The sequence below is a fragment of the Staphylococcus epidermidis genome (assembly GCF_006742205.1).
In the GTDB taxonomy this organism is placed as follows: Bacteria; Bacillota; Bacilli; order Staphylococcales; family Staphylococcaceae; genus Staphylococcus; species Staphylococcus epidermidis.
Window position 1 is genome coordinate 230,686 of sequence record NZ_AP019721.1, and the last position, 57,671, is coordinate 288,356.

44 protein-coding genes, 1 tRNA gene and 1 pseudogene (2 of these 46 only partly in view) are annotated in these 57,671 nt (G+C 32.8%); 34 read left to right on the forward strand and 12 right to left on the reverse strand.

The features are described 5' to 3' along the window. A protein-coding gene (locus FNL83_RS01120) for an SMP-30/gluconolactonase/LRE family protein (RefSeq protein WP_001829433.1) crosses the window boundary here: on the forward strand, positions 1 to 628 show its 3' portion. The gene continues 350 nt to the left of window position 1, outside the view; 628 of the gene's 978 nt are visible here — the last part of the coding sequence; its start codon lies beyond the left edge, outside the window; it ends in the stop codon at positions 626 to 628. Between the two features lie 259 nt (positions 629 to 887). Here the strand turns inward: FNL83_RS01120 and FNL83_RS01125 are convergent, their stop codons facing one another. Continuing rightward, complete coding sequence (locus FNL83_RS01125) at positions 888 to 1,403, reverse strand: YceI family protein (RefSeq protein ID WP_001829423.1); 516 nt, start codon at positions 1,401 to 1,403, stop codon at positions 888 to 890. Between the two features lie 1,217 nt (positions 1,404 to 2,620). Next, positions 2,621 to 4,117 carry an L-lactate dehydrogenase (quinone) gene (gene lqo, locus FNL83_RS01135; RefSeq protein ID WP_001829441.1) on the reverse strand — a complete coding sequence of 499 codons (1,497 nt, stop codon included), beginning with the start codon at positions 4,115 to 4,117 and terminating at the stop codon, positions 2,621 to 2,623. Positions 4,118 to 4,468: 351 nt separating this feature from the next. Between lqo and FNL83_RS01140 the strand changes: the two genes are divergently transcribed. Next, positions 4,469 to 4,987, forward strand: a complete 519-nt coding sequence (locus FNL83_RS01140) for a GNAT family N-acetyltransferase (RefSeq protein ID WP_001829416.1) — start codon at positions 4,469 to 4,471, stop codon at positions 4,985 to 4,987. Positions 4,988 to 5,130: 143 nt separating this feature from the next. Here the strand turns inward: FNL83_RS01140 and FNL83_RS01145 are convergent, their stop codons facing one another. Beyond that, on the reverse strand, positions 5,131 to 5,538 hold the full coding sequence (locus FNL83_RS01145; RefSeq protein ID WP_001829438.1) for a YjdF family protein: 408 nt from the start codon (positions 5,536 to 5,538) through the stop codon (positions 5,131 to 5,133). 162 nt (positions 5,539 to 5,700) lie between these two features. Continuing rightward, positions 5,701 to 6,111 (reverse strand): Lrp/AsnC family transcriptional regulator, encoded by a 411-nt coding sequence (locus FNL83_RS01150; RefSeq protein ID WP_001829421.1) that lies wholly within the window; start codon positions 6,109 to 6,111, stop codon positions 5,701 to 5,703. A 102-nt stretch (positions 6,112 to 6,213) separates the two neighbouring features. On the opposite strand from FNL83_RS01150, the gene FNL83_RS01155 reads away from it, so the two are divergent. The 9 genes from FNL83_RS01155 (at position 6,214) to hisIE (ending at position 12,908) form a co-directional block, all read left to right on the forward strand. Beyond that, entirely contained in the window at positions 6,214 to 6,630 is a 417-nt protein-coding gene (locus tag FNL83_RS01155) for a carboxymuconolactone decarboxylase family protein (RefSeq protein WP_001829440.1), read from the forward strand. Between the two features lie 236 nt (positions 6,631 to 6,866). Continuing rightward, entirely contained in the window at positions 6,867 to 7,679 is an 813-nt protein-coding gene (locus FNL83_RS01160; RefSeq protein ID WP_001829417.1) for an ATP phosphoribosyltransferase regulatory subunit, read from the forward strand. Between the two features lie 24 nt (positions 7,680 to 7,703). Continuing rightward, complete coding sequence (gene hisG / locus FNL83_RS01165) at positions 7,704 to 8,318, forward strand: ATP phosphoribosyltransferase (RefSeq protein ID WP_001829424.1); 615 nt, start codon at positions 7,704 to 7,706, stop codon at positions 8,316 to 8,318. Then, positions 8,311 to 9,555 (forward strand): histidinol dehydrogenase, encoded by a 1,245-nt coding sequence (gene hisD, locus FNL83_RS01170; protein ID WP_001829419.1) that lies wholly within the window; start codon positions 8,311 to 8,313, stop codon positions 9,553 to 9,555. The genes hisG and hisD overlap by 8 nt, the downstream gene beginning before the upstream one ends. Before the next feature lie 115 nt (positions 9,556 to 9,670). Then, positions 9,671 to 10,249, forward strand: a complete 579-nt coding sequence (gene hisB, locus FNL83_RS01175) for an imidazoleglycerol-phosphate dehydratase HisB (RefSeq protein ID WP_002437839.1) — start codon at positions 9,671 to 9,673, stop codon at positions 10,247 to 10,249. Continuing rightward, entirely contained in the window at positions 10,246 to 10,824 is a 579-nt protein-coding gene (hisH, locus tag FNL83_RS01180; protein WP_001829439.1) for an imidazole glycerol phosphate synthase subunit HisH, read from the forward strand. Before hisB ends, hisH begins: the two co-directional genes overlap by 4 nt. Continuing rightward, positions 10,817 to 11,521: a 1-(5-phosphoribosyl)-5-((5-phosphoribosylamino)methylideneamino)imidazole-4-carboxamide isomerase gene (gene hisA, locus FNL83_RS01185; protein WP_001829444.1), complete on the forward strand. Its 705-nt coding sequence runs from the start codon at positions 10,817 to 10,819 to the stop codon at positions 11,519 to 11,521. Before hisH ends, hisA begins: the two co-directional genes overlap by 8 nt. Further along, on the forward strand, positions 11,518 to 12,276 hold the full coding sequence (hisF, locus tag FNL83_RS01190) for an imidazole glycerol phosphate synthase subunit HisF (RefSeq protein ID WP_001829431.1): 759 nt from the start codon (positions 11,518 to 11,520) through the stop codon (positions 12,274 to 12,276). Before hisA ends, hisF begins: the two co-directional genes overlap by 4 nt. After that, positions 12,273 to 12,908: a bifunctional phosphoribosyl-AMP cyclohydrolase/phosphoribosyl-ATP diphosphatase HisIE gene (gene hisIE / locus FNL83_RS01195; protein ID WP_054828593.1), complete on the forward strand. Its 636-nt coding sequence runs from the start codon at positions 12,273 to 12,275 to the stop codon at positions 12,906 to 12,908. Before hisF ends, hisIE begins: the two co-directional genes overlap by 4 nt. A 108-nt stretch (positions 12,909 to 13,016) precedes the next feature. Here hisIE and FNL83_RS01200 read toward each other — a convergent pair whose 3' ends face one another. Then, complete coding sequence (locus tag FNL83_RS01200) at positions 13,017 to 13,802, reverse strand: arylamine N-acetyltransferase family protein (RefSeq protein ID WP_001829426.1); 786 nt, start codon at positions 13,800 to 13,802, stop codon at positions 13,017 to 13,019. A 400-nt stretch (positions 13,803 to 14,202) separates the two neighbouring features. Between FNL83_RS01200 and gehC the strand changes: the two genes are divergently transcribed. Beyond that, positions 14,203 to 16,269: a YSIRK domain-containing triacylglycerol lipase GehC gene (gene gehC, locus FNL83_RS01210; protein WP_001829425.1), complete on the forward strand. Its 2,067-nt coding sequence runs from the start codon at positions 14,203 to 14,205 to the stop codon at positions 16,267 to 16,269. A gap of 479 nt (positions 16,270 to 16,748) precedes the next feature. After that, positions 16,749 to 17,948 (forward strand): IS110-like element ISSep2 family transposase, encoded by a 1,200-nt coding sequence (locus FNL83_RS01215; RefSeq protein ID WP_305887855.1) that lies wholly within the window; start codon positions 16,749 to 16,751, stop codon positions 17,946 to 17,948. Positions 17,949 to 18,100: 152 nt separating this feature from the next. Here FNL83_RS01215 and FNL83_RS01220 read toward each other — a convergent pair. After that, positions 18,101 to 18,190: transfer RNA gene (locus FNL83_RS01220), tRNA-Thr, on the reverse strand. A gap of 590 nt (positions 18,191 to 18,780) precedes the next feature. On the opposite strand from FNL83_RS01220, the gene FNL83_RS01230 reads away from it, so the two are divergent. Further along, positions 18,781 to 19,956, forward strand: a complete 1,176-nt coding sequence (locus FNL83_RS01230; RefSeq protein WP_001832013.1) for an MFS transporter — start codon at positions 18,781 to 18,783, stop codon at positions 19,954 to 19,956. A gap of 99 nt (positions 19,957 to 20,055) precedes the next feature. On the opposite strand, the gene FNL83_RS01235 is transcribed toward FNL83_RS01230, so the two are convergent. Together FNL83_RS01235 and FNL83_RS01240 are read right to left on the reverse strand one after the other, a co-directional pair. After that, on the reverse strand, positions 20,056 to 21,591 hold the full coding sequence (locus FNL83_RS01235; protein WP_001832016.1) for a bifunctional metallophosphatase/5'-nucleotidase: 1,536 nt from the start codon (positions 21,589 to 21,591) through the stop codon (positions 20,056 to 20,058). A gap of 96 nt (positions 21,592 to 21,687) precedes the next feature. Beyond that, complete coding sequence (locus FNL83_RS01240; protein ID WP_002456758.1) at positions 21,688 to 23,238, reverse strand: motility-associated ABC transporter substrate-binding family protein; 1,551 nt, start codon at positions 23,236 to 23,238, stop codon at positions 21,688 to 21,690. 234 nt (positions 23,239 to 23,472) lie between these two features. Between FNL83_RS01240 and FNL83_RS01245 the strand changes: the two genes are divergently transcribed. The 15 genes from FNL83_RS01245 to FNL83_RS01315 all read left to right on the forward strand — a co-directional run bounded on the left by FNL83_RS01245 (position 23,473) and on the right by FNL83_RS01315 (position 46,508). Next, positions 23,473 to 24,429 carry a phosphate/phosphite/phosphonate ABC transporter substrate-binding protein gene (locus FNL83_RS01245; protein ID WP_002489738.1) on the forward strand — a complete coding sequence of 319 codons (957 nt, stop codon included), beginning with the start codon at positions 23,473 to 23,475 and terminating at the stop codon, positions 24,427 to 24,429. A gap of 113 nt (positions 24,430 to 24,542) precedes the next feature. Then, on the forward strand, positions 24,543 to 25,316 hold the full coding sequence (gene phnC, locus FNL83_RS01250) for a phosphonate ABC transporter ATP-binding protein (RefSeq protein WP_002468921.1): 774 nt from the start codon (positions 24,543 to 24,545) through the stop codon (positions 25,314 to 25,316). A gap of 49 nt (positions 25,317 to 25,365) precedes the next feature. After that, positions 25,366 to 26,118, forward strand: a complete 753-nt coding sequence (gene phnE, locus FNL83_RS01255; RefSeq protein WP_161800868.1) for a phosphonate ABC transporter, permease protein PhnE — start codon at positions 25,366 to 25,368, stop codon at positions 26,116 to 26,118. After that, a complete protein-coding gene (phnE, locus tag FNL83_RS01260; protein WP_002468469.1) occupies positions 26,115 to 26,930 on the forward strand; it encodes a phosphonate ABC transporter, permease protein PhnE in 816 nt (271 codons plus the stop codon). Before phnE (FNL83_RS01255) ends, phnE (FNL83_RS01260) begins: the two co-directional genes overlap by 4 nt. A 275-nt stretch (positions 26,931 to 27,205) precedes the next feature. Beyond that, positions 27,206 to 28,507: a hypothetical protein gene (locus FNL83_RS01265; RefSeq protein WP_002468470.1), complete on the forward strand. Its 1,302-nt coding sequence runs from the start codon at positions 27,206 to 27,208 to the stop codon at positions 28,505 to 28,507. A 420-nt stretch (positions 28,508 to 28,927) separates the two neighbouring features. Next, positions 28,928 to 35,140, forward strand: a complete 6,213-nt coding sequence (locus FNL83_RS01270) for a lectin-like domain-containing protein (RefSeq protein WP_057504628.1) — start codon at positions 28,928 to 28,930, stop codon at positions 35,138 to 35,140. Between the two features lie 142 nt (positions 35,141 to 35,282). Continuing rightward, positions 35,283 to 36,482 carry an accessory Sec system protein translocase subunit SecY2 gene (gene secY2, locus FNL83_RS01275; RefSeq protein ID WP_001831846.1) on the forward strand — a complete coding sequence of 400 codons (1,200 nt, stop codon included), beginning with the start codon at positions 35,283 to 35,285 and terminating at the stop codon, positions 36,480 to 36,482. A 17-nt stretch (positions 36,483 to 36,499) separates the two neighbouring features. Beyond that, positions 36,500 to 38,056 (forward strand): accessory Sec system protein Asp1, encoded by a 1,557-nt coding sequence (gene asp1 / locus FNL83_RS01280; protein WP_001831836.1) that lies wholly within the window; start codon positions 36,500 to 36,502, stop codon positions 38,054 to 38,056. Further along, the gene (gene asp2 / locus FNL83_RS01285; protein WP_153647357.1) at positions 38,037 to 39,605 is read left to right on the forward strand and encodes an accessory Sec system protein Asp2; all 1,569 of its coding nucleotides are present in this window, start codon (positions 38,037 to 38,039) and stop codon (positions 39,603 to 39,605) included. The genes asp1 and asp2 overlap by 20 nt, the downstream gene beginning before the upstream one ends. Further along, positions 39,592 to 40,164 (forward strand): accessory Sec system protein Asp3, encoded by a 573-nt coding sequence (gene asp3, locus FNL83_RS01290; protein WP_002437878.1) that lies wholly within the window; start codon positions 39,592 to 39,594, stop codon positions 40,162 to 40,164. The genes asp2 and asp3 overlap by 14 nt, the downstream gene beginning before the upstream one ends. After that, entirely contained in the window at positions 40,157 to 42,547 is a 2,391-nt protein-coding gene (secA2, locus tag FNL83_RS01295) for an accessory Sec system translocase SecA2 (protein WP_002485917.1), read from the forward strand. Before asp3 ends, secA2 begins: the two co-directional genes overlap by 8 nt. Positions 42,548 to 42,564: 17 nt before the next feature. After that, complete coding sequence (gtfA, locus tag FNL83_RS01300) at positions 42,565 to 44,073, forward strand: accessory Sec system glycosyltransferase GtfA (RefSeq protein ID WP_002437882.1); 1,509 nt, start codon at positions 42,565 to 42,567, stop codon at positions 44,071 to 44,073. Continuing rightward, entirely contained in the window at positions 44,066 to 45,406 is a 1,341-nt protein-coding gene (gene gtfB, locus FNL83_RS01305; RefSeq protein WP_001831861.1) for an accessory Sec system glycosylation chaperone GtfB, read from the forward strand. Before gtfA ends, gtfB begins: the two co-directional genes overlap by 8 nt. Before the next feature lie 105 nt (positions 45,407 to 45,511). Then, positions 45,512 to 45,859, forward strand: a complete 348-nt coding sequence (locus tag FNL83_RS01310; protein WP_001831842.1) for a magnetosome magnetite crystal formation protein family — start codon at positions 45,512 to 45,514, stop codon at positions 45,857 to 45,859. Positions 45,860 to 46,028: 169 nt separating this feature from the next. Then, complete coding sequence (locus FNL83_RS01315) at positions 46,029 to 46,508, forward strand: peptide-methionine (S)-S-oxide reductase (RefSeq protein ID WP_002485488.1); 480 nt, start codon at positions 46,029 to 46,031, stop codon at positions 46,506 to 46,508. Positions 46,509 to 46,655: 147 nt separating this feature from the next. On the opposite strand, the gene FNL83_RS01320 is transcribed toward FNL83_RS01315, so the two are convergent. Next, a complete protein-coding gene (locus FNL83_RS01320) occupies positions 46,656 to 47,012 on the reverse strand; it encodes a hypothetical protein (RefSeq protein WP_002437887.1) in 357 nt (118 codons plus the stop codon). A gap of 340 nt (positions 47,013 to 47,352) precedes the next feature. Between FNL83_RS01320 and FNL83_RS01325 the strand changes: the two genes are divergently transcribed. From FNL83_RS01325 to FNL83_RS11990, 3 genes and pseudogenes are all read left to right on the forward strand, one after another. Continuing rightward, a complete protein-coding gene (locus tag FNL83_RS01325) occupies positions 47,353 to 48,525 on the forward strand; it encodes an MFS transporter (protein ID WP_002437889.1) in 1,173 nt (390 codons plus the stop codon). 161 nt (positions 48,526 to 48,686) lie between these two features. Continuing rightward, a pseudogene (locus FNL83_RS01330) lies at positions 48,687 to 49,375 on the forward strand (flavin reductase family protein). A 412-nt stretch (positions 49,376 to 49,787) separates the two neighbouring features. After that, complete coding sequence (locus FNL83_RS11990) at positions 49,788 to 49,925, forward strand: hypothetical protein (protein WP_002502616.1); 138 nt, start codon at positions 49,788 to 49,790, stop codon at positions 49,923 to 49,925. A 198-nt stretch (positions 49,926 to 50,123) separates the two neighbouring features. Here FNL83_RS11990 and FNL83_RS01335 read toward each other — a convergent pair whose 3' ends face one another. Together FNL83_RS01335 and FNL83_RS01345 are read right to left on the reverse strand one after the other, a co-directional pair. Next, positions 50,124 to 50,300, reverse strand: coding sequence for a hypothetical protein (locus FNL83_RS01335; RefSeq protein WP_001831885.1), 177 nt, complete (start codon positions 50,298 to 50,300; stop codon positions 50,124 to 50,126). Between the two features lie 313 nt (positions 50,301 to 50,613). Next, complete coding sequence (locus tag FNL83_RS01345) at positions 50,614 to 51,042, reverse strand: organic hydroperoxide resistance protein (protein ID WP_001831844.1); 429 nt, start codon at positions 51,040 to 51,042, stop codon at positions 50,614 to 50,616. A gap of 249 nt (positions 51,043 to 51,291) precedes the next feature. Here FNL83_RS01345 and FNL83_RS01350 point away from each other — a divergent pair, with 249 nt between their 5' ends. Further along, entirely contained in the window at positions 51,292 to 53,322 is a 2,031-nt protein-coding gene (locus FNL83_RS01350; protein WP_001831890.1) for an LPXTG cell wall anchor domain-containing protein, read from the forward strand. Between the two features lie 367 nt (positions 53,323 to 53,689). On the opposite strand, the gene FNL83_RS01355 is transcribed toward FNL83_RS01350, so the two are convergent. Continuing rightward, complete coding sequence (locus FNL83_RS01355; RefSeq protein ID WP_001831881.1) at positions 53,690 to 55,657, reverse strand: amidase domain-containing protein; 1,968 nt, start codon at positions 55,655 to 55,657, stop codon at positions 53,690 to 53,692. Between the two features lie 287 nt (positions 55,658 to 55,944). Between FNL83_RS01355 and FNL83_RS01360 the strand changes: the two genes are divergently transcribed. After that, positions 55,945 to 57,671, forward strand: the 5' portion of a protein-coding gene (locus FNL83_RS01360) for a YhgE/Pip domain-containing protein (RefSeq protein WP_002489729.1). It continues 1,132 nt past the right edge of the window; 1,727 of the gene's 2,859 nt are visible here — the first part of the coding sequence; it begins with the start codon at positions 55,945 to 55,947; the stop codon falls past the right edge of the window.

Below are 57,671 nucleotides of genomic sequence, written 5' to 3' on the forward strand. Positions count from 1 at the left end.
AAAAGGTGAACAAATAGAAGAAATTATTTCTGATTTAAATACAGAATATTGTATTGATGACATGGTTTTTGACAGTAAAGGCGGATTTTATTTCACGGATTTTAGAGGGTATTCTACACAACCTTTGGGCGGTGTTTACTATGTAGATCCAGACTTTAAGACGGTTACGCCAATTATTCAAAATATTTCTGTGGCGAATGGTATTGCTTTAAGTACGGATGAAAAAGTGCTATGGGTAACTGAAACTACAACTAATCGACTTCACCGAATCGCATTAGAGAATGATGGTGTGACTATTGCACCATTTGGAGCGACAATACCATATTATTTTACAGGTCATGAAGGACCGGATTCTTGTTGTATTGATAGTGATGATAATTTATATGTAGCTATGTATGGCCAAGGACGTGTATTAGTTTTCAATAAGAGAGGTTATCCTATAGGTCAAATTTTAATGCCAGGACGTGATGATGGAAAGATGTTACGTACAACACATCCACAATTTATACCTGGTACAAATCAACTTATAATTTGTACTAATGATATTGAAAACCATTCTGAAGGTGGATCTATGCTTTATACAGTTAATGGTTTTGCTAAAGGATATGAGAGTTATCAATTTCAATAAACTCTTGAAAAAGCGTATAGAATAAGTTGTTATGTATAAATAAAAGAAGTAGAACAAAGGTTGAATAAAACTTTATGTTCCTCACTCGTATAGCTTAATTTGAAAATTTGATACAACTCATTGTATTTTCTATTAATGCAACGATTGCCATAAATAAATATGCCTGAGACATTTAATGTGTCCCAGGCATTTATAATATGTGTTCTTGTATTTTACTGTTAAAGATAAAAGCTTAAGAAAATTTTCTATAACAAATCGTTTAATTGTCGATGCTAAATTCTGCTGATGCTTCAAATTTTACGTTTTTACCTAACATCACGCCACCAGTTTCTAAAGCTTGGTTAAAATTAATACCATATTTTTCGCGGTTAATTGTTCCACTAACGATAAAACCAGTGACTTGCTGTCCATTCATTGGATTTTTACTTACACCATTAAATTCAACATCAAATGTCTCTTCATGAGTTTCACCTTTAATTGTCAAATCTCCAACTACTTGATTTTCGTTAATTTCTTTAGTTACAAATGTCATTTTATCGTTGTCTTCTGTACCAAAGAAATCGTTTGATCTTAAATGGTTGTCTCTGTCCTCATTTTGAGTGTCAATTGAACTTGGAATAATAGTAGCTGTTGCTTTTAGTGAAGTTAAATCATTAATATCTCCATCTAATTGAACATCGAATTGCTTAAATGTTCCTTTTACTTGGGACACCATAAGATGTTTAATTTTAAACTGAATATCACTGTGAACTTGATCAAAGTTAAATTTTGTCATTATTATAACCCCTTCTCTCTTTATTACAATAATTACGTTTCTTGTACTTGTTATTCTAGATACAGTAAGATGACTTATCAATTTTTTTGCTCTCATTAAATTAACGGGTTTTTAAACTTTTTTAGTGTGTCTATATTACTATATTCTTTAAAAAGAAATGAAGTATACATAAGAGAATGATGATATTTGACAATCAAGAGTAAATATATCTTCCAGAAAAATGTTGTGAAATTTCACATAAATATAAAAAAGAACATGTGATTGTTGATTTGAGGTTGCTCATAGTGAGGATTATTGAATTATAAACTAAAAATATTTCATTTAATACTGAAGTAAAATAACGTATGTCTAAAAAAATAATTAAACACATACATTTTCATTTGACATTGCAATTAGAAGAAAGTAACATAACATTAAATCGTAATTTTTACGATTTAAGAATGATATAGAGATGATGGTTGGATGAATATAAGATGGACATATCCGTCCCTGTCTATTTTATTTGAAGTGCAAACAAAGTGAAAATTCTTCAATACCTCATATAATACATCAATTGACCATCATCTATTATATTGTTCTTTTTATGTTTAGTTTCCTTTTATTTCTAACTCTTTTTATTTTCACTCGTCTTAGGACGGGTGTTTTTTATAGTAGAGTTATGAAATTGTTCAAGGTTCCGTTCGATTATATTCTGAAATTAAATCAATTCATAGACTTCTTCGTATCTATGATGACTTGCAACATGGAATTTTAAATGGCCTTTAGTACAATGAACATATTTATATAAAGAGTAAAGGAGTTAAACTACGTTTTTAAAAATGTATAATGAGATGATATTTAAGTTTGTTTTTATATAAAGAGAGATAAACTTATTTTTTATATAGAAACGGTGTTTATAAAAAATAAATTGTGACGGAATCGTGTGATTAGTTATTTTAAATCATTGAGTTTAAAAAAGGACAATTTATAAATTTTGCTGTATCGCTGATTTGTTAGATACATACTGTGACAGATACTTAATTCGCTAAGAAAGAATATAAAAAATCCTCCAACGAAGTTGGCTCGACTTCGTTGGAGGTATCAGGGGTAGGGGTTAATTTTGTTTCTAAATTTATTTACTCTAATTTAATATTAATTAAGGTTTTGAGTATAGGGAGAAATATTTTATACTTATTTATTTTCTCTTCATCATTTTTATATTTTACAGGGAAAGTATTTTATTTAGATTCGTAATAATTTAATTCTAAATCTTTAGATGTTTGTTTACGAGTTGCTCTCATTAACTTAACATCATCGATAAGAGATTTACCATATGATGGAATCATTTTTTGTAATTTTGGAGTCCAATCTTTTTCATACTCAGCAAAGTTTTTCTCTAAAACTTCTAGGGCTACTGATACTGAAGTTGATGCTCCAGGTGATTCACCCAATAGTGCGATAACAGAGTGGTCTTTAGAGTTAACAACTTCTGTACCAAATTGAATGAATCCTTTACCGTGTTCTTTAGTATCTTTGATAACTTGAACACGTTTACCTGCAGTGTATAATTGCCAATCTTCGTCACGAGCTTCAGGGTAGAACGTGCGTAGATGGTTCATACAACCTTCTTTAGTCATTAATACTTGGTCGATAGAGTATTTGATTAAAGGTAAGTTTTTAACTGCAGATGCTAGTAATGTTGTGATGTTATAAGGTTTAACTGATTTGAATAAGTCTAAGTTAGAACCGTTTCTTAAGAATTTAGGGCCAATATTTGCAAATGGTCCAAATAATAATGTTCTTTCACCTTCGATATAACGTGTATCTAAGTGTGGTACAGTCATTGGAGGTGTGCCTGGTGGTTCTTTACCATATACTTTGACGTCATGTTCATTAATTACATCAGGGTTTGTACAAATTAAGAACTGACCACTGATAGGGAATCCACCAAGATGTTTACTTTCTGGGATACCAGTTTTTTGTAATAGTGGAATAGCGCCACCGCCTGCACCGATAAATACATAATCAGCTAGAACAGTTTCAACGTCTCCAGAATTACGGTTTTTAACTTTAACTTCCCAAGTACCGTCTTTACGACGATTGAAATTAATTACTTCGTGGTTGTATTGAACATCAGCATTTGGATGTTTTTCAATACTTTTTGCCATTTTACGAGTTAATTCACCGTAGTTAACATCTGTACCTTCGTCAATTTTACTAGCCGCCATGATTTCGTTACCAGTACGACCTGTCATCATTAATGGCATCCATTTTCTCATTTCTTCGATATCTTCTGTATATTCGATGTTATCGAACATAGGGAAGTTACGCATTGCTTCGTAACGGTTTTTTAAGAATTTAACGTTATTTTTACCTCTTACGAAACTAATGTGAGGAAGTGGATTAATGAAATCTCTAGGATTACTGATGTTACCACTTTTTACTAAGTGACCCCAGAATTGTTTTGAAATCTCGAATTGTTCGTTGATTTCTTTGGCTTTTTCTATATCAATTGAACCATCAGGTTGTTGTACTGTATAGTTCAATTCACATAACGCCGCATGTCCTGTACCGGCATTGTTTCTTTCGTTAGAACTTTCAATACCTGGACGATCTAAGCGTTCATAGAGTTTGATGTTCCAATCAGGTTCTAATTCTTTAATCATAGAACCAAATGTCGTACTTAAGACACCAGCGCCAATAATAACAACATTTTTTGACTCTTTATTAGCCATTTTTTTGCTCACCTTTCTTTGGTTTAAGAATTCGTGCAAAAATAATTAAATTATTGCGCTGATTCCTATTATAAGACGATAGGCTATATAACAAAAATACATATTTATAATACTACCTATTCCATTTTGTAATATTTTAGACACAATATGATCATTGATTAGACACATTTACTAGTGAATAAGTATAAATATAAGGTGAACTATAGTGTCAAAATTGAATGTTATGTGAAATTTTTTGGTGAGACTGACGTAAGTCTAAATACAATATATACTCTTCTCAATAGTGAAAAGAGTGCGTAAACAATATTAAGTTATCTACAATTGAATAATTTATTGGAAAGAGGGATGTAGATGTTAGAAACACATAGATTAAAGCTAGTGAAGCCTAATTTGAGTTATACAGATGAACTTTATCAATTGCATACAAATAAGGTAGCTACAAAGTATACACCTAAAGGTATTCATCAGAATAAAGTAGCAACCCAAGATTTTATTAAAGGATGGATGAGGCATTGGGATGAATATCAATTTGGTTACTTCATTTTAATTATGAGAGATAATCACGAAGTAGTGGGAATAGCGGGATTTGAGTATCGTACAATTCATCAACAACAGTTTCTTAATGCGTATTATAGAATCTTTCCATCGTATACTGGTGTTGGTTTAGCTTTTGAGTCAATGGAGGAGATTGCCCGTCATTTAAAAAAGCATGATACCATAACACCAAAATTAATTCGAACAAATCAATATAATACAAATTCTATTAAATTAGCACAAAAACTTGGATATAATTATGATGCTAACTGGGACGATGTAATTAATAAAGGAGATCGTTGTTTTTTTAATCTACAAACGTTGGATAATAACTAAAAGTACAATGAATTCGTAGTTTTTATGAGTAATTAAAAATGAAGGAATGATTAACTTCAAATTGGTAGATTTAAGTTATCTATATTAATTTGAAAAAGTTTTGAGTCTGCCACATTTAATATATGTGGCAGACTCAATTAAAATTAGTGACCTTTGTGCTTTTCATGTGCTTTTTTTCTTTTTAACATTCTTTTGTATTGTCTGTGTCGTTCTTTTTCTAAACGCTGAAGTTTTTTACTCTTTAGCTTATTCAATTCTTGTTCTTCTTTAATCGCTTGTTGAGCAAATGTAGTTAAATTGGTCTCTTTTTGTTCTTTAGCGATTTTACGTTGTAAACGTTTTGGATTAATCTTTTTATGCTTTTGAATAGGTTTCTTCTTGCCATGTGTTTGATTTAATAAAGGAATAAGTTTAAAAGTTATGAATCGTAACACTGTTTCATCGCTAGGTTCATTGCCAAATGTAACTTTTAGATATTTATGAATGAAGCCTTCTTGGTATTCCACGACACCTACAAAAAATTGACCATCATGAAAAATAGATAATTTCACAGATAAGTCCCTCCTCAATTTAAAATTGAAATGATGGACGACCTGAGGAGGAAGGTTACTGACAAATATAAGTAATTTGCATTGGGACTACCAACCCAATTGTGTTTTTACATTTCTTTATATAGTATTACATAAACGACAATATTGATAAATTATAAAACACTATTTTGTTTCTGAAAATATAAAATGTGTTTTTGTATGACCATAATATTGGATTTCGTTGATGAGTGTTTCGACTTCGCTCATCTTTTTAAAATGCGCTTTAAATATAAAGCAACTATCTCCAGAAATTCTATAGCAAAAATCAACATTGTTTTGAACTGAAATGAATGCTTTGAAATCTTTATATAGGTTATTTTTTATAGTTACTTCTATCAAAACATTAATATCGAAACCTAATGCATCGTAATTAATGTCGATTGTATATCGTTCAATGATTTTCGAATCAATAAGTTTATAGATTCGTTCTCGAACAGAGGGTGTAGATAAATTTACTTCCTTTCCAATTTCAGAAAGCGATAGCTTACTATTTTGCTCAAGTAAGTGTAGGATCTTTTGATTTGTTAGGTCCAATGGGCAAATCTCCTTATTATTAATAAGTAAACTATAAATTTACTTTAATTATAACATTCATCATTGGTGTTTGATTAATTAAAATAAATAAGAGGTGATTAGATGGCTATAATTAACTTATCTCATCGTGGTGATACTTCTTTTGACAAACTTCTCGGACATCTCCCTAGTGTTCAAGAAAAATGGAATGCATTGGAAGATATATTAAAAAATGAGGGGCAATTATCTGTTGATTTAAAAGAAGAAATTAGAAAAATACTAGCTCAAAACAGTGGTTGTCTATACTGCAAATCTAAAGGAAAACCCAATAAGAAATTTACCGATGAAAAATCTATAGTTTGCATAGGTTTTGTTGATGTTTATGTGTCACAAAATGGACGGGTTCCACAATCTACAATACAGGTTTTAACAAAGACATTGACTGATATAGAAATTGTAGAATTGTTAGCATTCGTATCATTTACCCACTGTCAACAAGAATTTGGTGCTATGATGAATTTACAACCTAGTAATAACTGAAAATTTAATACTGATCAATAATATATGCCTCTTGTAAAGTATTAGTTACTTTGCAAGAGGTTTTTATTTTAATTGAAAATTGATAATTAAAGACTTAGAAAGAATTTATTATAAAAGAAAGAATTTTCTGAAAAATACTTGTCAGATAACTTGTAACATGTTAGTGTATTACTACATTTTTACTTTAATGTATTATCGAACTAAAGAATTCAGTGTGAGGGAGGGGCGGCGTAAATATGAACAATACCATCATTTCAATGAAAGAAAAGGAATTACGTTTTTTAAAGTTTTTTCATCAACAAAAGTATAATGTTGTAGATTTTAACTTAATTGAAGAATTGGATTGGCGACGATTGACTCATGAGGATTTGCAACAAATGGATGAAAGAAGCTTTTGGCAACAAAATAAATCTATTTATGCATTAAGAAATGATTTTACCGATCAATTATTCAGATATTATTCGAACTATCCAACACATTTAAAAAAAGTAGCTTATGCAGGGGATATTATCAGAGATAACAGAGTTATAAAGCAAGTCGGCATTGAGAACTACGAGCCACAATTTGATAATATCACTCAAAATTTCTTAGATTTCCAATATTTTATTCAAAACGTACTTCATGATGACATTCAATTTGTCATTTTAGGTCACTATCAATTGATTGATGCACTTTTAGAGAAAAATCATCAAACTAGAGAAGTTATGGAGATGATAGAAGAACGTAATTTATCAGGGCTTATTCAAAAACTAACTTTCAATCATCCCATCATTCAAATTCTTAAAGAGAACACATTAAATCAACTTAAAATACTCTCTCATTATTTACCTGAGCGACACCCTGCAATGGTGGCAATTCAATCTTGGGCACAATGGTTTACTGATCATGGGATTACTGAAATCCACCTTGATGTAACTGCACAAGCGCCTAGATCTTATTACAAAGGTATTTTTATAAAATGTCATCTTAAAAATACTACTCATAGCGTTTTGACAGGTGGATATTATCACGGTTCACTAGAAGGTTTTGGTTTAGGATTAACACTTTAATTATAAAAGGTGAGGTGGAACACCATGTTACGAGTTGCATTAGCAAAGGGTCGTTTATTAAAGAGTTTTATCGAATATTTACAACAAGTTAATCAGATAGATATTGCAACTGTACTTTTAAATAGACAGCGACAGTTATTGCTTACAGTCGACAACATTGAAATGATTTTAGTTAAAGGAAGCGATGTTCCTACTTATGTAGAACAAGGTATTGCTGATGTAGGAATTGTGGGGAGTGATATTCTGAATGGTCAAAAATATAATATTAATAAATTACTCGATTTGCCATTTGGTAAATGTCATTTTGCGTTGGCGGCAAAGCCAGAAACATCTTGCTATAAAAAAGTAGCAACGAGCTATGTACATACAGCTACTCAATTCTTCAATAAAGAAGGTATGGATGTAGAAGTGATTCACCTTAACGGTTCAGTTGAATTGTCATGTGTAGTGGATATGGTTGATGCTATTGTAGATATTGTACAAACTGGTTCTACGCTTACAGCTAACGGGCTCGTTGAGAAAAAGTATATCAGTGAAATTAACGCTAAGTTAATTACAAATAAAGAATCATATTTTAAGCAATCATCTGAAATAGAGAGACTAATCAAGCAGTTGGGAGTGTCTATTAGCTATGCTTAGCGCACAACAATTTTTAAAAGAATTTAATAATGTTGAATCTCTAAATGAATCTTTGTACGAGATAGTGAGTCACATTTGTGAAGAAGTTAAATTACAGGGAGATAAAGCTTTAAAAAATTATAATTTACAATTTGATCAAGTGGAAACTGAGAAGCTTGAATTAGAGCAAAGCCAACTAAAAAATGCATACGACATGCTAGATAATGAAACACGAGATGCATTAGAGCAAAGCTATCAGAGAATTAAAGTGTACCAAGAAAATATTAAGGTAAAACAGGAATCATCTCAACAAACTGAATGTTATGAACGATACCATCCTATCGAACGTGTAGGTATTTACGTGCCGGGAGGTAAGGCTAGCTATCCGTCTACAGTATTAATGACTGCAACACTTGCTCAAGTAGCAGGTGTTAATGAGATTACTGTTGTTACCCCACCTCAAAATAACGGTATATGTCAAGAGGTGTTAGCCGCTTGTTACATTACAGGTGTTCATCATGTTTATCAAGTCGGCGGAGCACAAAGTATTGCAGCGCTAACTTATGGCACGGAAACTATAAAAAAAGTCGACAAAATCGTAGGTCCAGGGAATCAATATGTTGCTTATGCTAAAAAGTTTGTATTCGGTCAAGTAGGCATAGACCAAATCGCAGGACCGACAGAAATAGCCTTGATTATAGACGAAAGTGCTGACTTAGACGCAATCGCTTATGACGTATTTGCACAAGCAGAACATGATGAAATGGCTTGTACTTATGTGATTAGTGAAAATGAAAAGGTACTTAATCAATTGAACACTATAATACAAGAGAAACTTCAGTATGTTGAACGGCAAGATATCATATCACAAAGTATTGCTAACCATCATTATCTAATATTAGCTCAAGATACTGAAGAAGCATGTTTAATTATGAACACGATTGCACCTGAACATGCATCTATTCAAACTCGAGCACCTGAAATGTATATAGATAAAGTTAAATATGTAGGCGCACTTTTTTTAGGTCATTTTTCTCCTGAAGTTATTGGGGACTATATGGCAGGTCCAAGTCATGTACTTCCTACTAATCAAACAGCTAGATTTACAAATGGGCTTTCTGTGAATGACTTTATGACACGACATTCAGTCATTCATTTATCACAAAAAACATTTAACGAAGTGGCAGAATCAGCTGAGCATATTGCACATATAGAATCTTTATTTAATCATGAAAAATCGATTCATGTACGCCGATAAGGATAGGTTATTACGATATCTGTTAATAAAAATGAAAGCGTATGTTCGTTACTCTATTGCTACAGAAGAACAACTTCTTCTACTGGAAAAATAGTGAAGAAATGGAGCGTATGTTATGAACTATCAAATCAAAAGAAACACTGAAGAAACTCAGCTTAATATTTCACTGGCTAATAACGGAACACAATCTCATATTAATACTGGTGTAGGATTTTTAGATCATATGTTAACGCTATTTACTTTTCATAGTGGATTAACTTTATCTATTGAGGCCACTGGAGATACGTATGTTGATGATCATCATATAACTGAAGATATAGGTATAGTTATTGGACAATTACTTCTTGAATTAGTTAAGACTCAACAAAGTTTTACAAGATATGGTTGCTCATATGTACCCATGGATGAAACGCTTGCTCGAACAGTAGTGGACATTAGTGGCCGTCCATATTTCTCATTTAATAGCAAGTTGAGCGCCCAAAAGGTAGGAACTTTTGACACTGAACTAGTTGAAGAATTTTTTAGAGCATTGGTAATTAATGCGCGATTAACCGTTCACATTGACTTATTAAGAGGTGGAAATACACATCATGAGATTGAGGCAATATTTAAATCTTTTGCAAGAGCATTAAAGATTTCTCTTGCACAAAATGAAGATGGACGTATTCCATCGTCTAAAGGAGTAATTGAATGATTGCGATTATTGATTATGGATTGGGAAACATAAGTAACGTTACTCGAGCGATTCAACATTTAGGATATGATGTGATTTTGACATGTAATGATAAAGACGTGCAAAAAGCTGAAGCTATCGTACTTCCAGGTGTTGGACATTTTCAGGATGCGATGCATTCTATAGAAGAAAAAAGCATCAAAGATATGCTTAAAAATATACATGATAAACCGGTAATTGGAATATGTTTAGGTATGCAATTACTCTTTCAACATAGCGCAGAAGGTGACGTTAGTGGATTGGAACTTGTCCCGGGAAATATAGTGCCAATCCAATCATCTCATCCTATTCCTCATTTGGGTTGGAATGAATTAAAGAGTACACATCCCTTACTGCAAAGTGATGTGTATTTTGTTCATTCATATCAAGCAGAAATGTCAGAATATGTCGTAGCTTATGCTGACTATGGTACAAAGATTCCGGGAGTCATTCAATACCGAAATTATATAGGTATCCAGTTTCATCCTGAAAAAAGTGGAACGTATGGATTAGAGATTCTAAATCAAGCGCTTAAAGGAGGGTTTATTAATGATTGATTTATGGCCAGCTATTGATTTGATTAATTCAACAAGTGTTCGATTAACAGAAGGCAAATATGATACAAAAGAAAAAATGGAAAAATCTGTAGAAGACAGTATCCGATTTTATAGTCAATTTAAATGTGTGAAACGTATACATATTGTAGATTTAATTGGGGCTAAAGCAAAAGAGGTAAAAGAATTCGACTACATCCGTTCCTTAAGAAAGGTGACCACTAAGCCTATAGAAGTGGGTGGCGGCATTCGTTCAAAACAAACAATTGAAAATTATATTCATTCAGGAATAGACTATTGTATTGTAGGTACAAAAGGTATCCAAGATATAGAGTGGTTAACACATATGACACATCAATTTCCAAATAAACTCTACTTATCCGTAGATGCTTTTGGAGAGAAAATAAAGATTAATGGATGGAAAGAGGATGCTAAACTCAATTTATTTGATTATGTTGCCAAAATTGAGCATTTACCTTTGGGTGGTGTGATTTATACCGATATTTCGAAAGATGGGAAACTTTCTGGACCTAATTTTGATTTGACAGGTCGTCTCGCACTTTATACATCGTTGCCTGTAATTGCTTCAGGAGGTATTAGACATCAAGAGGACTTGTTTCGATTAGAATCGTTAAATGTTCATGCTGCTATTGTAGGAAAAGCAGCACATCTGGATGAATTCTGGGAGGGATTATCTTGATTAAAAAAAGAGTGATTCCATGTTTAGATGTTAAAGATGGACGCGTCGTAAAGGGTATCCAGTTCCAGTCATTAAGAGATATCGGTAATCCAGTTGATTTGGCTCTTTATTATAATGAAGCCGGTGCAGATGAACTAGTCTTTCTTGATATTTCGAAGACGGAAGCAGGACATGATCTTATGATAGAAGTGATAGAAGCAACGGCAAAACAATTATTTATCCCTTTAACAGTAGGAGGAGGGATTCAAAATTTAGATGATATTACGCAACTATTAAATCACGGAGCAGATAAAATATCACTCAATTCAAGCGCTTTAAAACATCCAGAATTAATTCGACAAGCAAGCGAGAAATTTGGTCGTCAATGTATTTGTATTGCTATTGATAGCTTTTATGATAAAGACAGAAAGGATTATTTCTGTACTACGCACGGTGGTAAAAAATTAACTGATGTCAGGGTATATGATTGGGTACAAGAAGTAGAGCTTTTAGGTGCTGGGGAATTGCTTATAACTAGCATGCATCATGATGGAATGAAACAAGGTTTTGATATTGAACATTTAGCAAAAATTAAACAATTAGTTAATATTCCGATTATTGCCTCTGGGGGTGGAGGAAATGCACAACATTTTGTTGAACTATTTCAACAAACAGATGTTTCGGCAGGTTTAGCGGCAAGTATTTTACATGATCAAGAAACTACAGTGGCAGAAATTAAAGATAAAATGCGTGAAGGAGGTATCCTTGTGAGATGAATAAACTTATAGACTTTTCTAAGGGATTAGTACCGGTAATTTTGCAACATGCACAAACGGATAGCGTATTAATGTTGGGATATATGAATGAAGAAGCTTATCAAAAAACTCTGAAAGAAAAGAAAGTAACCTTCTTCTCTAGATCTAAACAACGTTTATGGACTAAAGGTGAAACTTCTGGTCATTTCCAACACGTTGAGAGTATTCATCTAGATTGTGATCAAGATGCAATCTTAATCAAAGTGATGCCACAAGGTCCTACAAGTCACACTGGAAGTCTGAGTTGTTTTAATAGTGAAATTGAATCGCGCTTTAAAATTCAAGCATTAGCACAAACGATTCATCAAAGTGCTAAAAGCAATCAATCTAACTCTTACACTCAATATTTATTAAAGGAAGGTATCGAGAAAATATCCAAGAAATTTGGTGAAGAGGCATTTGAAGTTGTGATAGGTGCGATAAAACATAATCGTGAAGAAGTTATTAATGAAACAGCAGATGTCATGTATCACCTTTTTGTGTTACTACATAGTTTGGATATTCCATTTTCAGAAGTAGAACAGGTACTAGCGCATCGCCATCAAAAAAGAAATAATTTTAAAGGCGAGCGCAAAAAGGTTCAAGAATGGTAAGGTAGTATAATTTAGAATTTTAATTAATCTAATATAGGGAATTTGTTCGATGAATCTTATAAATCAATTATTAAAAATAGGATGAAAGTGAATGACGATTCATCCTATTTATGGTTCAAATGGGATAATTGATACGTTTAAATTAAAATATTTTTTTAAAAAATATTTGTAGTTATTGGTAGTAACGTCATATTTATGTTTAGTACTATCATTGCTTAAAGTTAAAGAATGATAAGTCATTGTTGCACGTCCAAATGATTGTGGTTGTGTAATAAGCAAATGTCGTACAAAAATAGAATGAGGATGATGCTCATTGTAGCTTATTTTATCTTCAAAGTCTTTAATGCTTTGAGATTTTAAATGCGCTTCATAGAGTGTCATCCATTTATTTTGTCTAAGCTTCTGTAAGGCATATTGATTGTCATTAATCCAAACAGCACGGTAAACTCCATTTTTATCATATGTTGGAATGAATTGTGTTTTAGAACCTATCTCGATAATACTTGTAGGTAAATCACCAAATCCAACATCAGTAATATAAAGTGTTCCTTCGATATTAACGTAAAGTGACATATGCGAGCCTTCAGGACTACGTCCACCATTTGGTGTGTGAACTGTTGCCGCAGCACGAGTGACATGGAAGCCTTTATGTTCTAAATACGTAGCAAACAAATGATTTAATTCATAGCAAAAACCGCCACGACGTTGAATAACAATTTTATTGTATAAATCTTTGATATCGATTGAGATAGGAATCTTGTTTTGAACATTAATATTTTCAAATGGCACAGTTATCATAAAGCGTCTTACATAGTAATTTAATGCTTCAAGAGAAGGAGTCGAATAGTATGAATGTTTAATTTTTAGATAAGATTCAAATTTTTGTATATCCATTACTAATCATCCTTTATTTTCATATAAATCCATTATTTTATAGTATATGTAGATAACTATCAATTTCTTTAGATTTAATATTAGTATGATAAATAATTAAATTGCATGTAATTGTTGACAAATTGTGAACATCGATGTAATATATTAATCAAATCAAACCAAAGTAGATAAGTGAATTATTCTTTTATGACCTATTAAAATTATTTTTATAATTTTTATTTTTTTGAACGATAATGGAAGCGCTTACCTTTGGTGGGAAGGAGATAGTTATGGAAGCAATCAAACCCATTTTTAGTAAAATTTTTGGATTTATACCACGTATAATTATTAATATTTTCATCTAACAAATTATCGAGAAAAATTTCATTTTAAAATAAACAAATAGATAGAGGTGCTAATTGTGAAGACAAGACAAAACAAATACAGTATTCGTAAATTTAGCGTAGGTGCATCATCCATTCTGATTGCAGCATTATTATTTATGGGTGGAGGATCAGCTCAGGCAGCTGAGCAACAACAGGATAAGGGAACTGTTGAAAATAGCACAACACAATCTATTGGGGATGGAAATGAAAAGTTAAGTGAACAACAATCAACGCAAAATAAGAATGTTAATGAGAAAAGTAATGTTAATTCTATTACTGAAAATGAAAGCTTACATAACGAAACACCAAAAAACGAGGATTTGATTCAGCAACAAAAAGATTCTCAAAATGACAATAAATCTGAATCTGTAGTTGAACAAAATAAAGAAAATGAAGCATTTGTTCAAAATCATTCCGAAGAGAAACCACAACAAGAACAAGTTGAACTGGAAAAGCATGCTAGTGAAAACAATCAAACTTTACACTCAAAAGCAGCACAGTCCAATGAAGATGTGAAAACTAAACCTTCACAACTCGATAATACAGCTGCCAAACAAGAAGACTCTCAAAAAGAGAATTTGAGTAAACAAGATACACAATCATCTAAAACTACTGATTTACTACGAGTAACAGCTCAAAATCAATCAAAAGATAGCCAATCAACAGAAGAGATAAATAAAGAAGTAAATAACGACACTCAACAAGTGACTGCTAAGAACGATGACGCCAAAGTTGAATCATTTAATTTAAATAGTAAAGAGGAACCCCTTAAAGTTGACAAGCAAGCGAATCCAACTACAGATAAAGATAAATCTTCTAAAAATGATAAAGGGTCTCAAGATGGTCTCGCTAATTTAGAAAGTAATGCTGTTGCTACAACTAATAAACAGTCTAAGCAACAAGTGAGTGAAAAAAATGAGGATCAAACAAATAAATCAGCAAAACAAAAACAATATAAAAATAATGATCCAATTATTTTAGTACATGGTTTCAATGGATTTACAGACGATATCAACCCATCAGTGCTAACGCATTATTGGGGTGGCGATAAAATGAATATTCGCCAAGATTTGGAAGAAAATGGATATGAGGCTTATGAAGCAAGTATAAGTGCATTTGGTAGTAACTATGACCGTGCTGTTGAGTTATACTACTACATCAAAGGTGGACGTGTTGACTATGGTGCAGCACACGCAGCTAAATATGGTCATGAGCGTTACGGTAAAACCTATGAAGGTGTTTATAAAGATTGGAAACCAGGTCAAAAAATACATTTAGTTGGTCATAGTATGGGTGGTCAAACAATTCGTCAATTAGAAGAGCTATTGAGACATGGTAATCCAGAAGAAGTTGAATATCAAAAACAACATGGTGGGGAAATTTCTCCATTATACCAAGGTGGCCACGACAATATGGTGTCATCTATTACAACACTCGGTACACCACATAATGGTACACATGCGTCAGACTTATTAGGTAACGAAGCGATTGTACGCCAACTTGCATATGACGTAGGTAAAATGTATGGTAATAAAGATTCACGTGTAGACTTTGGGTTAGAACACTGGGGATTAAAACAAAAACCAAACGAATCATATATTCAATATGTTAAACGTGTTCAAAATTCAAAACTGTGGAAATCAAAAGATAGTGGTTTACACGATTTAACACGCGATGGCGCAACAGATTTAAACCGAAAAACATCATTAAATCCTAATATTGTATATAAAACTTATACTGGCGAGTCAACACATAAAACATTGGCAGGAAAACAAAAAGCTGATCTTAACATGTTCTTACCATTTACAATTACTGGTAATTTAATTGGAAAAGCTAAAGAGAAAGAATGGAGAGAAAATGATGGACTTGTTTCAGTCATTTCTTCACAACATCCATTTAATCAAAAATATGTTGAAGCTACAGATAAAAATCAAAAAGGTGTATGGCAAGTAACTCCAACAAAACATGACTGGGATCATGTAGACTTTGTAGGCCAAGACAGTACAGATACAAAACGTACTAGAGATGAATTGCAACAGTTCTGGCATGGTCTTGCTGAAGATTTAGTACAAAGTGAACAATTAACATCAACAAATAAATAAAATGATATAAGGTATAAACCTAACGTAATTTTATATAGATAGGAGTGAGATACATGACAGGTGATTTCTTTCAATTATTAGGCTCTTTATACAGAGTATTAAAAAATTTATTTTCATAATGTGAAACTATAGTAAGTTAAAATCCCTTATTCAAGCACATACATAAGCCATAGCTTGAATAATGGATATTTATGATGTTCAATTGAATCATCCTAGCTAATATACAAAACATACTAAGATTAGCTATGAAGAAATCTATGACGATAGATTTTTTCATAGCTATTTTTTATAGTTATAGAGAGAAGTAGACTGTCCAGACTCTTGGATTTTAAATCCGTATAAAAAACAAGTCAGCTTTACTCTCGCCTTTTGAAATTCGTTTGTAGTATGTTGGGTTCTTGAAACCGTGTATAGGAAAATGAAATGAGAAAGGTTGAGTAAAGTTTTTAGCTTCTCAATTATTCAAAGGAGGTTTTTTTATCGATTACTTAGGTGTTGATATTAGTAAAAGAAGTAGTGTAGTTGCACATTATAAAAATGGAAAATTCCAAAAAGAGTTTTTCATCCAAAATAATAAAAATGGTTACAATTATTTACTCAAGTATTTGAATGACTTAGACCACCCACAACTCATTTTTGAATCTACAGGTATCTATTCAAGAGGTATGGAACGATTTTGTTGTGTAAATCAAATTAACTATATTCAAATGAATCCGTTAGAAGCCAAATTTAAAACGAGCACTCTAAGATCATGGAAAACTGATCAGGCAGATGCTCATAAGCTTGCTTGTTTAGGACCGACGCTTAAACAAACAGACAACTTACCTATACATGAGTTAATATTCTTTGAATTAAGAGAACGCGTCCGTTTTCATCTAGAAATCGAGAATGAACAAAATCGACTTAAATTTCAGATCCTTGAATTATTCCATCAAACATTCCCTGGTTTAGAAAGATTATTCAGTAGTCGATATTCAATCATTGCACTCAACATCGCAGAAATCTTTACTCATCCAGACATGGTTCTTGATATCGACAAGGATGTACTGATTACACATATATTCAATTCTACAGATAAAGGAATGTCAATGGATAAAGCTACAAAATATGCACTTCAATTAAGAGTGATTGCTCAAGAAAGCTATCCTAATGTCGATAGACATTCCTTTCTAGTCGAAAAATTACGCTTACTTATTCAACAATTAAAACAATCTATTCATCATATCAAACAATTAGATGATGCCATGATTCAATTAGCACAACAACTCGATTATTTTGAAAATATTCATTCGATACCTGGTATTGGTAAGCTAAGCACAGCTATGATTATTGGGGAGATTGGTGATATTAAGCGATTTAAATCAAATAAACAACTCAATGCTTTTGTTGGCATTGATATCAAACGATATCAATCAGGTCATACACACTGTAGAGATACCATCAACAAGCGTGGTAATAAAAAAGCGAGAAAACTTTTATTTTGGGTGATTATGAATATAATAAGAGGGCAGCATCATTATGACAATCATGTCGTCGATTATTACTACAAACTAAGAAAGCAGCCTAATGAGAAACCTAATAAGACTGCCATCATTGCTTGTATAAATCGATTATTAAAAACAATTCATTATCTTGTAATGAATCATAAATTGTACGATTATCAAATGTCACCACATTAGCCAAACGTACAATCAAATGTAGTTTAACACCTTATTCAAAAAAATTAAAATGAACGGTTTAGTTAAGTAATGCTTATTTTAATTATAAGTACTTGACTAATCGTAGGAAAGAGCCTGAGACAAATAAATGCCTCAGGCTCTTTTATATATAGCGGAGGGAGAAGGATTTGAACCAACGCGAGCAAAAAGCTCCTACTAATCACGAATGATTAGCCTCTTAAACCAGACTTGAGTATCCCTCCAAAATTTCAACAATTAATATCATATTATATATCGAAGGTTTTGTAAAGTAACAGTTAGTTTTTCATTATAAACATGTAAAGCGTCTTCATTAAATGACCTAAGAAAATATATACAATTTGGACTGTGATTATCATTCAATCAAAATTAATCACATACTACTACATTGTCCATACTACAATTAATTTTTAGGTAACTATTTTAATTTCTGATTACCAAATTACCTTCAAACATTAAAATGAACTTAAAGATAATTATTGTCGAGTTATTAAAAAAATCATTTAATTATGATCAAACAGAGAAATGAAGACGTATTATAAGAGAGTTCGTCAAAAAATTGACATTATTTCATGAATATTCAATTTTATTTATCGAAATTAAATCAATTCAATCAGACATATTTAAACATATGCTTTATAGCAAGTCATCATAAATTGTCTTATTATTATTTCATGAAAATAAGATGAAAACTTATGAGATTAATATTTGAGGAAGATGAAAATTTGAAAACTTACTCTTCACATTGAGACGAATTTTTTATAATATATCACTCATATTGATTTTTTGATATTAAGAAAAGGAGGAAACGCTCATGAAAGATAATAAAATGTTGTTCATTATTTTTATGATAGGAACATTTACAGTAGGAATGGCTGAATATGTAGTGACAGGATTACTTACACAAATCGCTGACGATATGAAGGTTTCTATTTCGAGTGCAGGTTTATTAATTAGTGTTTATGCTATTAGTGTTGCATTGATAGGGCCTTTAATGCGAATCATAACATTGAAAGTTCACGCCCACCGTCTGTTACCGATTTTAGTTGCGATTTTTATAATAAGTAATTTAGTGGGAATGTTAGCACCGAATTTTAATGTATTGTTATTATCAAGACTCATGTCTGCGGCAATGCATGCGCCATTCTTCGGTGTGTGTATGAGTGTTGCTGCGACAGTCGCACCTCCTGCTAAAAAAACACAGGCCATTGCACTTGTTCAGGCAGGTTTAACTATTGCTGTAATGTTAGGTGTACCATTCGGATCATTTTTAGGTGGCTTTGCAAATTGGAGAGTTGTTTTTGGATTCATGATTGTGTTGGCAATCATTACTATGTTAGGAATGATTAAATTTGTTCCAAATGTTTCTTTAAGTGCAGAAGCAAATATTAGCAAAGAATTAACAGTGTTTAAGAATCCACACATTTTAATTGTGATTGCAATTATTGTGTTTGGTTACTCTGGTGTGTTTACTACTTATACATTTATGGAGCCAATGATACGAGATTTTTCTCCATTTAAAATTGTAGGTTTAACTGTTTGTTTATTTATGTTTGGTCTAGGCGGTGTGATAGGGAATTTAATTACTGGTAATGTACCGGAAGATAAATTAACAAAAAATTTATACCTTACATTTCTTTTACTATTTGTAACAATCATACTATTTGTTACTGTTATTCAAAATTCAATATTAGCATTAATCATTTGCTTCTTATTCGGTTTTGGTACATTTGGTACAACACCGTTACTTAATAGCAAAATTATCTTAAGTGCAAAAGAAGCACCACTTCTTGCAAGTACGTTAGCTGCTTCTATTTTCAATGTTGCTAATTTTCTTGGTGCAATCATTGGATCTATATTATTATCAATAGGGTTACCTTACGTTCAAATTACTTTGATATCTGGTGGGATTATAGTGTTGGGTATGCTTCTTAATCTTGTTAATCAACTTTATGAAAAGAAACATATCACATTTAATGAATATTCATGATTATTAAAAAATCCTTATAGAAGTGTGGCGACGCCTCTATAAGGATTTTTCTTTATGCAATCAAACTTTTCATCAATGATGTTTTAATAGAACTAGGGATTACTTAACAACATTGAAATCAATCACTTGTGGGATTTGTGATAAATCATTGTGAGATAAGTAATCTATTAACAATTGAGCACCTTCGATTTGAATATCTTTTATCACAGGTTTGTTAACGTACATATCATAATTCCCGCCACCAACAGCTCTATAATTATTTACGCATATTGTATATATTTGATCACTTTGTATTGGTGCATCATTAATTAGTAAATCACTAACACGTTCACCGTAAGGATGACTAACATGAATTGTATATTGGATACCTGCAAATATGTCATAGTTGAAATGCTGAGGTTTAGGTTCTAGAAACTCTTTATTAACTGTGATTTTATGATTAACAATGTCAAAATAACTTGCGCTTCGTTCAATTGCAAGTTTAATATCTTTTCCACTAAGTTCAATCACTTTAAAAGTATTAGGAAAAGGATAATTATTGATGATATCACGCATGGTTATTTTCTCATCAAAGCCATTTGCGGAATCAAATAGTGCTGTACATGCAATATCTGCACCACTTTTTTCTAATAAAATATAATTAAGAAGGTTAACAAATGCATGCGGTGATTTTCTTGCCTCAAATGAATTGTTTATTCTCATAGCGTAGGGGAGTTCTGCGATTTGAGTATCAAGCCAATCTTCCAATTGATTACGTAAAGCGATATCTTCGACATTCGGCTTAAAGGAGGTATTGTTATTAACATTCATTAAGTTACATTCTTTAATTAATACTTTTTTATCATGTGTATATTCAATAACTATTTTTCCAACTTTTGTACCTTTTGAACCTGGTTGAATGATGGCTGTTTGGTTCTTGATTGTCGCAATATCACGATGTTGATGGCCGGTTATCAACACATCGATACTATCGCTAAACTGACTTAGTATATCATACCCTTCGTTTTCCCCAGTAAGCGCCTCAGTCGGGAGGCCACTATCTAAATCACGTTCAAAACCACCATGATAACTTACTACTACAATATCACTCTTTTCCCTAAGTGTAGGTAACTCAGATTTTAATATGTGGACAGCACTGTTAAAAGTGAGTGTCTTAATGTAATCAGGTTGTTCCCAGTGAGGAATATACTGAGTGGTTAATCCAATAGTTCCTATAGTTAAATCATTTACTTTAAAATAATGAATACCTTGGCCAGTGAATGGCTGTGTATTTTCAATTATATTTGCACACAAAACTGGGTAATGAAGTTGATTGATGGCCTGTTTTAGATAAGGTAAATCATAATTAAATTCATGATTGCCAACAATTCCAAAATCAAACCCTAAACGATTATATATTGATGTTAATGGGAGACTACTCTTTAATTTAGATACTAAGTAGTTACATAATGGAGAACCTTGTAAGAAGTCCCCATTATCGATCTTTACACTGCCGTCATAGTGCACGCAGTCTTGTTCGATTAGATGATTAGCTTTTAACAAACCCATAGGTAAATCTTTTTCTCTTGATGAAAAATCTGTTGGGAATATAAAACCGTGAACATCACTAAGGATATAGAACGCAATTTGAGACATTGAATTAACCTCCTCAAGTACGGGGAAGAGACATAGTTTTGTGATATATAAATTAAAAACAATGTCTCACTTTTCAACACTATGTTATTATCGGTGTTAAAAATTTTCATTCATTTTTTGTGTTAATAGAATTTTTTTCCCTTGTTTAACACGAATATTAGCATCTTTAATTTCATCTGTCACTTTAGCTGTGAGTGTGAATGAAGCTTCACCCGCACCATTTGCTTTAATTGATTGGCCAGGACTATAGCCGAGAGTATTGAATTGGTTACGGTTAGAAGAAAAGCTACCGATTTGCTTACCTCCATCTTTATAAAGTCCAACTCTTACATCGCTAATTGTGCTATTAGGCTCATATCCCGTGAGTTTGATTGTAAATTGAAATGGATGATGCGGTTGGATATTTTGAGGTAAAGTTAATTCAACTTTGGCATTTTGATTTTGATGAGAAGAGCTTTTGTCATCTACTCCATCGTCAGCACCCCGTTGATTACTTCCATAACTACCTGTTTTAAATGTTGAACGATCATACCATTTGTAACCTTCTATTGGGTTAGTCCACGGTTCTTTTTGAGGTTCAATTGAATTCTCAGGTTGCTCAAAGTTAAGTAGCGGTGTTTTATTATCAAGTTTAATCCCCATGTCTTTCATAGAAGATTGAGATTCTTTTTTGCCTAGCCATGTTGTTAAATTATTTAATAACTTTCCATTATCTTGTTCTTTAAAACCATCGTACGTTTTTTTAGGTTTCCCATTATCTTCACGAAGATATTTAGGTGAACGATCTTCTACGAGGGAGCTATCGCCAATAAATGCAGCTTTACCTTTGCCGATTTTTGAAATGGCTACATAAGGTCCTTCGTTGATGCCACCCCCATTGTAAATACCTTGATCAACTGCGTGAGACCATTTTTGACTATGTGTTAAATGTTCCGGCATATAAATAATGCCTTTAGCTTTATTAGGATCAGTTATTGCTAATGTTGAACCTGCGTGCATCGAAACTGATTGTACCCCTTTAGTAATACCAAAACTATCTTTGCTTGAAACGATATTTTGAGTATTGATATCTCCAAGTGCATTATATCTAAAGCGAACACCGAAGTTTTGTGAGAGCCAATCAGAACTCTTAACGTTATGCATAACGTTAGAATTCTTTTCTTCATTATTCATATCTTTAGTCATATTTTCGTATGCGCCACGTCGATAACCATTCATTGATTCTGAAGAATCAATACGATTTAAATTACGATCGGCATTATAGTGGTCTGAGATGAAAATGACACTACCACCATTTTTAACAAAATTAATGATTGCTTTCTGCTCATTTTCTTTAAATGGATTGTTAGCTTCAGGAATAACTAATACACGCGCCTGCTGTAAAGATTGATCAGAAATGTTTGATTCTCCTTCTAGTTCTTTAACTTGGTAACCTTGCTTTCTCATTGAATCTGCATAATCTGAGAAAGCGCCATCAATCACCCAATCGGCAGCGCCCGCAGTTTGAGCATGAGAATTATCAAAAAGTACTGTTTGTTGTGTCTGATTTGTAGCAGTAGATTCTGTTGATGCAAATGTTGAGGGAATCACAGTCACAGAAAGAACAGATGTAACTAGTATAGAACTTAAAGTTTTAAATATTTTCATCTCTATGATTACTCCTTATGTAAAAGATGGAATTTTTAAAAAGTATAGTATAAAAATATAGCGTTTTGTGCTTGCTTAACAGTTTTTTTACAATTTCTTACGATTTATTATAAAAAAATTATAATTTTAATTAAAATTAAATACCCATCACTTATAAGATATGCTAATCTATAAATATAGTTTCAAAAATATACATATTACACCAATATTGATGTAAAGGGGACAGTAGGTAGAATGAAAAATCTTAAGTTTTTAGTGATGCTTGTTTTATCGGTGGTTATTTTTGCAGCAGCCTGTGGGAATTCAAGTTCTTTGGATAATAATAAAAGTTCGGATAGTGGATCAGATTCAAAATCAGGTAGTTATACACCTAAAGAATTAACAGTACAATTTGTACCATCTCAAAACGCTGATACACTCGAAGCTAAGGCAAAACCGTTAGAAAAATTGTTGTCAGATAAATTAGGGATTCCGGTTAAAGTATCAGTTTCAACAAACTACAACACGATAGTTGAAGCGATGAAATCTAAGAAAGTGGATGTTGGTTTCTTGCCACCAACTGCATATACATTAGCACACGATCAAAAGGCAGCGGATTTATTATTAAAGGCAGAACGTTACGACGTTAATGAAGATGGGTCTCCAAGTAAAAAGTTAGTTGATGATTATAAGTCAGAAATCCTTGTTAAAAAGGACTCTGGTATTAATAGTCTCAAAGATTTAAAAGGTAAAAAAATAGCATTACAAGATGTAACTTCTACAGCAGGATATACATTCCCTCTAGTAACATTAAAAAAAGAAGCTGGTATTGATGCAACAAAAGATATGAAAATAGTCAATGTTAAAGGACACGACCAAGCAGTTATTTCATTGTTAAATGGAGATGTGGATGCAGCAGCTGTATTTAATGATGCACGTACAGTTGTGAAAAAAGATCAACCAAATGTATTTAAAGATACTAAAATATTAAAACTCACTAAACCAATTCCTAATGATACGATTTCAGTACGTCCTGATATGGATAAAAAATTCCAAGATAAATTGAAAAAAGCTTTTAAAGAAATTTCTAAAACTAAAAAAGGTCATAAAATCATTAGCGAGGTATATTCTCATGAAGGTTATGTTGATACTAAAGATTCAGACTTTGATATCGTTAGACAATATGAAAAAGCTGTTCATGATATGAAATAAAATAAATTGAATGAATTATAAAAAGAAAAGCTAAGGGATTAAACGTGAAGGTTTGTGGACCTCTTGCGGCTTGAGTCTCATAGCTTTTCTTTATAAAAGAAGGGTGTTTGTTGATGAGTCAAATCGAATTTAAGGATGTTAGTAAAGTGTATCCAAATGGCCATGTGGGATTAAAAGATATTAACTTAAATATAGAAAAAGGTGATTTTGCAGTTATTGTTGGACTGTCTGGAGCAGGTAAATCAACATTACTACGATCGGTTAATCGGCTACATGATATTTCCAAAGGTGATATTACTATCGAAGGTCAGTCAATAACTAAAGCACGTGGTAAAAAATTATTAGAAATGCGTCGAAGTATAGGTATGATTTTTCAACATTTTAACTTAGTTAAGCGTTCAACAGTTCTTAGAAATGTTTTGAGTGGCAGGGTAGGATACCATCCTACTTGGAAAATGATACTTGGTCTTTTTCCTAAAGAAGATAAAGTCAAGGCATTGGATGCTTTAGAACGTGTAAACATTTTAGATAAATATGACCAACGCTCTGACCAGTTGTCAGGTGGTCAACAACAACGTATATCAATAGCTAGAGCGTTATGTCAGGAACCAACCATTATATTAGCAGACGAACCAGTTGCTTCATTAGATCCATTAACTACAAAACAAGTGATGGATGACTTAAAGAAAATCAATGAAGAACTTGGTATTACTATTTTAATTAATTTACACTTTGTAGATTTGGCAAAGGAATACGGATCGAGAATAATTGGTTTAAGAGCGGGAGAGCTCGTTTATGATGGACCCGCGTCTGAGACAAATGACGAAGTATTTAATCATATATACGGTCGCTCTATTAAGAACGATGAAAAATTAGGGGTGGAATAAAGTGACGACACCAACAACGCATAAATATAATCGCTATTTAAATAAAAGGATGTCTCTTAAAACTAGCTTTTCAATTATTTTAATCACGGGTTTGATTATCTGGAGTTTTATTTATACTGGATTTAGCATTGGAGATTTAATGATAGGTCTGCCACAAATTGGCGTATTCTTCAAACAAATGATACCTCCAGATTGGGGTTATCTAGATCATATTACACAACCAATGCTAGACACGATTCGTATGGCAATTGTCGGTACTTTTCTAGGAAGTATTGTCTCCATTCCTATAGCGTTACTGTGTGCGAGTAATATTGTTCAAACAAAGTGGATTGCGATTCCATCACGTTTTGTCCTTAATATTGTACGCACAATACCTGATTTATTATTAGCTGCCGTATTTGTAGCCATATTTGGTATTGGACAAATTCCGGGTGTATTAGCACTTTTTGTTCTAACAATATGTATCATTGGTAAATTATTATATGAATCATTAGAAACAATTGATCCAGGACCTATGGAAGCTATGACAGCTGTAGGGGCTAATAAAGTGAAATGGATTGCATTTGGCGTTGTTCCTCAAGCAATTTCATCATTTATGTCATATGTGTTATTTGCCTTTGAAATTAACATTCGGGCATCAGCAGTTTTAGGTCTTGTTGGCGCAGGTGGTATTGGGTTGTTCTACGATCAAACGTTAGGATTGTTTCAATATAAAAAGACAGCAATGATTATCCTGTTCACTCTAATCATTGTAGTTATTATTGACTATGTGAGTTCGAAAGTGAGGGAAAAATTAGCATGAATACGTTGGATAGTAAATATGAATTAAAATCAAAAAAACATCGTCAGCGAATAATTAAAAATTGGGTTATAGTCACTGTAGTTGCAGCTGTAATTATATGGGCGTTTGCAGGGATTCCAGGTCTTGAACTTAAAAGTAAGTCTATTGAAATATTAAAGTCTATCTTTTACGGACTATTTCATCCAGATTTAAGTTACATATATATACCTGATGGTGAAGACTTACTTAGAGGTTTGCTGGAAACTTTTGCTATTGCAGTGATTGGCACGTTCATTGCTTCAATTATATGTATTCCTTTTGCATTTTTAGGAGCTAAAAATATGATGAAATTACGACCGGTTACGGGCATAAGTAAATTCATATTAAGCATTATACGTGTGTTTCCTGAAATTGTAATGGCGTTAATATTTATTAAAGCTGTTGGACCAGGTTCGTTTTCAGGTGTACTTGCACTGGGGATTCATTCAGTCGGCATGTTAGGGAAGCTTTTTGTTGAAGATATTGAAAGTTTAGATTTTAGCGCTGTAGAATCTTTAAAGGCGAGTGGAGCAAATAAAATGAAGACGTTAATGTTTGCTGTAATACCACAAATTTTACCATCGTTTATTTCACTTATTTTGTATCGATTTGAATTGAATTTACGTTCGGCCTCCATTTTAGGATTAATCGGCGCAGGTGGCATAGGTACACCATTAATTTTTGCTTTACAAACACGATCTTGGGACCGAGTTGGCATGATTCTAATTGGTTTGATTGCGATGGTCGCTTTAGTTGATTTAATATCTGGCGCGGTTCGTAAACGTATCGTTTAGTGCATTTATGGTGAAAGAATATGTTCGTTGTCTAAAGCATTAATTGTTTTCATTTATTGGAATAAAAATTTTAATTTAAGACATACGTCATATTCATCATTTTAATTTTCGGTAGGAATGTATTCATGTTATAATTCTAAAATATAATAAAATTATTTAGAAAAATATTTTTTTGATAGCGTATAATTATTTATAATAGAAATATAATAACATGTTCGTAATTGAAAATTGATCAAACACTTACATCACGAATTAGACAACTTGAGGCTTATATCATGAAACAATTTTTAAACATCACTCAACGTAAATTTATCGAATGGTTGATTATCTTATCCATTTTTATAGTTAGCATTCCTAATAAATGGACATTAATGATATCTATCGCTTTATCTTTATTACTTCTTAAAAGAGGGGCGCTAGGTGTCGTTCAATTAATCATACTTTATATGCTCAGATCGCAAATATACACTCCCTATGATACACAAGAGATGGCGCATTACATAGTAAGTATGAAATATATCTTGATTTATGTAATTGGAGTATTTTTTCTATTTAAATATGTAAAACATTGGATAAGAAATGAAATGATATTAAGATTTATCAAGTCTACTATGATTCTTATGCTACTTTATATCATAATGAGTTTAGTCGTATCTAATGATCCGATAGAATCTATTCTTAAATTGCTTAACTTCTTTATACCGCTAATTTTGATTGTTATGTATGTTAGTTTAATAAAAAAGATAAAGAATCTCATTAACTGGATTAATCAATTTATCACGCTAGTGATTGCCTTTACTTTTTTATTTATAGTTATAGCGCCAAAATCATATTTAATTGATGAGGAATCACTTAGAAGTGTTTTCAAGGATGCACATTCATTCGCAGTTATTCTTGCTATGGGTCTAGTTCTATATATGGTAACAATAATCAAACAACAAGATTATGATGTATTCAATTTATTATTATTAAATATTGGAATGATAGAGCTCTATTTATCAAACTCTCGTCATATTTTCATATCTGTTATTTTATGTCTAATGCTTCTATTACCGTTATCTCACATAAAAAAGAGAATTAAACATCCCATAATTGGTGCTATGATACTAATGGCAATTGCTATAATAAATCAACCATATATTTATCATCTTTTTATTAAACTAATCTTAAAAGGGAAGAATAGCCAAGAGGTCTTTATGCCGAGTGATATGAATATTAAAGCTATTGATTATGCGCTAACTGAGCATCCTTTTTTAGGAAGCGGTTTTGGTATACCAATGATAAAAGCGAGTTCAGAAATACAATACTTTAATGTAGCAACGAGTAATATCATCTTCGGTATGATTATCTTTACTGGAATAATAGGACTTACTTTATGTACGATATACATGCTTCATATGGTACTTTTAGTTACTTTTCCAATGAGTATTACTATTTTATTATTTTTAATCACTATCTTTGTTAATATGGATTATATTATTTTATTTGATTCCGTGGGGCTAGGTATATTGTGTTATATATTTTGGGGAATATATTTAAAAGAAGGTATGTATCAATACAACAACGGACAATGGTAAATAACATTGTGTCTAAAGCAATTTAGTAATCATTAATTTTAAAACTAACTTTATTTAAAGTTAGTTTTTTATTCGTTATCATACATAAATATACAAATTAGTTTTTAAGTTCCTTCGTAAATTATATTCATTTTGATTCGAATTTATATATATAATTATTCAATAAGTAGATAAAGTTTAGTTGAATTCAATGTAACAGTAACTTGAAATATAGATAAAAAACACTTGTTAATAGTAAAATAATCCTTTTGTTAACAATTCCTCTTTGCACAATCGTTTAATATCTTTATATGTATAGTAATTTATTAAAACTAAGAAGTATTAGTTGCATTTTACATGTTCATAGTTATATACTTGTAAAAATGAATATTTTCAGTATAAAAGACTATGATTAATTAAGAAAACTATGGGGAGTTTATTATGACAAAGAAAGAAAAGGATTATAAAAAAAGTCTTGAGCAACAAAAAACACGGGTAAAAATATACAAGTCAGGAAAAAGCTGGGTAAAAGCAAGTATTAATGAAATAGAATTGTTAAAAACAATGGGGCTACCATTTTTAAGTAAAAACGAAATACAAGAAAATGTGACTGAAAAGACGAAAGGTCATAAATTAAAAAAAAGTGCAGCTAAAACAACAGCCCTAGTTGGTGGAGCATTTACATTTAATATGTTGAATAATCATCAAGCATTTGCTGCCTCAGAAACACCAATCACCTCTGAAATTTCATCCAATAGTGAGACAGTAGCCAATCAAAATTCAACTACGATTAAGAACTCACAAAAAGAAACAGTCAATTCTACAAGTTTGGAATCTAACCATTCTAATAGTACAAATAAGCAAATGTCTTCAGAAGTTACAAATACAGCTCAATCCAGTGAAAAAGCTGGAATTAGTCAACAAAGTAGTGAAACATCAAATCAATCATCTAAGTTAAATACATATGCCTCCACAGACCATGTAGAGAGTACAACTACTAACAATGATAATACTGCACAACAAGATCAAAATAAGTCTTCGAATGTAACCTCTAAGTCAACACAATCAAACACGTCATCCTCAGAAAAGAACATTAGCTCCAATTTAACCCAGTCAATCGAAACAAAAGCAACCGATTCATTAGCGACTAGTGAAGCACGTACTAGTACAAATCAAATATCTAATCTGACATCAACATCTACTTCGAATCAATCGAGTCCTACTTCCTTTGCAAATTTAAGAACATTTAGTAGATTTACTGTTTTGAATACGATGGCAGCACCGACAACAACGTCCACGACAACAACTTCAAGTCTGACATCTAATTCTGTTGTGGTGAACAAAGATAACTTTAATGAACATATGAATCTGTCTGGATCTGCGACGTATGATCCTAAAACAGGTATTGCTACCTTAACGCCAGACGCATATAGTCAAAAGGGTGCCATATCTTTAAACACTCGATTAGATTCAAACCGTAGCTTCCGTTTTACAGGTAAAGTTAACCTTGGTAATAGATATGAAGGTTATTCTCCTGATGGTGTACCAGGTGGAGATGGCATTGGCTTTGCATTTTCACCAGGCCCTTTAGGACAGATAGGTAAAGAAGGGGCTGCCGTTGGAATAGGTGGTTTGAATAATGCCTTTGGTTTTAAATTGGATACGTATCATAACACATCAACTCCTAAATCTGATGCTAAAGCAAAAGCAGACCCACGTAATGTTGGTGGTGGTGGCGCTTTTGGTGCCTTCGTAAGTACAGATAGAAATGGTATGGCTACCACTGAGGCATCATCTGCGGCTAAATTAAATGTACAACCTACTGACAATTCATTCCAAGATTTTGTCATTGACTATAATGGTGATACAAAAGTGATGACAGTGACGTACGCTGGACAAACTTTTACGAGAAATCTTACAGATTGGATTAAAAACAGTGGTGGTACGACGTTTTCTCTATCTATGACTGCCTCAACTGGTGGCGCAAAAAACTTACAACAAGTTCAATTTGGAACATTCGAGTATACAGAATCAGCTGTTGCTAAAGTACGCTATGTAGATGCAAATACTGGTAAGGATATTATTCCACCTAAAACCATTGCAGGTGAAGTTGATGCGACTGTGAATATAGATAAACAATTAAACAACTTGAAAAATTCAGGTTACAGTTATGTTAGTACAGACGCTTTACAAAACTCCAATTATTCAGAAACATCAGGTACACCTACACTTAAATTAACTAACTCAAGCCAAACGGTGATTTATAAATTCAAAGATGTTCAAGGTCCTCAAATTAGTGTTGATAGTCAAACTAGAGAAGTTGGAAAGACCATTAATCCAATTACAATTACTACAACTGACAATAGTAAAGACGTATTAACTACAACTGTGACAGGTCTACCTTCAGGGTTATCTTTTGATCAAACGACAAATACAATTACTGGCACGCCAAGTGAAGTAGGAACTACAACTGTGACAGTTAATACTACTGATGCTACTGGGAACGTAACATCTAAGCAATTTACAATAACGATTCAAGATACAATCAGCCCTGTTGTAAATGTGACGCCAAGTCAAGCATCAGAAGTTTTCACGCCGATTAATCCAATTACGATAACTGCTACAGATAATAGTGGCAAAGTGGTAACGCATACAGTAACTGGATTGCCACAAGGACTTAAATTTGATGCATCTACGAATTCAATTGTTGGAACTCCAACTCAAATAGGAACAAATACAATCACGATTGAGTCAACGGATGCGAGTGGAAATAAAACTACGACTAAAATTAATTATGAAGTAACGAGAAATAGCGCAAGTGACTCTACTTCCACTAGCATAGTAAATAGTGTTTCAACAAGTATAAGTAATAGTACATCGCTAAGTGATAGTGTAAAAGAGAGTCAATCATTATCAACAAAAGAATCAACAAGTAAGAGTCTCTCAGGGTCGTTAAGTGCGTCAACGTCGAATAGTACGTCAATCCAAGCGAGCGAATCCGTAAGTACAAGTAAGAAGTTATCAGAATCAGCGAGTACGTCGATGTCTGATAGCGCATCAATAAAAGCGAGCGAATCAGCAAGTACAAGTAAGAAGTTATCAGAATCAGCGAGTACGTCGACGTCTGATAGCGCATCAATAAAAGCAAGCGAATCAGCAAGTACAAGTAAGAAGTTATCAGAATCAGCGAGTACGTCGATGTCTGATAGCGCATCAATAAAAGCGAGCGAATCAGCGAGTACAAGTAAGAAGTTATCAGAATCAGCGAGTACGTCGACGTCTGATAGCGCATCAACCCAAGCAAGCGAATCAGCAAGTACAAGTAAAAAGTTATCAGAATCAACGAGTACGTCGACTTCAGATAGTGCATCAACATCAACGAGTGAGAGTGACTCAACAAGTGAAAGTACATCGTTAAGTGACTCGACAAGTGCGAGTCTTTCAGAATCGACAAGTACATCAACATCCGACAGTGCGTCCACATCAACGAGTGAGAGTGACTCAAACAGTACAAGTACGTCATTGAGTGAGTCGACAAGCACAAGTCTTTCAGACTCAACGAGTACGTCAACATCAGATAGTGCGTCAACGTCAGCAAGTGTGAGTGACTCCAATAGCGCAAGTACGTCATTAAGAGAATCGACAAGTACGAGTCTTTCAGACTCAACAAGTACATCGACATCTGACAGTGCGTCAACATCAACGAGCGAGAGCGACTCCGATAGCGCAAGTACATCGTTGAGTGGCTCATCAAGTACAAGCGTTTCAGATTCAACAAGCGCGTCAACATCAGAAAGTGCATCAACGTCAACGAGCATAAGTGACTCAAACAGTACAAGTACGTCATTAAGTGAATCGACAAGTACGAGTCTTTCAGAATCAACGAGTACGTCGACATCCGACAGTGCATCCACATCAATGAGTGTAAGCGACTCAAATAGTGCCAGCATATCTTTAAGTGAGTCGACAAGCACAAGCGTTTCAGATTCAACAAGTACATCGACATCAGAAAGTGCATCAACGTCAACGAGCGAGAGTGACTCCAATAGCGCAAGTACGTCATTAAGTGAGTCGACAAGCACAAGCGTTTCAGATTCAACAAGCACATCGACATCAGACAGTGCGTCAACATCAACAAGTGTGAGTGAGTCAAGCAGTACAAGCACATCCATAAGTGAATCATTAAGCACAAGTGATTCAGATTCAAAAAGCATGTCAACGTCAGAAAGTGCATCAACATCAACGAGTGTGAGCGACTCGGAAAGTGCAAGTACATCCATAAGTGAATCGACAAGTACATCAACATCGGACAGTGCGTCAACATCAACGAGCGTAAGTGACTCCAATAGCGCAAGTACGTCATTAAGTGAATCGACAAGTACGAGTCTTTCAGACTCAACGAGTACATCGACATCAGATAGTACGTCTGCATCAACAAGTGAGAGTGACTCAAACAGTACAAGCACATCCATGAGTGAATCATTAAGCACAAGCGTTTCAGATTCAACAAGTACGTCAACGTCAGACAGTGCATCAACGTCAACAAGTGTGAGTGACTCCAATAGCGCAAGTACGTCATTAAGTGATTCAACAAGTACAAGCATTTCAGACTCAACGAGTGCGTCGACATCAGATAGTGCATCAACATCAACGAGTGAGAGTGACTCAACAAGTGAAAGTACGTCATTAAGTGGATCATCAAGTACAAGCGTTTCAGATTCAACAAGCACGTCGACATCCGACAGTGCGTCAACATCAACGAGCGTAAGTGACTCCAATAGCGCAAGTACGTCATTAAGTGATTCAACAAGTACAAGCATTTCAGATTCAACAAGCACGTCGACATCAGAAAGTGCATCCACATCAACGAGTGAGAGTGAATCAGCGAGTACAAGTAAGAAGTTATCAGAATCAGCGAGTACATCGACTTCAGAAAGTGCATCCACATCAACGAGTGAGAGTGAGTCAAACAGTGAAAGTACATCATTAAGTGACTCGACAAGTACGAGCGTTTCAGACTCAACAAGAACATCAACATCCGATAGTGCATCTACATCTATGAGTGTAAGCTACTCAAACAGTGCAAGTACGTCCTTAAGTGACTCGACAAGTACAAGCATTTCGGATTCAACGAGTACATCGACATCAGACAGTGCGTCAACGTCAACAAGTGTGAGCGACTCAAACAGTGCAAGCACATCTTTAAGTGAGTCGACAAGCACAAGCGTTTCAGATTCAACAAGCACGTCGACATCAGAAAGTGCATCCACATCAACGAGTGAGAGTGAATCAGCGAGTACAAGTAAGAAGTTATCAGAATCAGCGAGTACGTCGATGTCTGATAGCGCATCTGCATCAACGAGTGAATCAAACAGTACAAGTACGTCATTAAGTGGCTCGACAAGTACGAGTCTTTCAGGATCAACGAGTACATCGACTTCAGAAAGTGCGTCAACATCAACGAGCGTAAGTGACTCCAATAGCGCAAGTACATCGTTGAGTGGCTCATTAAGTACAAGCGTTTCAGATTCAACGAGTGCGTCCACATCAGACAGTACATCAACATCAACGAGTGAGAGTGAATCAAACAGTACAAGTACGTCATTGAGTGAGTCAACAAGCACAAGTCTTTCAGACTCAACGAGTACGTCAACATCAGACAGTGCATCAACGTCAACGAGTGTGAGCGACTCCAATAGCGCAAGTACGTCATTAAGTGAATCATCAAGTACAAGCGTTTCAGATTCAACAAGTACGTCAACGTCAGAAAGTGCATCAACGTCAACGAGTGTGAGCGACTCAAATAGTACAAGTACGTCATTAAGTGAATCGACAAGTACGAGTCTTTCAAACTCAACAAGCACATCGACATCAGACAGTGCTTCAACGTCAACAAGCGAGAGTGACTCGAACAGTGCAAGCACATCGCTAAGTGGATCATTAAGTACAAGCATTTCAGACTCAACGAGTACGTCGACATCAGACAGTGCGTCCACATCCACATCAGAAAGTGCATCCACATCAACGAGTGTGAGTGAGTCAGACAGTGAAAGTACATCCATGAGTGTGAGTGACTCGAATAGTACAAGTACATCATTGAGTGACTCGACAAGTACGAGCGTTTCAGACTCAACAAGAACATCAACATCCGATAGTGCATCTACATCAAAGAGTGTAAGTGAGTCAAACAGCGCCAGTACATCGGTAAGTGGCTCAACAAGTACAAGCATTTCAGATTCATCAAGCACGTCCACATCAATGAGTACATCTGAAACTTTCACTTCTCAATCTCCTATAAATAGTGAAAGTCAATTTATTGGTGATAGCTTGTCTGAAGATACAATCGTGACTCAATCAAAAAATACGAATATGCTTAATAAAACTGGAAAAGATTATGATTTACAAGAACAAAGAGGTTATACTGATTCAGAACAACACAATGAAACACAAAGTAATCAAGCTGATAATCACTCAAACAACCTCGATTTACTTCATCAAAATCGTTTACAAGATAAAGTCGTTAAACAACCGACTAAAGGAGAAGATGGAGTTGTAAGCAACGGTTTTATAGTAGCAGTAGCAATAGTATTGGCTATCTTCGGTTTGGCAAAAAAATCTAGAAAAGACGATGATGATCAAGATGGTAGTAAATAACAGATAGTTTTAATCATATTAAGAGGCTAGGGAACAATAATTGATTGGATAAGTACATGACAACTAAATCCAACTTTAGATTATCCTTAGCCTCTTTAGATATGATTCAAGTGATTAATTATTTAATAATTAGGGTGAAAAAATGTTTAAGAAATTCGAATATAAAATCTTATATAAAAGAATATTTTTTACATGCTTAATTTTAGTTATATATATTATAGGAAGTAATATTTCAATCGTAAGTAATGAAAATTTAAGAACTCATAAAGACTCCTTTTTTAAGTTAGCTATTACTAATGTAGGTGGGGATTTACATACATTAAATATATTTTCACTAGGACTTGGGCCGTGGTTAAGTTCGATGATTATTTTGACACTAATAAACCACAAAAGTAATGATAAGGTTAAAACACAAACTCGTAGGGAACGACATTTCAAAGAGCGAGCGTTAACACTTATCATTAGTGCTGCTCAAGGATTTTACATTATTCATTCATATATTAATAAACATGCGATTAAAGATAGTAATATGCTCATTTTATTATTAGTCTTAATTACAGGAACGTTGTTAATGGTGTGGTTAGCAGATCAAAATACAACGTATGGCATTTCGGGACCTATGCCAATTGTTTTAATGAGTCTTGTTAAATCTATATTTAATACACATTTTCCCAAATTAAATTCAAGCGCATCTTTAATTACTATGATTATTGTCTTATTAGTGCTGGCCTTATTTATACTCTTCTTCATTGAGTTAACAGAATATCGGATAGAATATAATGATATTATGAATATTTCTGCTAAAGATATACCATCATATTTATCATGGAAACTTAATCCTGCTGGTAGTATCTCTATCATGGTCAGTTTGTCATTATTTATGTTAACGAATAATATCGTTAATTTCATAGGACGCTTTATCGTGAATCATAATTTTGAAACACATGTCTTTAATTTTACAAATCCAGTTGGAATTACTATATATCTTCTGTTACAAATGATTTTGGGTTACTTTTTATCAAGATTATTAATTAATACGAAACGTAAATCAAAGGAATTTCTTAAAAATGGGAATTACTTCGAGGGTATACAACCTGGACAGCAGACAGAAAAATTTCTAGGGAGTAAAGCACGTCGTATTTGTTGGTTCGGTTCAATAGTAGTAGCGATTGTACTTGCTATACCAATGTATTCAGCGCTGCTTGTCCCCCACTTACTTAAAGAAGTTTACTTTACAACTCAAATGATTGTATTTGTCTATATTGGAATTAATATCGCTGAAACAATTAGAGCGTACTTATACTTTGACAGCTATAAGCAAATTTTAAATAAATATTGGTAGGGAGGAGGTTTTGGAATATGAAACGATTTATACCAGCTTGGTATAGCCGTAACAGATGGTGGGAAAGTACCTCAAGACCATTCTATCTAAAAAAACAGTATACAGATTTTGACGATATGATTAGTTTAATGACAATGCATAGTTCGAATAATGTGGATTATCAATTGATAGTTTTAAATTTTAGTCCATATCTTAGAACATTCCTCCATCGATATGATTTGTATGAAAGTCATTATTGGTCTGTATTTGATGAGATACAGGGCGTTGGACATCAAACGCCTCAAGCTATTGATTATCGCGATCTTTCATGGCCAGAAGGCACTGAATTTATTTTTACTCCCTTTCAAATTCAAGCGATTACAGGTGATAACACGTTTTCTAAAATTCACTTCAGCCAAGAGGGGTACCTGATGTGGGTAGAGGATTACAAGTATAGTACAATTCAAAGACGATTTGTATTCGATGACAGAGGATTTATATCGGCAGTGCGTACTTATACACCTGATGGTGATAACAATAAAAAACACTATTTTTCAAAAGATGGGGAAGAAATATTTGTTGAAGACTTAAATGTTAATACAGTAACGATTAATAAAAATTTCCAATCAAAATTTAAAAGGGTTACGTATTCATCTATGGCTGAGTTGATAGAAGAGAAATTCCAATCATATGTAGAAAGAGAATTGAATGAAGATGATTCTGTTATAGTGGCATCTGATGAACGTCATAATTCAATGATGGCACGCACTATTGATGCATCGTCTTTATGTTTTTCTATTTTTACTGAGCGAAATAAAGTGGTGACACAAGATTTATATGACTCTATTTCTAGAGCATATTATTGTCTCGTTGATACACAAGCTAATCAAAATATGATTGAACACTACGCAGGATTGAACATGAATGATATTAATCTTTTAAGGGTAACGCCTTTTGATGCGAAGTCATTACCTAACCAAAGTAGTCAATTGTATGACACTTATATTGGATTATGGATAGATGGTTTGGACGAGATTGAAATACGAGAGATTGTAAACAGCTTATTTCAATATATTCAACATAAAGATGGCTATAAGTTGAAAATTTTAACTAAGAGTAGAGATAATCTTACGGAAAATCTTATAGATGAAGTTGCTCATCTCAATGATTTATATCACCAAGAGAAAAAGGAAATAAGTGATGTAATTGAAGACGTGATACAGAATAAAAAAGAAACAATCATTGATATTGAAACAGTACCGTTTGAAGAAGATCTTGTAAGCGTTATTTCAAAATTAAGAGTTGTAGTAGATTTATCTTTAGAGCCGAAACTTTTTTTACAAATCTGTTGTATTGGCGCGGGTATACCACAAATTAATAAAAAGAGAACAGATTATGTTAAACATATGCATAATGGATATATTATTGATGACATATCGCAAACTGTAGAATCTTTAGATTATTTTTTGGCACATTTAAAAAATTGGAATTATTCTTATGCATATTCCATGAGATTAACGGATGATTTTAGTTCAATTAATATTATTCATCAAATTAATCAGTTATTTAAAGGTGATGTTTCAAGTGGCACGTAAATTTAGAGTACTTCAAGTAGGTGGTCATGATTTAGGTTCTTTATTTAATCAAAAAAGTAATGTCGAATGGGATTATTTTGATGTTGGTTTGTTTGATTTTGAAAGTGGCTATCAAGATGTTGTAGTACATATTTTAGATGAAAAAGGACAATTTGATTTTGTTTTTGTACGTGAAAAATATTCTGATTCATTAATGAAACTTTTATCATTAGTCAGTACACCGTATAATACTGTGATTGACAATGAGTATTGGGATAATCAATACCAACAAGATAAGACAATACAACGTAATTTTATAAAACCACTCATTTATGAAAATGAAGAACAATTACAACAAAAACTAGAGGCAGTTACATTTCCTGGGCAATATGGAGATAAAGTTAAACCTATTCATTGTCGCGTTAGTATTCATTTTGATGGTTCTTATCAATTTAATGGAAATGAGTCTATTGAAGTATCAGGACGATTTGGGGAATCATACCAACCCCTCATTACATGGAGTCAAAATATCATTGCTGATGCCAATAAGGTGAATCAAATATGGCCAGAATTTAAAGTTGAAGGTGATGCTAAAATCCAATATACATTGAGATTGACGCCTGTTTATTCAACTGATCAACCAGTAGAAAAGCTAATATATGAACAAGACGATTTAGACACTCCCATAGAACTACCTGCTCGTCCTTATCAAACATATGTGAGTGTATCAATCAAAGCTAAAGGTAAAGGAACATTATTTATAGGTGCTATTCATAAACGTTGGTCACGCTTGGAATTAGGGCAGTTCATATTAGGCGGAAAACGATATAGTGATGAAAATAAGCAAGAATTTATACATTACTTCCATCCTGGAGATTTAAAACCACCACTCAATGTATATTTTAGTGGGTATCGTACTGCTGAGGGCTTTGAAGGGTACTTTATGATGAAACGTATGAATGCTCCATTTATTTTAATAGCTGATCCTAGAATCGAAGGTGGTGCCTTTTACCTAGGGTCAGAGAATTATGAACAGGCAATCCGTAAGGTCATCCAAAATGCTTTGGATTATTTGGGATTTGCGAACAACCAATTAATTCTTTCTGGATTATCAATGGGATCATTTGGCGCACTTTATTACGCTACAAAATTAAATCCAGCGGCTGTTATTGTAGGAAAACCTTTGATAAATCTCGGTACTATTGCTAATAATATGAAACTCGTTCGTCCAAACGATTTTGGAACGTCACTTGATATTTTGCGATTGAATCAAAATGGCATAACTAACAAAGATGTTGTTCAGTTAGATAATCATTTTTGGAAGCAAATTCAGCATAGTGATTTGTCAATGACCACATTTGCGATTGCTTACATGGAGCATGATGATTATGACAAATATGCATTTCAAGATTTATTGCCTGTTCTTACAAAACAACATGCACGTGTGATAAGTAAAAGAATTCCTGGTAGACATAATGATGATTCTGCTACTGTTACTCATTGGTTTATTAATTTTTATAATTTAATCATGGAAGAGCGATTTGGGAGGGTAACACATGCAAGAAGATAGGAAATTTGAAGTCAAATGGCGACTAGTTAATTCATCAACTTTTATGTATGGTACAAAATTACGTTTTAATCAAGATAATATCTATTTTGAGAACCCTTTGATGCCATCCGGTACAATCATTCACAGTTGGTATATGTTAACTGATTTTGCAGAAGACCGTGTAAGCCCTAAGCTACCTATTTTAAAAAAAGGGCGCCAATATCAATTTCAATTTAATTTTGAAGTTGAACCTGAGGGTGCGGCTTATTTTAAAATGAAATTTTATCGTAAGAATAAAGAAATTCTTAGTCATCAAATTCTAAAAAATAAAAAAGAAAATATTGTCTATCCTAGAGAAGCATATTCATATGAATTAGAACTTATTAATGCTGGCATGAATCATCTATCTTTTCACAATATAATTGTGCAAGAATTAAGAGAAGATAGTAATCAAGCTTATGAGGCAACGCAATATATAGATCCTAAGAAAAAACTTAAAGTAATTAATCAAATAATAACCAATATAAGGACACATCATCTAGACTCATCAAACTATCACAGGAGTGATATGAATGGCTAAAGGTGTTAACCAAATTATTAATAATATTAGGTTAAGAAAATTGCGCAAAATATTAAATCAAATTAATGCGCTTAGTGAGGAGTTCTCAAATTTTAGTGATGAAGCACTTCAAGCGAAGACAAAAGAATTTAAAGTTTATTTAAATGATAATAAAGCTTCACTCAATCACATTCTGCCACAAGCTTATGCAACAGTTAGAGAGGCTTCTAAGCGCGTTTTAGGTATGTATCCAAAAGATGTGCAGATTTTAGGAGCAATCGCTATGCATCAGGGGAATATTGCAGAAATGCAAACAGGAGAAGGTAAGACGCTTACAGCTACCATGCCTCTGTACTTAAATGCACTTACAGGTAAAGGTGCTTATCTAATCACAACAAATGATTACTTAGCAAAACGCGATTTTTTAGAAATGAAACCACTATATGAATGGCTAGGCTTGTCTGTATCATTAGGATTTGTGGACATTCCAGAATATGAATACGCTGAAAATGAAAAATATGAACTGTACCACCATGACATTGTTTACACGACTAATGGGCGACTAGGGTTTGATTATTTAATTGATAATTTAGCTGATGATATTCGTGCCAAATTTTTACCGAAATTAAACTTTGCTATTATTGATGAAGTCGATTCTATTATATTAGACGCTGCCCAAACGCCTTTAGTTATTTCTGGTGCACCACGTGTACAATCTAATTTATTTCACATCGTTAAAAAGTTTGTTGAAACACTTGAGAAAGATAAAGACTTCATAGTTAATTTTAATAAAAAAGAAGTGTGGCTCACTGATGAGGGCTCGGAAAAAGCAAGCCATTATTTCAAAGTGAATAGTATATACCAACAGCAATATTTTGATTTAGTTAGGATGATTCATTTATCGCTTAGAGCTAAGTATTTATTCAAATATAATTTAGACTATTTTATTTTTGATGGTGAGATTGTGCTTATAGATAGAATAACTGGTCGTATGCTACCTGGAACAAAGCTTCAGTCTGGTTTACATCAAGCTATAGAGGCTCTGGAAAATGTTGAAATTTCTCAAGATATGAGTGTGATGGCAACCATAACATTCCAAAACTTATTTAAGCAATTTGATGAATTTTCAGGTATGACTGGAACAGGTAAATTAGGGGAAAAAGAATTCTTTGATTTATATTCAAAAGTTGTTATAGAGATTCCGACTCACAGTCCGATTGAACGAGATGATAGACCTGATAGAGTATTTGCTAATGGTGACAAAAAGAACGATGCAATTTTAAAGACAGTGATTGGTATACATGAAACTCAACAACCTGTGTTACTAATTACACGTACTGCAGAAGCGGCAGAATATTTTTCAGCTGAGTTATTTAAACGTGATATACCCAACAATTTATTAATCGCTCAAAATGTAGCTAAAGAGGCACAAATGATTGCTGAGGCGGGACAATTATCTGCAGTTACTGTTGCTACAAGTATGGCAGGGCGTGGAACTGATATAAAGTTATCAAAAGAGGTTCATGATATCGGTGGCTTAGCAGTGATTATTAATGAACATATGGATAATAGCCGTGTTGATCGTCAATTAAGAGGACGCTCAGGTCGCCAAGGAGATCCTGGATATTCACAGATTTTTGTATCACTTGATGATGATTTAGTAAAACGTTGGAGTAACTCTAACTTGGCAGAAAATAAAAACCTCCAAACGATGGATGCATCTAAACTAGAAAGTAGTGCACTCTTTAAAAAACGTGTAAAGTCAATTGTTAATAAAGCGCAACGTGTATCTGAAGAGACTGCTATGAAAAATAGAGAAATGGCAAATGAATTCGAAAAAAGTATTAGTGTTCAACGAGATAAAATTTATGCTGAACGTAATCACATACTTGAAGCAAGCGATTTTGATGATTTTAATTTTGAACAGCTTGCACGAGATGTGTTTACAAAAGACGTTAAAAATCTTGACTTAAGTAGTGAACGTGCACTTGTGAATTATATATACGAAAACTTAAGTTTTGTCTTCGATGAAGATGTATCAAATATTAATATGCAAAATGATGAAGAAATCATACAATTCTTAATACAACAATTTACTCAACAATTTAACAATCGTTTAGAAGTTGCTGCTGATTCATATTTAAAACTTCGTTTCATTCAAAAATCAATTTTGAAAGCGATAGATAGCGAATGGATTGAACAAGTAGATAACTTACAACAACTTAAAGCCAGTGTAAACAATCGACAAAATGGACAGCGTAATGTCATTTTTGAATATCATAAAGTGGCTCTTGAAACGTATGAATATATGTCTGAAGATATAAAAAGGAAGATGGTTAGAAATTTATGTTTAAGTATTCTAGCCTTTGATAAGGACGGAGATATGGTCATTCATTTCCCATAAACAAAGAGGTGTTAGACATGACGATTTATAATATCAATTTTGGAATCGGTTGGGCCAGTAGTGGTGTTGAATATGCACAAGTGTATCGAGCAAAACTATTAAGGCAATTACCTTATCCAACAAAATTTATATTTTTAGATTTTATTCAATCAGAAAATATTCAAACACTCACAAGCAACATAGGGTTTAAAGATGATGAAGTTATTTGGCTATATCAATACTTCACAGACGTAAAAATCGCTCCTACAACGTACACAGTTGATGATTTAATTTCAGAGTTAGGTAATGAGGTTACTCGAAAAGAACAAAACGGTAAAGTATTACGACTCTATTTAAATAATCAGCAAACATTCGTAACCTGCTATTTAAAAAATGCTAACGAACATTACGTTGATCGTGCAGAGTTTGTGGTGAATGGAATGTTAATTAGGAAAGATTTTTATAGCTATGTAAGAACATTCTCGGAGTATTATGCTCCTTTTAACAATAAAGCTAAAATATATATGCGTCAATTTTATAATGAAAATGGATCAATTGCATATCGCGAATATATAGATGAAGATGAACATGTTTTTGTGTTTGATGATGCACGTTTATACAGTAAACAAGCACTCGTCGCATACTTTATACGTCAATTGCTATTGAATTCAGAGGATATCATTATTATTGATCGAGCAACTGATGTGGGACAAGCCATATTAGAAAACAAGGGATCCAGTAAAGTTGGCGTAGTCGTTCACGCTGAACATTTCAGTGAAGGTGCGACTGATGGGACTCACATTTTATGGAATAATTATTATGAGTATCAATTCGAAAATGCACAGCATATTGATTTCTTTATCACAGCGACAGATTTGCAAAGGCAGACACTAAGTGAACAATTTAAACAATATAAGAATGATTGTCCACGTATACGTACAATTCCAGTAGGTAGTATAGAATCGTTACAATATCCTGAAAAAGAAAGAAAACCATATTCCATCATGACCGCATCACGTCTTGCTAACGAAAAACATGTTGATTGGATAGTGGAAGCTGTGATTAAAGCTAAACATCAGTTACCTCAATTGAGTTTTGATATCTACGGACAAGGAGAAGAACAAGAAAAAATTAAAAATATTATTACCAAACATCGTGCTGAGGATTACATACAAATTAAAGGACATAGAAATCTTCGTACAATATATCAGCAATATGAATTATTCATAGCGGCCTCACAAAGTGAAGGGTTCGGACTGACATTAATGGAAGCGGTTGGCTCTGGTTTAGGTATGATTGGATTTGATGTGAATTATGGCAGTCCGACATTTATTCGACATCATCAAAATGGCTATTTGATACCGATAGATTTTGAACAAGCGTCTACTGATGATATCACAACGCAAATCGCTCATATGATTATTCGATATTTTGAAGATGGTCCCATAAGGGCACATGAGGTATCGTATGACATTGCAGAATCATTTAAAACATCGCATATTGTTGATCTATGGAGACAACTCATTGAAGAGGTGCTATATGATTAATTTATTCGAAAATTATAATCAAGAAACACAGGAATTACATCAATCTCTTAAGCGTGCTGGTTACAATCACTTTACGATTGTAATTAATGATGATGGATTTTTACCTGATGATGTGACATCGCCGTATCGTTTTTTCACAGCATATCAAATTTATGAAGATGATACCCCTGCTTTTTTTAATGATATTGATACGCCGCCTTTTTGGGAAATTAAAGGAGATGCGACAATGGCTACCATTACAGATATGGGTGAGCTTAGAGGTAAAATCTTTTATAAGGAACATTATAAGACACGTGTAGTTAGCCATGTAGAGTGGCTTGATTCAAAACAGCGTTTGCGTTCGGTTGATTATTATACAAAAGAAGGATTTAAATTTGCTGAAACAGTTTACGATTTGTTAGGTAATGCAATATTAAAAAAGTATATGACACGTGAAGGTAAAGAAGTGATTTATGAGAATTATGTAACTAACGATGTAGTTGTAGAATATGAAGGGAAATCTTATTTTTTTGAGTCATATACAGAGTGGATTAAATTTTACTTGAGTGAAATGGGCATTGAGATAAAAGAAGTTATATTTAATACTTTATCAACACCATTTTTAGCAATTTATCATTTGCCGACATTGAAAAAAGGTATTTTATTTTGGCAAGAACAATCTCAGGGTTATGTCCCAGGAAATATGAAAGTCATGTTATCACCAAACCTTCAAAGTCGCTTTGCCGTTATTGTCCCTAATCAGAATGAATACAAATTGATCAAGGAACAACTATCTAGGGAGGAACAACAGGCAGTATATGCATCTGGTTACTTATATGACACGTATAAACGGAATCATTATTCTAAGAATGTATTAACATTAACAAATTCAGATCAAATACCACATGTTGAAACGTTGGTACGTTTGCATAAAGATTATCAATTTCACATAGGCGCTAAAACTGAGATGTCTTCAAAATTATTAAGTTTATCGCAATATGAAAATGTTAAATTATATCCAATAATTAAAGAACAAACAGTTCAAACCTTATATCAACAATGTGACATCTATTTAGATATTAATGAGGGGAACGAAATAGGGAATGCTGTAAGAAGCGCATATAATCATCAATTGTTAATTATGGGATATAAAGAGGTTGTTCATAATCAAGATTTCGTTGCAATAGAAAATCAGTTTCTTGTAAATGATATAAGTCAGTTGAGTAACGCTTTGAAAGAGATAGGAAATCATCGTGGTCAATTTGAAACACGTTTAGCACTACAACAACGTCATGCTAATGCTGTGCCGGTATCAACATTTAAATACGCATTAGTACAAGCATTAAGTGGTTAATCATTAGTATTTTTGTATCGAAACTTACAATATTGTAATTGTATTCCATATCACTTAAATGAATTCTCAGAATGTGTTTATATTTAAATTGAGGTGATTAATTGTATGGAAAATTTTGATAAAAGTTATCATGATAAAACGGGTGATGTATTAGGGGCTTTAAGTTATCTAAGTGTATTTTTCGCACCTGTATTGTTTCCATTAATCGTATGGATTGTTGGACAACCACCAGCATCTACGTATTCAAGAAATGCATTATTTAACCATATTTTGAGTTGGGTGTGTTTGGTATTAGGACTTATATCATTTGCTGCTGGACTATCCTTGATTGATTCGACAAATGGAGTCGCTGTACTAGTGATAGGAGTAATTATTGGAGGTATTCTACTTATCGCTTCGCTTGTATTATTTATTATTAATATTGTGAAGGGTATCAAATTATTGATGATATAGTAAGACAGAATGAACAGAGTAATCAAGTTGATAATATGGAACCTGATACATCAATCATAGGTACAGGTTCTTTTCTTATTTTGATTGTAATTGAATGAACTGAGAGATTTATTTTGAATTCTTTATGATTGAAAAGTGAGTTAACACATTTGCTTTAGGGAGTGAGGATATGGAAACGGTATATTTTGCTGGTGGATGTCTATGGGGAACTCAAGCTTTTTTTAATACGATTCCAGGAGTTATTCAAACAGAAGCTGGAAGGGCAAATGGAACGTCGAAATGTTTAGATGCTCCTTATGATGGCTATGCTGAATGTGTGAAGATACACTTTGATCCTGCAAAAACTTCAATACTTATGCTGATGGATTATTTGTTTGAAATGATAAATCCTTATAGTTTAAATCAACAAGGTCAAGACAAGGGTCAAAAATATCGAACAGGTGTGTATAGTGAAAGTTCGAAGCATTTAAATGAAGTAAAAGACTACATTAAGCGCAGGGAAGACGCGAAACAAGTAATGGTCGAAGTACAACCTCTAAGTAATTATGTGAAGAGTGCAGAAGAACATCAGAATCATCTTGAGAAATTTCCGGAGGATTATTATTTATGTCATGTTCCTCCAGCATTGCTTAATAAATACAAGAAATAATCATTGTCGTATTCATCTAGACTGATGAATTGAATGCCTTTGTTCTTCATTGATAGATAACATAAAAGAAGCGGTAATTCCTTGATAAGATTAATAAGGGAATTACCGCTGTTATTTTATTTAATATATATTTATATGTTGAAGTACTTATTTTTTACAAGAAAAAGTATCTAATAAGCTAAGTGTTGATAAACCTAATAAGTCTAAAGCATGTTGTGCACCTTTTTTACCATGCCCTGCTTCAAAATGTTTGTAAGCTGCAACACCAAGTACTGAAATTGCTGCAAGTGAGCCTAAGCGTGAAATATTTTTATTTAAAAAACTAGCAGCAAATAAACCAGCAGCTACAGCTTCAACGCCACCTGCTAATTTAACTGAGTTTTCCGGTAAACCAAATGTATTAGTGAAAGTATTAATCATACCTTGATCGCCTTTTAATTTAGGTTTACTTGCATCATATAATTCTTTAGCTAGTTTTAAATTTGTAGCATAACGTAAAACCATTAAAGATTCCTCCTATATATCTGTAAATATGAATTCCTTCTAGACATCTCTTTTCCCTAAAATAAAAATTAAATGCACAATTTAACATAAATGTTGTAATATATTAACGATTTAATCATAGGTTTGTGAAATATTGATATTTAAAGGTAATGGTAATCTTAAATTGAAGTAATCTGTATGTCAATTTTTCAGCTCTCATGTGTGTCTAAAGAAATTAAATGGATACAAGTGTATTTATATTATTTTAATTTTTCGTCAATTTAAATATCTCTTTAGGAATTTGAAACAAACTGTCATAATAATCGTATTGAATAAAATTTAGAAAGGAGTATGGAAATCGATGGAAGAAAGTAAAAACTATAATCTCATTACGACAATCATGTTTATTTCAGGTATCATTGTAATGGCAAGTTTATATACGGCTCTACCTCTTACAGCAACTTTCGCAGAAGACTTTCATGTTCCTGAATCTATAGCAACTTTAAACGGTGTTTTATTCTCATTAACATATTCAATCAGTTGTCTATTTTATGGAACGATTTCTGAAAAGTATGGCAGAATTAAAACTATTTTAGTAGGTATGAGTGCATTAGTTATCATCTGTCTTATGATAGGTATTGTTCATTCATTTACAGTGTTATTAATATTAAGAGCACTACAAGGCGTATTTGCTGCATCATTTTCTCCTGTAGTCATGACTTATACAACTGAAACTTATCCACGTGTGAAACGTGTAACAGCAATTAGTTTCATCAGTACAAGTTTTATGTTATCAGGTGTGTTAGGGCAAAATATGAGTGAATTAGTCGTAAGTTATTTGAATTGGCAGTGGGTATATTTTATTTTAACAATCTTATATTTAATTCTCGTATTAGTTATTTATAAAAATGTACCTGAGAGTCCACATAAAAATCCTGATATTCAACTCATTAAGTTTTTCAATAACTTTAAAGATTTCAAAGACAATCTTAAAGTTTTCTATTGTTTATTTATTTCACTAACATTACTGATTATGTTTATAAGTATGTATGATATTTTAAATGAATATGTCACATCACACCAAGTTGGGGGAGACATGTCTGTGTCCTCAATGATGAAATTGTTCGGTGTGATAGGCATGTTATTATCTCTATTAGCAGGGCGTGTAAGCAGTCGTATAGGTATAAAGCGCTTGCTAACTATCGCATTAACAACATGTATTGTGTCGATCATACTCATGGGTGTAACTACGAATATTATACTTATTACAACATTTAGTGTGTTGTTTGTTGCAGGTATCGCATTTGCGATTCCTACTGTTATTTCAAAAATAGGTGTAGTTGTTAAAAACAATCAAGGTTTCTTTTTATCTGTTAATACATTTGTATTATTCTTAGGAACAGCGATTGCACCTATTTTAATGTTATTTGTAGGCGAACTGTCTAACTTTTTCTTACAGTTTTTAATGATTGCTATTGTCGGACTGATTGCTTTAGTTGTATCAATATTTATGCCAGGTGACCAACGTTCTTGAAAATAGCTTCAAATGATAAAAGCAATATTGGTTGTTAAAAGTTTAAAATACTATTTATAACTTTTAACTATATTGAAATGATTGATAAATATTAGACAATGCTAAGTCAAGTCATGTAACCTTAAGTTGATAGAACGATTAACGATAGGAGTGGATATAAAATGAATTATTCACCAAAACAAGGTGTTAAAAGTCATGGATTGCCACATGATCCGTTCAAAAGTAGCACAGTACCTAGACCTATAGGTTGGATTTCTACAGTATCTAAAGAAGGTAAAGATAACTTGGCGCCGTACAGTCAATATCAAAATCTTACATGGGACCCCCAATGGTAATGTTTGCGGCTAATCAGTCAGTGCTTGGCGATCATGAAAGAAAAGATACAGTTAAAAATGCGGAAGAAACTGGTTGGTTTGTATGGAATATGGCAACATATGATTTGCGTGAAGCAGTGAATTTATCATCCAAAGCATTACCTCCAGAAGATGATGAATTTGACTTTGCTGGTGTGACGAAAGAATCGTGTATCGAAGCTCCTGGAAGTAGGGTAAAGGAATCACCTGTTCATTTTGAATGTGAATATGTTCAAACAGTAAGAATTCCCACTGGAGACCCTGTTTCAACTGTGGATATAGTCATCGGTCGTGTAGCACAAGTGCATATTGACGATAAAGTAATTATGGACAACGGAAAATTAGACATTAAGTCAATCAGACCTATAGCACGTCTCGGTTATTATGATTACACGGTTGTCGATGAAATATTTGAAATGAAAGCACCTGCAGCTTCGAAAGAAGAATTGGCTGGACTTGAAGGTCGAAATTTTGACAACACTAATAATGAATCATGATACATCAAAAAGAATGAAATCATATTCATATTAAATTCGTCGTTCAGATTCATTAATGAGAACTAAAAATTTAAAAACTTAATATAAGCGTATTTTAAATTTAGCTATCCAAAGCCAATAGCTAAGAGGCTGAGACATAATTCCTAGCAAAATAGCCAGTAAATGAGTTTTTTATAAATTCATTTACTGGCTTTTTATTTATAACACTTCGTATTGTTGGCTCGCTTTCTTATCGGACAGCTTCAGCCTGTAGTCTTCAGCTTGTCCTGTTCCCTCAAGAGTCTCGCCAAAATACTTTGTGCATATATGTAATTTTATATTAAAATACTTTGAAAAATAAGGACCTTTCGTATAATTTAATAAATACCAATAAACTAAATTAACGAGGTGTCTTATGTATAAAAATTATAAAATGACTAAACATACTCTACTAATGGAAACTTCAGTTCTTATCCCCACAAATGATATTTCACGACATGTAAATGTTATTGCAGAAACAATTCCCGAGACTGAATTCGATAAATTCAGACATTATCGTTGCTTAATATAATAAAGTAAAAGCTCAACGAGCTGAAAATCATCAAAAAAATTGTAAAAAAGACAATTTCTACATTATTTCAATAGAAATTGTCTTTATTTACTTATCCTGGAACTTTCTGTCCCAGCCACTCTTTTAATAATTACAAAATTTTTAAATACTATGTTTTGTTATAGAGATGTTGGTATGTTTTACAGTTTTGAAAAAAGATTATACGTAGCCATTAACAAAGTGACCGATTAAACTTAAGAGTCCTACTAAAAAAAGGCATACACCGGGTATAAACATTTTTTCCTTAGCATCTATCGGTTTTGAATGATAGATAATTTGACTTAAAACAATAAGCACAACACCAATAATCATAGCGATGATTGATATGGTAAACATAAATAGTCCTCCTTCGGTGATGAGCAACTTTACATTTTATGAAGAAAAAATCTACTTACTTATACTATTCCCATTTTAACCTTTTTATAGTTATTTTAAAGTGAAATTTTTTAAAAAGTATGAAATTTATTTAAAAAAAGATATTTTGTTTATGAAAAGTAAATTGAATGAGAGATTGGAAATGAAAAACAGAGACTGTGGAAGTATGAAAGTATATAAAAAGAGTAGAACAGAATTCAATTTGAATTCATTATTCTACTCTTTAATCTTGTATAGAAACATTTGCTAAGAATTAGTTGTACGATTACAAGTTTTATTGCGCTGTAACATCTAACTGAACGTCAATGTTACCACGTGTCGCTTTTGAGTATGGACAGAATTGATGTGCTTGCTCCACAAATTTCTCAGCATCTTGTTGGGACATATTTTCAAGTGTGACTTTAATATCTGCGCCAAGTTTAAAACCATTGTCAGTATCATCTTTAAGTAATTCAATAGTGATTTCAACTTCTGGGTTGGCATCACTTATTTTATTTTGAGATAAGATTAATGATAGCGCGCTATTAAAGCATGCACTATATCCAGCAGCAAATAATTGTTCAGGATTAGTATCGTTGCCTCCTTGACCACCCATTTCCTTAGGTGTTGCAAGGTTTTGAACAAATGTATTATCTGGACTAAAAACGCGACCATCACGTCCACCATTTGAAATCATTGTAGTTGAGTAAATAGAATTTGCCATTATAAAAACTCCTTGTTTTTGAATTACACTTAACTTAATATATTAATTAAATAATTAAGTGTGTAAAGAAGTGTAATACCAAATTACTAATAATTACAAGAAATTTGTTTTTTAAATTTGTTATTTTAGGTTCATTATCTACAAATCTATGAAATTATGTATTATAATGTGATATGTATATTTTTGATTAAATCATATAAATCTATTTAAAGAATAATACAGGTAACTTTATTAAAGGAGTATGTGTAAATGAAGAGAACAGATAAAATTGGTGTCTACCTCAAGCTGTCATGTTCTGCGTTGTTACTTAGTGGTTCGCTGGTTGGTTATGGCTTCACAAAAGATGCTTTTGCAGATTCAGAAAGTACATCATCAAATGTTGAAAATACTTCTAATAGTAACTCCATCGCTGACAAAATCCAACAAGCTAAAGATGATATTAAAGATTTGAAAGAACTTTCTGACGCAGATATCAAAAGTTTTGAAGAACGTTTAGATAAAGTCGATAATCAATCAAGTATTGACCGTATTATAAATGATGCAAAAGATAAAAATAATCATTTAAAATCGACAGACTCTAGTGCCACATCATCAAAAACTGAAGATGACGATACATCTGAAAAAGATAATGATGATATGACTAAAGACTTAGATAAAATACTGTCGGATTTAGATTCAATTGCTAAAAATGTTGATAACCGTCAACAAGGTGAAAATAGTGCTTCTAAACCTAGTGACTCAACAACCGATGAAAAAGATGATTCAAATAATAAAGTACACGATACAAATGCTAGTACACGCAATGCAACTACTGATGATTCTGAAGAGTCGGTTATTGATAAATTAGATAAAATCCAACAAGATTTTAAGTCTGACTCTAATAATAAGCTTTCTGAACAAAGCGATCAGCAAGCATCACCATCTAATAAAAACGAAAATAACAAAGAAGAATCTAGTACGACAACAAATCAATCCGATAGTGATAGTAAAGACGATAAAAGTAATGATGGTCGTCGCTCAACATTAGAACGTATAGCATCAGATACTGATCAAATTAGGGATTCAAAAGATCAACATGTCACAGATGAAAAACAAGATATACAAGCAATTACACGTTCACTACAAGGTAGTGATAAGATTGAAAAAGCACTTGCTAAGGTACAATCTGACAATCAATCACTAGATTCTAATTATATAAATAATAAATTAATGAATTTAAGATCACTAGATACAAAAGTAGAGGATAATAACACTTTATCTGATGATAAGAAACAAGCGCTTAAACAAGAAATTGATAAGACTAAGCAAAGTATTGACCGACAAAGAAATATTATTATAGATCAACTCAATGGTGCTAGTAATAAAAAACAAGCAACCGAAGATATCTTAAATAGTGTTTTCAGCAAAAATGAAGTAGAAGACATAATGAAACGTATTAAAACAAATGGCCGAAGTAATGAAGATATTGCTAATCAAATTGCCAAGCAAATTGATGGTCTTGCATTAACTTCTAGTGATGATATTTTAAAATCAATGTTAGATCAATCTAAAGATAAAGAAAGTTTAATTAAACAATTGTTGACGACACGACTTGGTAATGATGAAGCAGATCGTATTGCTAAAAAATTGTTAAGCCAAAACTTGTCGAATTCTCAAATCGTAGAACAATTAAAACGTCATTTCAATAGTCAAGGAACAGCTACAGCTGATGATATATTGAATGGTGTGATTAATGATGCTAAAGACAAAAGACAAGCGATTGAAACAATATTACAAACCCGTATCAATAAAGACAAAGCTAAAATTATCGCTGATGTTATTGCGCGTGTACAAAAGGACAAATCAGATATCATGGATCTCATTCACTCTGCGATTGAAGGCAAGGCAAATGATTTATTAGATATAGAAAAACGAGCAAAACAAGCTAAGAAAGATTTAGAATATATTTTAGATCCTATAAAGAATAGACCATCCTTGTTAGATCGTATTAACAAAGGTGTCGGTGATTCTAATTCAATATTTGATAGACCAAGTTTACTTGATAAACTTCACTCAAGAGGATCTATTCTTGATAAATTAGATCATTCGGCACCGGAGAATGGATTATCTTTAGATAATAAAGGTGGCCTTTTAAGTGATCTATTTGACGACGATGGTAATATCTCATTACCAGCGACAGGTGAAGTCATCAAACAACATTGGATACCAGTGGCTGTTGTACTCATGTCATTAGGTGGAGCGCTCATCTTTATGGCGCGTAGAAAAAAACACCAAAATTAATTTAAAAATTATATATAGTAATAGGCATCATCAATCTTATGTGTAGTTAAACTATTTCACAGTTAGTGATTGAGGTGGTGCAACGCTTACTCAAAGTTTATAACAAGAGTCAGTATAAAAGAGTAGGACTAAGAATTTAAAATCAATTCTGTCCTACTCTTTTTTGACATGCAATAATGATTGTTATATATAATGAATAATATACTTTTAGAAATCACTTGAGTAAATTATAAAAATGGACTTTTCAATGTAAAGTTACTCTAATATAGTTATTGAATATAAATAAGCACAAAGATGTATTATAAATTTGAATACATCTTTGTGCTATTATTTTGTGGATGGTACCTCAAATAATTTTAAATTTTTACTATTTACCTTTAATGTAATCTAAATCTTGAGCATCTTCTGCATCAATAGTTCTGAATGAAATGACACCTAATCCTTTAACATTTGATTCAGAAATAACAATTGAACCGTCGTCATTAACTTTTTCAACGAAAGCAACATGACCATACTGTGTATCAGCACCTAATTGTCCAGCTTCAAACACAACTGCAGTATGATTTTTAGGTGTGTGCGTTACCGTATAGCCTTCACTTTCAGCACGATTATTCCAATTATGAGCATCACCTAAGTCACCAGAAATGGATGCATCAAATTGATTCATACGGTGGTACACATACCAAGTACATTGGCCATGTGGGTAAGGTGATGTACCGGAAGTTTCAGTAAATGGTTTGAAGTCATTACCAGAGACATCCGTACCTATTGATTTGTTGTATTTCTTCATGTTAGGCATTTTTTCTTTGTCAAAAGATGTTAAATGATAATGTTTAATAATACTATTTAATTTTTTAGAATAATTAGGATCTGTGGCGTATGAGCGTGACAGATGTGAAGTAGCATCTTTATATGATAGAGCTTCACTCTTCCAAGTTGGTTTATAAATTGACGGATTACCATCGATACCATGTTTGATTAAATCTGCATAATCTTCAAGAGATTGTTTAGTACTTGGGTATTTACGGAAACCTGCTTGGATACTGAACATATGATTACTGCTATCAGCTTCTAAAGTATTAAAAGTTACAGATTGTCCTTTGTAGTCACCTTTGATTCCAAACAAGTTATGATTTGGTGATTGTGCAAGTGAACTTTTTCCAGAGTCAGATTCTAAAATAGCTTGAGCAATCATAACTGATGCATATATATCTTGGTCTTTTCCAATCTGATGCGCATCTTTAGCAATTGATTGAATGAAATCACGTGTGTCTTGACTGTCAACAACATTAAATGAATCAGAAGATAAGTCACCATTGTCTAATTCAGGTAGTTGTTGGAAAAGACTTGTTGAACGTGTATTTGAGCGTTTAATGTCATCCTCAAATGATTGTGCAGGTTTTGATTGATGTTTTAATTCATCATCTGTTGGTAATTGTGGATTCTTGTCGGCATTATCACTTTGAGATGTTTTAGTGTGACTTGTATTCTTGCTCTTATTGTAATCTTTTTCTGTTTTCTTAGCGTCCTGACTATATTCATCTAATATAGAGTCTAATGCTGAATCTGTAATACTAGAATATTTCTTGTTACGTTCTGAGCTATCATCATTCGCTTGAGTTTGTTGTTGCTCAGAAGAAGATTGATTTTTGTTTGTATCTACGTTTTCGCCTTCTTGATCTTCTTTATCCATTTCTCCAAGTAAATCACTGACGTCAGAATCGGCTTGATGGTTAGTTGTCTTTTCTTTTTCATCGTTTGATGATTCTTGATCTTGTTTAGCAGACGACTGTGATTGTTCTTGATGTTGTGATGGTTGTTTTGCCTGATCTGCTTGGTCTACTTGATCTTTTTCGTCATTAGAAGAATGGCTTGTCTTTTGTGGCTGTTCGTAATCTGTTATATCAGAATCAAAATCAAATAAATTTTGTATGAGTGACGTTAAACTAAAACTGTCTTCGTATTTATTCGGTTCCCAGTATTTAGAAAAATCTACTGACTGAGACTTAAAATTATCATAAAGTTGATCAACTAAATTATCATCTTTCATTTTATAGTTACGATGTGTTGAGTCAGCTGATAATGGTTTATTAGAGTCTTTGTCCTTGCTGTCAGAAGTGCTTTTTTTATCATCAGAATCGTGTTTAGAATCATCGTTGTTAAATTCATCTTTTTCAGATTGTTTTGATGTTTCTTTTTGTGATTGATGTTGTTCCATTTTATCTGAATTTGTATTTTTATTAGATGAATCTTCAGCAAAAGCTGTTTGTGTAGCGAAGGTTGGCGTGATAAGCGCCGTCGATAGTAAATATACTAAAAATTTATTTTTCTTCATCTTATGTGTGCTCCCTTAAAAATTATTTTTAGTTATTGTCATAACAAATGAGAATTTGATATAATTTATCTTATGGTTTATAAAGTTGACAAGCATCAACAAAAATGAATTACGCCTTAATACAAATATTATACTAATCAACATTAGAAAAATAAATCCATTTAATCAAATTTTAATATAATATGTGTATCATCTTTACGTAAGCAAAAAAATATGCACATTTAAGTAATCATCTGTACGGAAATGTATTACAATAAAAAAGAATAATGATAATTAGGAGTGTGAAAATGAAAAACGCACTAAAACTTTTTATCACGGATTTAAAAAGAGTTGCTAAAACACCAGGTGTATGGGTCATCTTAGCTGGTTTAGCAATTCTTCCTTCATTCTATGCATGGTTTAACCTCTGGGCTATGTGGGATCCGTATGGTCATACAGGACATATCAAAGTTGCCGTAGTGAATGAAGACCAAGGTGAAAAAGTTCGTGGTAAGAATATTAATGTAGGAAATAAAATGGTCAAAACTTTAAAAAAGAATGATAGTTTTGACTGGCAATTTGTGAGTAGAGAAAAAGCCGACCATGAAATTAAGATGGGAAAATATTATGCAGGTATTTATATACCGAAGAAATTCACACATGAAATCACTGGTACTTTAAGAAAACATCCTCAAAAGGCGGATATAGATTTTAAAGTAAATCAGAAGATTAATGCTGTAGCAGCTAAGTTAACCGATACGGGATCGTCGTTTGTGATTGATAAAGCAAATAAACAATTTAACAAAACCGTAGCAACCGCTTTACTTTCTGAAGCTAATAAAGTCGGACTATCAATTGAAGATAATGTACCTACAATCAATAAAATTAAGAGTGCTGTATATCAAGCTAATAATTCATTGCCTAAAATTAATCAATTTGCAGACAAGATTATTGAACTAAATAAACATCAAGACGATTTGGATGCTTATGCTAATCAATTTAGAAGTTTAGGAAAGTATAAAGGGAATGTATTAGACGCTCAAGAAAAACTTAATGCTGTTAATTCGTCTATTCCGGCGCTTAATGAAAGGGCTAAATTGATACTTGCACTTGATAGCTACATGCCTAATATTGAAAGAATTTTAAATGTTGCTGCTAATGATGTTCCAGCACAATTTCCTAGAATTAATAGGGGTGTCGATATTGCAAGTGAAGGTATTGATGCAGCGAGTGGTCAGTTAAATGATGCAAAAGGTTATTTGACTCAAGCTAAAGCGAGAGTGGGAGACTATCAAGAAGCAGCTGGCCGCGCTCAAGATGTGAACAACCAAGCAAATCAAAATCTAAGAAATCAAACATCAACTACACCCCAAAGCGCTATAAAATCATCGCATTCGGAAGGGAAGAGTCATTCAAGCATTAAAACAGTACCTGTGAGTCAATCAGGTGAGAATCAACCCGTTTATGGTGATAACATTTTATCTAACAGTGATGTAAAATCAATGAATACAGCTTTAACAGAAGCTTTATTATCATTATCTAATCAAACAGATCAACAAGCACAAGCTACCCAACAAGACATTAAGTCATTAAAAAATATAGCATATGGTGTTATCGCTTCAGATAAACCATCAGAGTTTAAAGAACCATTAAAAAATATAAAATCACGCTTAGAAAACGCATCTAAGTATAATCAACAATTTATAGATATCTTGTCAGAGTTGGAAAAAAGTGAACATGTTGATCTATCTAATGAAATTAAGCAAGTGAAAGAAGCAAACAATAGCATTAATGATAATTTAAAAAGTACTAATCAATTAATAGATGCATTGTCAAATGGTAGCTCCGGACAATTAGAAGCAGTCAATGTATTACGTGACTTACCTAACTTAAATAAAAGGTTAGATACATTACGAAATTACATTAAAAAAGAACTTAATCGTAATTTACTAGCTGTTTCTAATGAGATTACTGATCAACTTAATAAAGGTCAAAATACATTATCGACAATCCAATCTAAATTAAATACTATTAA

What these genes read in the sequence shown, in the direction of transcription:
- FNL83_RS01325 (WP_002437889.1), top strand. Translation starts at nt 47,353, where the DNA reads ATGGAAGAAAGTAAAAACTATAATCTCATTACGACAATCATGTTTATT.
- secY2 (WP_001831846.1), top strand. Translation starts at nt 35,283, where the DNA reads ATGTTTAAGAAATTCGAATATAAAATCTTATATAAAAGAATATTTTTT.
- FNL83_RS01265 (WP_002468470.1), top strand. Translation starts at nt 27,206, where the DNA reads ATGAAACAATTTTTAAACATCACTCAACGTAAATTTATCGAATGGTTG.
- FNL83_RS01355 (WP_001831881.1), bottom strand. Translation starts at nt 55,657, where the DNA reads ATGAAGAAAAATAAATTTTTAGTATATTTACTATCGACGGCGCTTATC.
- hisG (WP_001829424.1), top strand. Translation starts at nt 7,704, where the DNA reads ATGTTACGAGTTGCATTAGCAAAGGGTCGTTTATTAAAGAGTTTTATC.
- hisB (WP_002437839.1), top strand. Translation starts at nt 9,671, where the DNA reads ATGAACTATCAAATCAAAAGAAACACTGAAGAAACTCAGCTTAATATT.
- FNL83_RS01240 (WP_002456758.1), bottom strand. Translation starts at nt 23,238, where the DNA reads ATGAAAATATTTAAAACTTTAAGTTCTATACTAGTTACATCTGTTCTT.
- FNL83_RS01140 (WP_001829416.1), top strand. Translation starts at nt 4,469, where the DNA reads ATGTTAGAAACACATAGATTAAAGCTAGTGAAGCCTAATTTGAGTTAT.
- phnE (WP_002468469.1), top strand. Translation starts at nt 26,115, where the DNA reads ATGAATACGTTGGATAGTAAATATGAATTAAAATCAAAAAAACATCGT.
- FNL83_RS01160 (WP_001829417.1), top strand. Translation starts at nt 6,867, where the DNA reads ATGAACAATACCATCATTTCAATGAAAGAAAAGGAATTACGTTTTTTA.
- FNL83_RS01335 (WP_001831885.1), bottom strand. Translation starts at nt 50,300, where the DNA reads ATGTTTACCATATCAATCATCGCTATGATTATTGGTGTTGTGCTTATT.
- FNL83_RS01310 (WP_001831842.1), top strand. Translation starts at nt 45,512, where the DNA reads ATGGAAAATTTTGATAAAAGTTATCATGATAAAACGGGTGATGTATTA.
- FNL83_RS01350 (WP_001831890.1), top strand. Translation starts at nt 51,292, where the DNA reads ATGAAGAGAACAGATAAAATTGGTGTCTACCTCAAGCTGTCATGTTCT.
- hisH (WP_001829439.1), top strand. Translation starts at nt 10,246, where the DNA reads ATGATTGCGATTATTGATTATGGATTGGGAAACATAAGTAACGTTACT.
- FNL83_RS01270 (WP_057504628.1), top strand. Translation starts at nt 28,928, where the DNA reads ATGACAAAGAAAGAAAAGGATTATAAAAAAAGTCTTGAGCAACAAAAA.
- hisD (WP_001829419.1), top strand. Translation starts at nt 8,311, where the DNA reads ATGCTTAGCGCACAACAATTTTTAAAAGAATTTAATAATGTTGAATCT.
- FNL83_RS01235 (WP_001832016.1), bottom strand. Translation starts at nt 21,591, where the DNA reads ATGTCTCAAATTGCGTTCTATATCCTTAGTGATGTTCACGGTTTTATA.
- asp2 (WP_153647357.1), top strand. Translation starts at nt 38,037, where the DNA reads ATGTTTCAAGTGGCACGTAAATTTAGAGTACTTCAAGTAGGTGGTCAT.
- FNL83_RS01315 (WP_002485488.1), top strand. Translation starts at nt 46,029, where the DNA reads ATGGAAACGGTATATTTTGCTGGTGGATGTCTATGGGGAACTCAAGCT.
- asp1 (WP_001831836.1), top strand. Translation starts at nt 36,500, where the DNA reads ATGAAACGATTTATACCAGCTTGGTATAGCCGTAACAGATGGTGGGAA.
- asp3 (WP_002437878.1), top strand. Translation starts at nt 39,592, where the DNA reads ATGCAAGAAGATAGGAAATTTGAAGTCAAATGGCGACTAGTTAATTCA.
- FNL83_RS01345 (WP_001831844.1), bottom strand. Translation starts at nt 51,042, where the DNA reads ATGGCAAATTCTATTTACTCAACTACAATGATTTCAAATGGTGGACGT.
- phnC (WP_002468921.1), top strand. Translation starts at nt 24,543, where the DNA reads ATGAGTCAAATCGAATTTAAGGATGTTAGTAAAGTGTATCCAAATGGC.
- secA2 (WP_002485917.1), top strand. Translation starts at nt 40,157, where the DNA reads ATGGCTAAAGGTGTTAACCAAATTATTAATAATATTAGGTTAAGAAAA.
- FNL83_RS11990 (WP_002502616.1), top strand. Translation starts at nt 49,788, where the DNA reads ATGACTAAACATACTCTACTAATGGAAACTTCAGTTCTTATCCCCACA.
- gtfA (WP_002437882.1), top strand. Translation starts at nt 42,565, where the DNA reads ATGACGATTTATAATATCAATTTTGGAATCGGTTGGGCCAGTAGTGGT.
- FNL83_RS01230 (WP_001832013.1), top strand. Translation starts at nt 18,781, where the DNA reads ATGAAAGATAATAAAATGTTGTTCATTATTTTTATGATAGGAACATTT.
- lqo (WP_001829441.1), bottom strand. Translation starts at nt 4,117, where the DNA reads ATGGCTAATAAAGAGTCAAAAAATGTTGTTATTATTGGCGCTGGTGTC.
- phnE (WP_161800868.1), top strand. Translation starts at nt 25,366, where the DNA reads ATGTCTCTTAAAACTAGCTTTTCAATTATTTTAATCACGGGTTTGATT.
- hisA (WP_001829444.1), top strand. Translation starts at nt 10,817, where the DNA reads ATGATTGATTTATGGCCAGCTATTGATTTGATTAATTCAACAAGTGTT.
- FNL83_RS01320 (WP_002437887.1), bottom strand. Translation starts at nt 47,012, where the DNA reads ATGGTTTTACGTTATGCTACAAATTTAAAACTAGCTAAAGAATTATAT.
- FNL83_RS01200 (WP_001829426.1), bottom strand. Translation starts at nt 13,802, where the DNA reads ATGGATATACAAAAATTTGAATCTTATCTAAAAATTAAACATTCATAC.
- gtfB (WP_001831861.1), top strand. Translation starts at nt 44,066, where the DNA reads ATGATTAATTTATTCGAAAATTATAATCAAGAAACACAGGAATTACAT.
- FNL83_RS01245 (WP_002489738.1), top strand. Translation starts at nt 23,473, where the DNA reads ATGAAAAATCTTAAGTTTTTAGTGATGCTTGTTTTATCGGTGGTTATT.
- hisIE (WP_054828593.1), top strand. Translation starts at nt 12,273, where the DNA reads ATGAATAAACTTATAGACTTTTCTAAGGGATTAGTACCGGTAATTTTG.
- FNL83_RS01125 (WP_001829423.1), bottom strand. Translation starts at nt 1,403, where the DNA reads ATGACAAAATTTAACTTTGATCAAGTTCACAGTGATATTCAGTTTAAA.
- FNL83_RS01155 (WP_001829440.1), top strand. Translation starts at nt 6,214, where the DNA reads ATGGCTATAATTAACTTATCTCATCGTGGTGATACTTCTTTTGACAAA.